At 56.0% G+C, this 57671-nt stretch carries 51 protein-coding genes (2 of these 51 running past the window's edge); 25 read left to right on the top strand and 26 right to left on the bottom strand.

Annotation, left to right across the window (positions count from 1 at the left end; all coding sequences use genetic code 11):
- The 7 genes from CXF87_RS13930 to CXF87_RS13900 all read left to right on the top strand — a co-directional run.
- Window positions 1–1148, top strand: partial view of an ABC transporter permease gene (locus CXF87_RS13930; RefSeq protein WP_101147021.1) — the 3' portion only. It extends 52 nt beyond the left edge of the window; 1148 of the gene's 1200 nt are visible here — the last part of the coding sequence; its start codon lies beyond the left edge, outside the window; it ends in the stop codon at window positions 1146–1148.
- Window positions 1145–2107, top strand: coding sequence for an ABC transporter ATP-binding protein (locus CXF87_RS13925; protein WP_035555597.1), 963 nt, complete (start codon window positions 1145–1147; stop codon window positions 2105–2107). The genes CXF87_RS13930 and CXF87_RS13925 overlap by 4 nt, the downstream gene beginning before the upstream one ends.
- Entirely contained in the window at window positions 2100–2873 is a 774-nt protein-coding gene (locus tag CXF87_RS13920) for an ABC transporter permease (protein ID WP_101147020.1), read from the top strand. Before CXF87_RS13925 ends, CXF87_RS13920 begins: the two co-directional genes overlap by 8 nt.
- Before the next feature lie 135 nt (window positions 2874–3008).
- Window positions 3009–4211, top strand: coding sequence for a thiamine pyrophosphate-dependent dehydrogenase E1 component subunit alpha (locus tag CXF87_RS13915; RefSeq protein WP_008956881.1), 1203 nt, complete (start codon window positions 3009–3011; stop codon window positions 4209–4211).
- 1 nt (window position 4212) lies between these two features.
- Window positions 4213–5190 (top strand): alpha-ketoacid dehydrogenase subunit beta, encoded by a 978-nt coding sequence (locus CXF87_RS13910; protein ID WP_101147019.1) that lies wholly within the window; start codon window positions 4213–4215, stop codon window positions 5188–5190.
- A gap of 20 nt (window positions 5191–5210) precedes the next feature.
- Window positions 5211–6479: a 2-oxo acid dehydrogenase subunit E2 gene (locus tag CXF87_RS13905; RefSeq protein ID WP_101147018.1), complete on the top strand. Its 1269-nt coding sequence runs from the start codon at window positions 5211–5213 to the stop codon at window positions 6477–6479.
- A gap of 11 nt (window positions 6480–6490) precedes the next feature.
- Window positions 6491–8353 carry a serine/threonine protein kinase gene (locus tag CXF87_RS13900; RefSeq protein WP_101147017.1) on the top strand — a complete coding sequence of 621 codons (1863 nt, stop codon included), beginning with the start codon at window positions 6491–6493 and terminating at the stop codon, window positions 8351–8353.
- A gap of 25 nt (window positions 8354–8378) precedes the next feature.
- Here the strand turns inward: CXF87_RS13900 and CXF87_RS13895 are convergent, their stop codons facing one another.
- From CXF87_RS13895 to CXF87_RS13865, 7 genes are all read right to left on the bottom strand, one after another.
- Window positions 8379–9005 (bottom strand): ABC-type transport auxiliary lipoprotein family protein, encoded by a 627-nt coding sequence (locus CXF87_RS13895; protein WP_101147016.1) that lies wholly within the window; start codon window positions 9003–9005, stop codon window positions 8379–8381.
- The gene (locus CXF87_RS13890) at window positions 9002–9943 is read right to left on the bottom strand and encodes an MlaD family protein (RefSeq protein ID WP_101147015.1); all 942 of its coding nucleotides are present in this window, start codon (window positions 9941–9943) and stop codon (window positions 9002–9004) included. Before CXF87_RS13890 ends, CXF87_RS13895 begins: the two co-directional genes overlap by 4 nt.
- A gap of 6 nt (window positions 9944–9949) precedes the next feature.
- Window positions 9950–10774, bottom strand: a complete 825-nt coding sequence (locus tag CXF87_RS13885) for an ABC transporter ATP-binding protein (RefSeq protein ID WP_101147014.1) — start codon at window positions 10772–10774, stop codon at window positions 9950–9952.
- Window positions 10774–11904, bottom strand: a complete 1131-nt coding sequence (locus CXF87_RS13880; RefSeq protein WP_101147013.1) for an MlaE family ABC transporter permease — start codon at window positions 11902–11904, stop codon at window positions 10774–10776. The genes CXF87_RS13885 and CXF87_RS13880 overlap by 1 nt, the downstream gene beginning before the upstream one ends.
- Window positions 11905–11997: 93 nt before the next feature.
- Entirely contained in the window at window positions 11998–12819 is an 822-nt protein-coding gene (locus CXF87_RS13875) for an IclR family transcriptional regulator (protein ID WP_101147012.1), read from the bottom strand.
- Window positions 12820–12921: 102 nt separating this feature from the next.
- Window positions 12922–14130 carry a 3-oxoadipyl-CoA thiolase gene (locus tag CXF87_RS13870; RefSeq protein ID WP_101147011.1) on the bottom strand — a complete coding sequence of 403 codons (1209 nt, stop codon included), beginning with the start codon at window positions 14128–14130 and terminating at the stop codon, window positions 12922–12924.
- Between the two features lie 29 nt (window positions 14131–14159).
- Window positions 14160–15683 carry a 3-hydroxyacyl-CoA dehydrogenase gene (locus CXF87_RS13865; RefSeq protein ID WP_101147010.1) on the bottom strand — a complete coding sequence of 508 codons (1524 nt, stop codon included), beginning with the start codon at window positions 15681–15683 and terminating at the stop codon, window positions 14160–14162.
- Between the two features lie 220 nt (window positions 15684–15903).
- Here CXF87_RS13865 and CXF87_RS13860 point away from each other — a divergent pair, with 220 nt between their 5' ends.
- From CXF87_RS13860 to CXF87_RS13830, 7 genes are all read left to right on the top strand, one after another.
- The gene (locus tag CXF87_RS13860; protein WP_101147009.1) at window positions 15904–17055 is read left to right on the top strand and encodes an acyl-CoA dehydrogenase family protein; all 1152 of its coding nucleotides are present in this window, start codon (window positions 15904–15906) and stop codon (window positions 17053–17055) included.
- Window positions 17055–18656, top strand: a complete 1602-nt coding sequence (locus CXF87_RS13855) for a class I adenylate-forming enzyme family protein (protein WP_101147008.1) — start codon at window positions 17055–17057, stop codon at window positions 18654–18656. The genes CXF87_RS13860 and CXF87_RS13855 overlap by 1 nt, the downstream gene beginning before the upstream one ends.
- A complete protein-coding gene (locus CXF87_RS13850) occupies window positions 18653–19123 on the top strand; it encodes a PaaI family thioesterase (RefSeq protein WP_101147007.1) in 471 nt (156 codons plus the stop codon). Before CXF87_RS13855 ends, CXF87_RS13850 begins: the two co-directional genes overlap by 4 nt.
- Window positions 19120–20505 (top strand): hypothetical protein, encoded by a 1386-nt coding sequence (locus CXF87_RS13845; protein ID WP_101147006.1) that lies wholly within the window; start codon window positions 19120–19122, stop codon window positions 20503–20505. Before CXF87_RS13850 ends, CXF87_RS13845 begins: the two co-directional genes overlap by 4 nt.
- Before the next feature lie 125 nt (window positions 20506–20630).
- Complete coding sequence (locus CXF87_RS13840; RefSeq protein ID WP_101147005.1) at window positions 20631–21380, top strand: electron transfer flavoprotein subunit beta/FixA family protein; 750 nt, start codon at window positions 20631–20633, stop codon at window positions 21378–21380.
- Between the two features lie 14 nt (window positions 21381–21394).
- Window positions 21395–22321, top strand: a complete 927-nt coding sequence (locus tag CXF87_RS13835; RefSeq protein ID WP_101147004.1) for an electron transfer flavoprotein subunit alpha/FixB family protein — start codon at window positions 21395–21397, stop codon at window positions 22319–22321.
- A 69-nt stretch (window positions 22322–22390) separates the two neighbouring features.
- Window positions 22391–23350: an NAD(P)H-dependent flavin oxidoreductase gene (locus tag CXF87_RS13830; RefSeq protein ID WP_101147003.1), complete on the top strand. Its 960-nt coding sequence runs from the start codon at window positions 22391–22393 to the stop codon at window positions 23348–23350.
- On the opposite strand, the gene CXF87_RS13825 is transcribed toward CXF87_RS13830, so the two are convergent.
- The 8 genes from CXF87_RS13825 to CXF87_RS13790 all read right to left on the bottom strand — a co-directional run bounded on the left by CXF87_RS13825 (window position 23332) and on the right by CXF87_RS13790 (window position 34384).
- A complete protein-coding gene (locus tag CXF87_RS13825; protein WP_101147002.1) occupies window positions 23332–24111 on the bottom strand; it encodes an enoyl-CoA hydratase/isomerase family protein in 780 nt (259 codons plus the stop codon). The two genes, CXF87_RS13830 and CXF87_RS13825, sit on opposite strands and share 19 nt — an antisense overlap.
- Before the next feature lie 10 nt (window positions 24112–24121).
- Complete coding sequence (locus CXF87_RS13820; RefSeq protein ID WP_101147001.1) at window positions 24122–25240, bottom strand: acyl-CoA dehydrogenase family protein; 1119 nt, start codon at window positions 25238–25240, stop codon at window positions 24122–24124.
- 10 nt (window positions 25241–25250) lie between these two features.
- Entirely contained in the window at window positions 25251–26444 is a 1194-nt protein-coding gene (locus tag CXF87_RS13815) for an acyl-CoA dehydrogenase family protein (protein ID WP_101147000.1), read from the bottom strand.
- On the bottom strand, window positions 26441–27889 hold the full coding sequence (locus CXF87_RS13810) for an enoyl-CoA hydratase/isomerase family protein (protein WP_101146999.1): 1449 nt from the start codon (window positions 27887–27889) through the stop codon (window positions 26441–26443). Before CXF87_RS13810 ends, CXF87_RS13815 begins: the two co-directional genes overlap by 4 nt.
- Window positions 27890–28075: 186 nt before the next feature.
- Window positions 28076–29221, bottom strand: coding sequence for a TAXI family TRAP transporter solute-binding subunit (locus CXF87_RS13805; protein WP_101146998.1), 1146 nt, complete (start codon window positions 29219–29221; stop codon window positions 28076–28078).
- Window positions 29222–29240: 19 nt separating this feature from the next.
- A complete protein-coding gene (locus CXF87_RS13800) occupies window positions 29241–31247 on the bottom strand; it encodes a TRAP transporter permease (protein WP_101146997.1) in 2007 nt (668 codons plus the stop codon).
- Window positions 31248–31298: 51 nt separating this feature from the next.
- Window positions 31299–32459, bottom strand: a complete 1161-nt coding sequence (locus tag CXF87_RS13795) for a TAXI family TRAP transporter solute-binding subunit (protein ID WP_101146996.1) — start codon at window positions 32457–32459, stop codon at window positions 31299–31301.
- 224 nt (window positions 32460–32683) lie between these two features.
- On the bottom strand, window positions 32684–34384 hold the full coding sequence (locus tag CXF87_RS13790; RefSeq protein ID WP_101146995.1) for a SulP family inorganic anion transporter: 1701 nt from the start codon (window positions 34382–34384) through the stop codon (window positions 32684–32686).
- A gap of 245 nt (window positions 34385–34629) precedes the next feature.
- Between CXF87_RS13790 and CXF87_RS13785 the strand changes: the two genes are divergently transcribed.
- Window positions 34630–36294, top strand: a complete 1665-nt coding sequence (locus CXF87_RS13785; RefSeq protein WP_101146994.1) for a methyl-accepting chemotaxis protein — start codon at window positions 34630–34632, stop codon at window positions 36292–36294.
- Here CXF87_RS13785 and rarD read toward each other — a convergent pair.
- Window positions 36265–37173: an EamA family transporter RarD gene (rarD, locus tag CXF87_RS13780; protein WP_008956909.1), complete on the bottom strand. Its 909-nt coding sequence runs from the start codon at window positions 37171–37173 to the stop codon at window positions 36265–36267. The two genes, CXF87_RS13785 and rarD, sit on opposite strands and share 30 nt — an antisense overlap.
- Before the next feature lie 72 nt (window positions 37174–37245).
- Between rarD and CXF87_RS13775 the strand changes: the two genes are divergently transcribed.
- Entirely contained in the window at window positions 37246–38058 is an 813-nt protein-coding gene (locus CXF87_RS13775) for an amidohydrolase (RefSeq protein WP_101146993.1), read from the top strand.
- Between the two features lie 2 nt (window positions 38059–38060).
- Window positions 38061–38765, top strand: coding sequence for a pseudouridine synthase (locus CXF87_RS13770; protein ID WP_101147051.1), 705 nt, complete (start codon window positions 38061–38063; stop codon window positions 38763–38765).
- Between the two features lie 226 nt (window positions 38766–38991).
- Here CXF87_RS13770 and CXF87_RS13765 read toward each other — a convergent pair whose 3' ends face one another.
- The 6 genes from CXF87_RS13765 to gloB form a co-directional block, all read right to left on the bottom strand.
- Window positions 38992–40575 (bottom strand): ABC transporter ATP-binding protein, encoded by a 1584-nt coding sequence (locus CXF87_RS13765; RefSeq protein ID WP_101146992.1) that lies wholly within the window; start codon window positions 40573–40575, stop codon window positions 38992–38994.
- Window positions 40568–41644 (bottom strand): ABC transporter permease, encoded by a 1077-nt coding sequence (locus CXF87_RS13760; protein WP_101146991.1) that lies wholly within the window; start codon window positions 41642–41644, stop codon window positions 40568–40570. Before CXF87_RS13760 ends, CXF87_RS13765 begins: the two co-directional genes overlap by 8 nt.
- A 2-nt stretch (window positions 41645–41646) precedes the next feature.
- Complete coding sequence (locus CXF87_RS13755) at window positions 41647–42720, bottom strand: microcin C ABC transporter permease YejB (RefSeq protein WP_101146990.1); 1074 nt, start codon at window positions 42718–42720, stop codon at window positions 41647–41649.
- A 77-nt stretch (window positions 42721–42797) separates the two neighbouring features.
- The gene (locus tag CXF87_RS13750; RefSeq protein ID WP_101146989.1) at window positions 42798–44726 is read right to left on the bottom strand and encodes an extracellular solute-binding protein; all 1929 of its coding nucleotides are present in this window, start codon (window positions 44724–44726) and stop codon (window positions 42798–42800) included.
- 43 nt (window positions 44727–44769) lie between these two features.
- Window positions 44770–46017, bottom strand: a complete 1248-nt coding sequence (locus CXF87_RS13745; protein WP_101146988.1) for a transglycosylase SLT domain-containing protein — start codon at window positions 46015–46017, stop codon at window positions 44770–44772.
- A 30-nt stretch (window positions 46018–46047) separates the two neighbouring features.
- On the bottom strand, window positions 46048–46815 hold the full coding sequence (gene gloB, locus CXF87_RS13740; RefSeq protein WP_008956917.1) for a hydroxyacylglutathione hydrolase: 768 nt from the start codon (window positions 46813–46815) through the stop codon (window positions 46048–46050).
- A gap of 145 nt (window positions 46816–46960) precedes the next feature.
- Here gloB and CXF87_RS13735 point away from each other — a divergent pair, with 145 nt between their 5' ends.
- From CXF87_RS13735 to nudC, 4 genes are read left to right on the top strand one after another with little or no spacing between them, the layout of a single operon-like run.
- Window positions 46961–47779, top strand: a complete 819-nt coding sequence (locus CXF87_RS13735) for a class I SAM-dependent methyltransferase (RefSeq protein WP_101146987.1) — start codon at window positions 46961–46963, stop codon at window positions 47777–47779.
- Entirely contained in the window at window positions 47772–48242 is a 471-nt protein-coding gene (gene rnhA, locus CXF87_RS13730; RefSeq protein ID WP_008956920.1) for a ribonuclease HI, read from the top strand. Before CXF87_RS13735 ends, rnhA begins: the two co-directional genes overlap by 8 nt.
- The gene (gene dnaQ, locus CXF87_RS13725) at window positions 48242–48979 is read left to right on the top strand and encodes a DNA polymerase III subunit epsilon (RefSeq protein ID WP_101146986.1); all 738 of its coding nucleotides are present in this window, start codon (window positions 48242–48244) and stop codon (window positions 48977–48979) included. The genes rnhA and dnaQ overlap by 1 nt, the downstream gene beginning before the upstream one ends.
- Entirely contained in the window at window positions 48972–49751 is a 780-nt protein-coding gene (nudC, locus tag CXF87_RS13720; protein ID WP_008956922.1) for an NAD(+) diphosphatase, read from the top strand. Before dnaQ ends, nudC begins: the two co-directional genes overlap by 8 nt.
- A gap of 24 nt (window positions 49752–49775) precedes the next feature.
- On the opposite strand, the gene CXF87_RS13715 is transcribed toward nudC, so the two are convergent.
- Complete coding sequence (locus tag CXF87_RS13715) at window positions 49776–50087, bottom strand: SCP2 sterol-binding domain-containing protein (protein ID WP_035555706.1); 312 nt, start codon at window positions 50085–50087, stop codon at window positions 49776–49778.
- Window positions 50088–50273: 186 nt separating this feature from the next.
- On the opposite strand from CXF87_RS13715, the gene sohB reads away from it, so the two are divergent.
- Complete coding sequence (gene sohB / locus CXF87_RS13710) at window positions 50274–51317, top strand: protease SohB (RefSeq protein ID WP_101146985.1); 1044 nt, start codon at window positions 50274–50276, stop codon at window positions 51315–51317.
- Between the two features lie 87 nt (window positions 51318–51404).
- Here sohB and CXF87_RS13705 read toward each other — a convergent pair whose 3' ends face one another.
- On the bottom strand, window positions 51405–51725 hold the full coding sequence (locus CXF87_RS13705) for an ArsR/SmtB family transcription factor (RefSeq protein ID WP_008956925.1): 321 nt from the start codon (window positions 51723–51725) through the stop codon (window positions 51405–51407).
- A 304-nt stretch (window positions 51726–52029) separates the two neighbouring features.
- On the opposite strand from CXF87_RS13705, the gene CXF87_RS13700 reads away from it, so the two are divergent.
- The 3 genes from CXF87_RS13700 to CXF87_RS13690 all read left to right on the top strand — a co-directional run bounded on the left by CXF87_RS13700 (window position 52030) and on the right by CXF87_RS13690 (window position 55689).
- Window positions 52030–53943 carry a propionyl-CoA synthetase gene (locus CXF87_RS13700; RefSeq protein WP_101146984.1) on the top strand — a complete coding sequence of 638 codons (1914 nt, stop codon included), beginning with the start codon at window positions 52030–52032 and terminating at the stop codon, window positions 53941–53943.
- Between the two features lie 231 nt (window positions 53944–54174).
- Window positions 54175–54843, top strand: a complete 669-nt coding sequence (locus CXF87_RS13695; RefSeq protein WP_101146983.1) for a 7-cyano-7-deazaguanine/7-aminomethyl-7-deazaguanine transporter — start codon at window positions 54175–54177, stop codon at window positions 54841–54843.
- Window positions 54844–54885: 42 nt separating this feature from the next.
- Window positions 54886–55689 carry an alpha/beta fold hydrolase gene (locus CXF87_RS13690; protein ID WP_101146982.1) on the top strand — a complete coding sequence of 268 codons (804 nt, stop codon included), beginning with the start codon at window positions 54886–54888 and terminating at the stop codon, window positions 55687–55689.
- A gap of 7 nt (window positions 55690–55696) precedes the next feature.
- On the opposite strand, the gene CXF87_RS13685 is transcribed toward CXF87_RS13690, so the two are convergent.
- Window positions 55697–57085, bottom strand: coding sequence for a 3'-5' exonuclease family protein (locus tag CXF87_RS13685; RefSeq protein WP_101146981.1), 1389 nt, complete (start codon window positions 57083–57085; stop codon window positions 55697–55699).
- Window positions 57086–57139: 54 nt separating this feature from the next.
- Window positions 57140–57671: the final stretch of an ABC transporter substrate-binding protein gene (locus tag CXF87_RS13680; protein WP_101146980.1), read on the bottom strand. 602 nt of this gene lie beyond the right edge of the window; only the last 532 of its 1134 coding nucleotides appear in the window; its start codon lies off the right edge, out of view; the stop codon is at window positions 57140–57142.

The following is a 57671-nucleotide window of genomic DNA, read 5'->3' as shown; positions in this document are numbered from 1 at the left end:
ACCCTAACACTGTGCTTGTTAGCCTCAGTCTTATCATGCTGGCCGCATTCTGGGGTTTGGACGTGGTTAGCATGGCTCCCAATCGGATTGTTCAGGGAACGAGCTACGGCGCGCTTGAGGCCTTAGGCTGGCCCGGCGCGCTATTAGCCACATTACTGCTCAGTTTCATTGGCATATTAGCGTGGCAACCGAATCACTGGCACTATCGCGCTCTGTTAGCGGCAGTAATGACCTTGATGGCACTCATGCCCGTGGGGTTAATTGCCAGCAGCTATTTACTGATTGATCCTGAACTGCCCCAGGCGCGTTTGGGCCTGGGGGCAGCGTATTGGGTAGTGCTGTTTGTATTACTACTGTGCTTAATTGAAATACGCTTACGCTTAAAGCTCACACGTCTCTGGCCTACGCTGCTGTTATGTGGCGTGGCGTTGGTGTGGTGGCTGTGTGCAACTTTGTGGCTGGATAGCCTTGCCCTGGTGCAGGAGTTTAAGGCGCGTGATCGGCAGTTTCTGAGAGCTATTGGTCAGCACGTGACGCTGGTTGGGGCTGCCGTCAGTATTAGCGTGGTGGTTGGCTTAGTACTAGCGATGCTGATGCGCCGCTATGCACGGCTGCAGAAAGGCGCTTTCGCAGTACTCAATTTTCTACAAACCATTCCCAGTCTCGCCTTGTTTGGCCTGCTACTGGCGCCGCTTGCTTGGCTTGCTGCCAACGTACCATTGCTAGGCCGGCTTGGCGTCAGCGGGATCGGTACGACGCCTGCCTTGATCGCACTGATTGCCTATAGCCTGCTCCCCATGGTGCGTAACACCTATATCGCTCTTGAAGAAGTAAGCCCCGATACCCTGGAAGCCGCCAAGGGGATGGGAATGCGTGCTGGCCAGCGTTTTTGGCAGGTGCGGCTACCGCTGGCGCTGCCGGTGCTACTTGAAGGGGTGCGTATTACCACGGTTCAGGCCATTGGTCTCACTGCCGTAGCCGCTTTGATCGGGGCGGGTGGGCTTGGCACCTTTATTTTTCAGGGCCTGGGTCAAGCAGCCATGGACATGGTTCTGCTCGGCGCATTGCCTATTTTAATGCTGGCTCTGGTCGTGGATGCGGGCTTGGGCGCCCTGGCAGAAGTACTGCGCCCCGGAGGAACACGATGATTGAGCTTTCCCATGTCTCAAAGCGATTTGGTGAAGAAACCGCGGTGGATGATATTTCACTGCGTGTGCCGAAGGGCAAGTTTTGTGCGCTGGTCGGCACCTCCGGCTGCGGTAAATCCACCACCCTGCGCATGATCAATCGCTTAATCGAGCATAGCGAGGGTGACATTATTCTGGATGGCCAAGCCATTGAGGTGTATGACCCGGTAAAACTACGTCGCCGGATTGGTTATGTCATTCAGCACACCGGTTTGTTCCCTCACTGGAACGTGGCGCGCAATATTGGTCTGGTACCACGGTTATTGAAGTGGTCAGCCGCCGATGTCCAGGGGCGGGTTGAAGAGTTGATGGACTTGCTAGGCTTGCCTGTCGGGGAGTTTGCGCATAAATATCCTCACCAGCTTTCAGGTGGGCAGGCGCAACGAGTCGGGGTGGCAAGGGCATTGGCCGCCGACCCCGATATTTTGCTGATGGACGAACCTTTCGGCGCCCTTGATCCGATTACCCGTGAAAAGCTTCAGGATGAGCTGGCCAAACTACAGGCGCGGCTGCACAAAACGGTGGTCTTCGTGACCCATGACATGGATGAAGCCCTCAAGCTAGCAGATCATTTGGTGGTGATGCGCGAAGGGCGAATAGTGCAGCAAGGTTCTCCGCTGGCGCTGTTGCAACAGCCAGCCGACTCGTTTGTCGAGTCATTGCTAGGGGGGCTCGAACGGGGGCTCAAACAGGCTGCTTTAACCCGCGTTAAAGACCACATGACCTCCATGGGGCCGACTCTGCCCGCCCAATCACGGATTCCTGCAGATTTCTCACTACGTCAGGCGCTTTCCATGATGCTACGCGACCATAGCGATAGGCTTACAGTTGTCGATCAGCACGATGTCCCCATTGGCGAGCTATCGCTGCGCAGGATCATCAAGGAAGCACAACTGGATAAAGGAAGTGCGCGTGAGTAATTCGCTGAGTATCGCGCAGCCACGTAAAAGAGCCCCGCTGTGGCTTTGGCCACTGGTGTGGGGAACACTGCTGCTGCTCAGCGTTGTGGCCATGTCTGCTGCCGAGCCACTGTTTCGCTGGATAGAACCTGATGCCAGGCAGGTGATTTATGACCGTGCTGATTTCTATGTACTGCTGGGCCGCCACCTCCTTGTGGTGGGCATAGCGGCGCTTGTGACCGTTGTTGTAGGCGTCTCAGCTGGCATTGTGGTGACTCGCGAGCGTGGCAGCGATTTTTTGCCGCTGGTCGGCCAGTTGGCCTCGCTGGGACAAACCTTTCCGCCGGTGGCCGTGCTGGCGCTGGCGGTACCTGTGCTCGGATTTGGTACTTTGCCCATCATTGTCGCCTTGATGCTGTATGGCATGCTGCCCATCGTGCGTAATACGCTTGCCGGACTGCAGGAGGTTGATATCGACATAAAGACCGCCGCACACGCCATGGGCATGACGCCGACTCAGACATTGCGGTATGTCGAGCTGCCGCTGGCGGCCCCGGTCATCCTGGCGGGCATTCGCACCTCCGTCACCATTAATATCGCCACGGCTGCTCTGGGGGCGACTGTTGGGGCCAGTAACCTTGGCGACCCGATTATCTCCGGCATCGTTAACGGCAATATGGCCTATGTCGTTCAGGGGGCGTTGACCATTGCACTATTGGCATTGACGGTCGACAGCCTATTTGAAGTGCTGCAACAACCACTGCGTTCTCGTCTCTCTGCGGCTTAAGTTGTATCCCTAAAGTTCTTGTGCTGCGTTACTGTCGCAGTAGTTGTATTTGACTCATGCCAGATAAATCCACTGGCAAAAATGGTCAATACCAACAACACTGCCCTCAAAAGGGGTAAAACAAGGACAATAATGATGACTGAGTACGTGCACCAGCCGGACTTCATGACCGGCGACGAATTTTCGATTCCCACCTTTAGCCTGCTTTGTCCGGAAGGCGAGCTACATGACGGCGCCATTGAACCGGCGCTTGAGCGTGATCATGCCCGGCGCATTTACCAGGCAATGCTGGCCACGCGTATTCTCGACGAACGAATGATGGCAGCCCAGCGTCAGGGGCGGCTTAGTTTCTATATGCAGTGTACGGGGGAAGAGGCCGCCGTAGTGGGCGCAACTGCCGCGCTTGATGATGCCGACATGATCATGGCCCAGTACCGCGAGCAGGGCGCTCTGATGTATCGCGGCTTCTCAATCGATGAATTTATGAACCAGCTGTTTGGCAACGAGTTGGACTACGGCAAAGGCCGCCAAATGCCGATCCACTATGGATCCCGCAAGCTGCACTACATGACCATCTCTTCCCCCCTGGCTACGCAAATTCCACAGGCCACGGGCTACGCCTATGGGCAAAAACTTGCTGGTGATGGTCACTGTACGCTGACCTTCTTTGGCGAAGGTGCTGCTTCCGAAGGCGATTTCCACGCCGCACTCAATATGGCCTCAGTACATCAGGTGCCAGTGATTTTCTTCTGCCGTAACAACGGCTATGCCATTTCCACGCCTGCCGTAGAGCAGTTCGCCGCTGATGGTATTGCCCCACGAGCATTTGGTTACCATATGCACGTGATACGCGTGGACGGCAATGACGTGTTGGCGGTCTATGAGGCCACTCGTCAGGCGCGCAAGATTGCCGTTGAGCGTAACCAGCCTGTCTTGATCGAGGCCATGAGTTATCGTCTGGCTGCTCACTCCTCTTCGGATGACCCCTCCGGCTATCGTTCAAAGGATGAAGAAGAGATATGGCGCGCCAAAGACCCCGTGCTGCGGCTAAAAAAATGGCTGTTAAAAAAGCAGTGGTGGAGTGAGGAAGAGGAGAGTAGCCAGCAAGAAGCCCTGCGCCGGGAAGTGCTCGAGACATTAAAGCGTGCCGAGAAGCGCGCATCGCCCCCGCTTGAGAGCTTGATCAGCGATGTCTATGCCGACATTACACCTGCGCTGCAGCGTCAGTTTGACCAGTTGAAGCGCCATATTCGCCGCTATCCAGAAGCTTATCCACGAGGTGCGCAGTCGTTGGACTTAGACGTTGGCACCGACACTGATCCGCAGGGAGAGGCGTAACATGGCCACTATGAATATGCTTCAGGCGATCAATAACGCCCTGGATATCGCCATGGCAGAGGATGAAAAAGTCATTTGCTTTGGTGAAGACGTGGGGATTTTCGGCGGCGTCTTCCGAGCGACAAGCCATTTGCAGGAGAAGTACGGCAAGGCTCGCTGCTTCAACACACCGCTGGTCGAACAGGGCATTATCGGCTTTGCCAATGGTTTGGCGGCCCAAGGCTCGGTACCAGTCGCGGAAATCCAGTTTGCTGACTATATCTTTCCCGCGTTCGACCAAATCGTTAACGAAACGGCCAAGTTCCGCTATCGCTCGGGGGATCTGTTTAATGTGGGTGGGCTGACCATTCGTACCCCATACGGCGGCGGCATCGCCGGCGGGCTCTACCACTCTCAATCCCCGGAAGCCTATTTCACCCATACCCCCGGTTTGAAAGTGGTCGTACCGCGTAACCCCTATCAAGCCAAGGGACTGCTGCTTGCCGCCATTCGGGATCCGGACCCGGTATTGTTTCTGGAGCCCAAGCGGCTTTACCGCGCATCGGTAGGCGAAGTGCCCGAAGAGGATTATCAACTGCCAATTGGTGAGGCCGAGATCACCAAGGAGGGCACCGATATTACCGTGGTCGGTTGGGGCGCACAGATGGAAGTCATCGGCAAGGCGGTTGAAATGGCCGAGGAGCAGGGTATCGCCTGTGAAGTGATCGACCTGCGTTCACTACTGCCCTGGGATGCGGATACGGTGGCGGAATCGGTGCTCAAGACCGGTCGCCTAGTTGTTAGCCATGAAGCACCCTTAACCGGCGGTTTTGCCGGTGAAATTGCCGCTACCATTCAGGAACGTTGTTTCCTCTACCTTGAATCGCCCATTGCCCGGGTCACAGGGCTGGATACGCCTTTTCCTTTGGTGCTGGAGAAAGAGTATCTGCCCGATCACCTGAAGATTTTTGAAGCGATTCGCGAAAGCGTCAACTTTTAGCGCTGAGGAGGAGAACAACAATGAGCGATTTTTTACTGCCCGATATTGGCGAAGGCATTGTCGAGTGCGAAGTCGTCGAATGGCGCGTCGCTGAAGGCGATCAAATTGAAGAAGACCAGCCCATCGTTGAAGTCATGACCGACAAAGCGCTGGTGGAAATTACCGCCCACGAAGCCGGTGTCGTTACCAAGCTGTATGTGGCTCAGGGTCAGATTGCCAAGGTGCATGCTCCCTTATACGCCTATCAGGCCGAAGGAGAAGTACAAGCCGAGCCCAGCAAACCGGAAGTTACGCCGGATGCCTTACCGTCTACGCCAATCACTAGTACCGATGCGGCAACGGATAGAGCTGCAGCGCACACAGCCGTAGCGCCAACCGCGCCAACGTTGGCCACCCACGGGAAAGTACCCGCCAGCCCCGCGGTGCGAAGATTGGTGCGAGAGCATCAGCTCAATCTGACCGATATCGCAGGCAGTGGTAAAGATGGTCGTGTGCTTAAGGAAGACGTATTGGCGCACCTTGAACAGCCTGCTGGCGCAGCCATGACATCGTCGCAGGCTGTTCCATCTAGTAGTGTAGAGGAAGCGCCCAGGGTGGAGCCGTTACGCGGCGTGCGGGCGGTAATGGCCAAACGAATGGTGGAGTCGGCCAGCACGATTCCTCATTTTCATTATGGTGAAGAGATTGACGTAACAGCGCTGTTGGCAATGCGTGAGCGTTTGAAACCAGTGGCAGAGTCAAAAGGCGAGCGGCTAACGCTAATGCCGTTCTTTATGAAAGCCATGGCGTTAGCGATCTCAGAAGAACCCATTGTAAACGCACAGTTAAATGCGGCGGGTGACGCGCTGCACTACTTCTCCCAGTGTAATATCGGCATGGCAGTGGATAGCAAGGCAGGCCTCATGGTGCCCAATGTCAAACGCGTCGAACGCTTATCCTTGCTTGAGATTGCCCGGGAAGTGGCGCGGCTAACTACGGCGGCACGGGAAGGACGCGTTGATCAAGCGGATCTTAAAGGCGGAACCATCAGTATTTCCAATATTGGTGCGCTCGGTGGCACCTACGCGGCTCCTATCATCAACGCACCGGAAGCCGCTATCGTTGCTATAGGTAAAACACAGTGGCTGCCCAGGTTCGATGCGAAGGGCGAGGTTCAGCGACGTGCCATCATGACCATTACCTGGGCAGGGGATCATCGCTTCATCGATGGCGGCACCATTGCGCGCTTCTGTAATAGCTGGAAGGGCTTTCTGGAAGATCCCGAGACCATGTTGCTTCACTTGGGTTAGCAAGGCGACTTATGTCCCAGGCACCGCTTCAGCAGTTTTATATCCCCGAAGAGCAGTCGGTTTATCTGTTGAGCCATCATGATGCCCGCAAGCTCAAGGACTGGGTGGCGCTGTGCCAGGCGCAGCTCACCCAGCTGGGTTACCAGGGTATCGAACTGATCGGCAAGGGGGCCTATGGCTTTGTATTCGGCGGTAGTGCACCCCACCAGGGGGCTAACGCTCATTATGTCTTCAAGTTCTCGCGTATTACCCTACCGACGCATCTGCAGGAGCGCCTTGAGGAGGAGGCGTTCATGCTCGGCCAGGTGTCGCACCCGCGAATCCCCGGCTTGATTGCCTACCAGCGCTCACGAGGGCAGTCGATCCTTGTGATGGGGCGTGCCTCCGGCTGGAATCTCGAGCAGGTGTCGCTGCGGCAAGGGCGACTCCCTCCACGCTTAATCGTGCGTATCGCGTCGCAGCTGGCGGATATCCTCATTGCGCTGCGCCGGGAGTCTGGCCGCCAGGCGCGTCCCGTCGTACACGGAGATATCAAGCCCTCCAATTTGGTCTTTGACCCTGAACAAGAGGTGATTGCCCTGATTGACTGGGGCTCATCGGTCTTTGCCCAGCTGGACGCCCAACTGCAGTTTGTGGGCGCCAATGTCATGGAGCTGATGTCGGATAATCTGCAGCAGACCAATGCCCGCCTGGGCGATGTCTACTTTATTGGCGAAGAGCAGTTAAACGGCGCACTGTCATCGCCGCGGTTCGATGAGCAGGGTGCAGCGGGCACCCTGTATGCGCTGGCGTCGGCGCAGTCGTGTCGATTTGGCCATCGGGCGATTCCCGCCAGTTCGCTGGGGTTACCGATGGAGTTTGCCCGCACCCTGGATGGCATGCTCGACCCTGACCCGCAGGTGCGGCGTAAAGCGGGCGACTACTTTTTAACCCATATGCCGCGAATGGCCAGAGTCGTAATGATCGATCTGCCTACATCGCTCCATGTACCGCTGGTGCCGGTATGGGCGCGCCCCGCGCATCAGGAGATCGATACCGTGGTCTACAGCTCTCGCAAAGCCTTCCTGCGCGAAGCCTTTTCACAGGAAGAGCACGCTCAAGAAACCCTGAATGATGTCAATGATGTGCAGTTAGATCGCTACTACAAACAGTTTATGCAGGGGATGGGGGAAACCGAAAAGGCCTTTTTGGTGTCGGTGAGCCGCCTGGGCAAATATCCGGTGGTGGGGGGCTTGGCGGTTCGCTGGGAGCGTGAAGGTGTGTATATCGATTCGTCGTTAAATTTACATGATCCGACGCTGAAGCCTGCCTTTATTGAAGCGGTTAATAATATGGTGCATCTGGCGCGGGCAATTCATCGCCAAGGGGTATTTAAAAGCTGCCTGTTTAATGCCCGCCAGACGCTTCATTTAGAACGTGCTTCTGTCGATGAGGCATTTGTCAGCGAACCCAGCATGTCGATAGGTTATGAGTTGAGCGCAGTACCGGAGCTTGAAGATCGCACCCGTCAGCACAGCTATTTCGAAGATGGCCCCGACCCAGAAGAGCTGTTAGCTCTGCCCGAGACGATTATGCATGTGCTGCAGCAGCTCAATGATATTCACCATACCGGCATGATCATTTTTGAAGCGCTGCCACAGCACCTCAAAATACATAGCTACTATCGTCTGCTGGATCCGGCTCGAGAGGGCGAGTTCCGTACGCTGCTGGCGCGCATTCTCGCCTCGGTAGACCAAATCGAGGGCCTAGGCGTCTCGGGCTACATGAAAATGCCCTACAAGGACACTCGATACTTCACTCATCTTGAAAGTCAGCCGGAACGCTACTACCCCCGCGACCCGCGGGAGTATGCCCGCAGGGCAACAACGTCCTAATCACGCTGGCTTAGTTAATGCTAGCTTAATCAAGGGTATTAGCTACCTGCTGATTGGCTAGCCAGTTGACCAGCTGCTCAGTAAGGTCGTCACTAGCAGCACCAAATGCATCAACCACATCAGGAATATCGGTGCTTATAGCTTGCGCGCTGGTGGTGAAGCTTTGAGTCGCAATTGAAGCGCGGTTTTGAGTGCTGACGAGCTGAACATCAAGCTGAACTTTCACCGTGGGCGGATGGGTAGCGTAGTCGCTCTGAAAGTGACGTAGTTCGCTGAGCAGCAGTCGCTCGGAAGGTAGGCTATCGCTACCCACGCTGGCAAATAGGCGGCTCTGCTGTAGCCCCGTGATCAAACGCGACTGAAGCAAGTCAGGGGCATCCTCCTGCCAGCGGGCACCTTCATACACATTAACGATATTGCCCTCTGGGTAGACCACAATGCGGTTGCTACTCAGTAAATGTCCCGCCTGGGGAGCAGCCACCGCGAGGCGTTGACGGGTTGTTATAGCATCGGATGACGGGGTAACGGGCTGCACATCGCTACTGGGCAGACGATACAGCGTCGCTGGTTCATTTTCGGGCAATATTGAACAGCCACTGCTGATTAGCAACGTAGCGCAAACTAAAACGATAACGATAGGGCGCAAAGTCATGGACGGAATTCCTCTACTTGATCACGGCCCAGGATAAAGTCCGTTGGGCTCTCCTCTAGCTGACGAGTAATACGATCCAGCGTAGCGAGCGTGGAGCGAAGCGAAGAGAGCGCCGGGGCAATATCCTGCGCACCCTGCAGGCTGCCTTCGATGGCACCAGCGTTAGTTTCCACTAACTGCTCAATGCGTTGAGCCGCCCGGGCCACATCGCGACTCGCATCAGCGGCGCTCTCCATTACCAGACGACCATCTTGACGCAGCAGCTGTGTCGCTTCCTGGCTAAGTGCGTCGATGCTGCTGAGTGTGGTCGTCGCTTGGCGAGTGGCTTCGCCGAAAAGCGCCATATTCTGATCCAGGGCGTCCTGCTGGGCGGCAATCATTTCGGTAATCTGAGCAATGTTGGTTAAAATATTGCCTGCCTGAGCGCGGTTGTTATCGTCAAACAGCTCGTTAACGTTTTTCAGGATTGAGTTGATGTTCTCGATCATATCTTCGCCTTCATCGAACAGCGTGGCGATGGGCGAAGGGTCTGCGCGTATAAACGGCGCTTCGATATCGGTTTGATCAATCAGCAGCGGGGCTTCAGGGGTGCCGCCGTGGAGTTGCACGGACATGCTGCCGGTGATGCTGGCAAAGGCAAGTTTTGCCCGAGTGTCTGTCTTGACCGGTGCGTCATCGTAAACGCGGATATGGGCAATCACTTGCCGAGGGTCATCGGGATTGAGGTTAAGCTCGGTGACGTCCCCCACCTCAATACCGTTATATTGTACTCGGCTGCCGACCGATAAGCCGCTAACGCTGCGCTCAAATAGAATGCGGTAAGGCTGGTAGCTACGTTCGCCTGCTGCATAGCTCATCCATAGCGCAAACAGCAGCGCCGCTGCGGCGGTGCCCAGCGTGAATAAACCGATTAACACGTGATGCGCGCGGGTTTCCATCTACCCTCACTCCTGTGTGTAAGCATTCGTTGAAGAGGCAGTATGAGCACTTTGCGCGGCTCGACCACGCGGCCCGTGAAAGTAGTCTTGAATCCATTCATCGTCGGTCTCCGCGACCTTGTCGATGGTATCCACCACCAACACGCGTTTCTGCGAGAGCACGGCGACCCGATCGCAGGCGGCGTAGAGCGTATCCAGGTCATGGGTGACCAGAAATACGCTGAACCCCAGCGCATCGCGAAGGGTGACCAGCAACTGATCGAAGGCTGCCGCGCCAATAGGATCAAGCCCGGCGGTTGGCTCATCCAGAAACAGGATGTCAGGATCAAGGGCTAAGGCACGGGCAAGGGCGGCGCGCTTGACCATGCCGCCAGACAGCGACTCAGGAAACTGCAGCGCGGCCTGTGGCGGAAGCCCGACCAACGCTAGCTTGACCCTGGCAAGATGCTCGGCGTCTTCACGGGGTAGCCTGGCGTGTTCAATTAGCGGTAGGGCAATATTCTCTTGCAAGTTCAGCGAGCTGAACAGCGCACCGCGCTGAAACAGTACGCCAAAGCGCCGCTCTATTTGACTGCGCTGTGCCTCGTTAAGCTCGTTAAGGGTTGTGCCTAGGACTTCAACCGTGCCGTCATTGGGGCGCTTCAAACCGACGATGCTGCGTAATAGCACTGATTTACCGGTACCAGAACCGCCTACAACGCCGAGGATTTCTCCGCGTTCAAGGGTCAGATCTAAATTTTCGTGAACCACATGAGCGCCAAAGCGGTTCACCAAGCCTCTAACCTTAATGACCGGTTGGTCGTTTTGCTCTGTCGGTTTATCTGAATCCATCACCAGCCCATCTCCATAAAGAATAGCGCGGCGACGGCATCAATCAGAATCACCATAAAAATCGATTGAACGACGCTTGACGTGGTGTGTTCTCCCACCGACTGTGCACTGCCGCTGACCTTAAAGCCTTCCAGGCAGCCGATAACGGCGATCACAAAGGCAAACACCGGGGCTTTGCTTAGCCCTACCAAAAAGTGTGTCACCGATACGTCTTTTTGCAGCGTGGTCAAAAACTGGGTTAGTGAAATATCCAGTGATAGGGAGGTGACCATGGCGCCCCCCGCTAAGCCGCTGAGCATACCTACAAAGGCGAGCATGGGCAGGCTAATTAACATCGCCATTACCCGCGGGAGCACCAAAAGCTCGATAGGATCAAGCCCCTGAGCCTGCAGGGCATCTATCTCTTCATTGGATTTCATGGCGCCAATTTGGGCGGTAAAGGCACTGGCGGTTCGTCCCGCGAGTAGGATCGCAGCAAGTAGAACTCCGAACTCTCGCAAGAATGAGAACGCAACAAGATCGATGGTATAAATCGTGGCGCCAAAATCCTGCAAAACGGTAGCGCCAAGGAAAGCCACGACGGCGCCCACCATAAAGGTGAGTAGCGCGACGATGGGTACGGCATTAAGACCGCTCTGCTGGATATGGGCCACGGTGGCCGTTAAGCGCCAGTGGCGTGGCCGCAATACCAGCTGGAAGAGGGTGGCCACGACGAGACCAATAAAGGCCAGCAGCTGGCGCTGCTGAGACCAAAGCCCCACCATATGTTGACCCACGCTGGCAAGCGCTTGGCTAATACGCGAATAGGAAAGAGGATCAACGTCAAGCGGGGTTTCCATGGCTTCGGCAATACGCACCAGCAGCGCCTGCTGCTCTTTCGGCAGTTCTGCTGCCCAATCCGCTACCGCCTGCGCTTTCTCAACGCCAATCAGCTCCACAATGAGTATGGCACCAGCGGTATCAAGGCGGGTTATTGCGTCTAGTGAAATCGTCGCATCCGTTGGCTTGCCAGGCTCAGTTCGAGTGTCACTTTGCTGAAGCGCCGCTTTGATATGGCGATAATTGGCAAGTGTCCACTCGCCTTTAAGGGTTACTGTTTGATCATGACGCGCTATCCACTCGCTTGGCATCCCCACTCCTTGGCGCTCTTGAAATCGATGCGCTTGTTTAGACGTCTATGATGCATTCAAACGAGCGTTAGTTAAAGTCTCCCTAGCTTGAATTTACCTTGCCGAGCGGTTTCTTGGCGCTAGCTCCTGCTTAATCTGATTAGCGACTTCTTTGAGACGGGGGCCTAAGTTATTAACCAAGCGATCGTGATCCAAGCGCAGGCTGGAGCCGCCGCAGTTAATCGCCATGACCTCGGCGCCATCTTCCAAAATCAGTGGCATCGCTACCGCGCTAATATCACGCTGCCAATCCTGCTCAGAAAGACAAAAACCGAACTGAGCATAGTCTTTTAAGCTCTGTTGTATGCCCGCTTCATAACGCGGCCAATCATTGCCATACTCGCTCGCCAACTCTTGGAGCACCTGCTGGCGCCGTTCGTCAGACAAGCCGCATAGCCAGGCGCGTCCAATCGCGGAAGTGGCAATGGGTAGGCGGGAGCCAGCATCTAGGCGAATGATTAGCGGGCCGTAGCCGTGGCAGGTTTCCAAATAAACCATATCGCTGCGGTCAGCACCGCCCAGGCTAACGTTGCAGTCGGTAGCATCGGCAAATTTCTGCAAATGCGGACGGGCAATTTCGCGAATGCCCATATTGGCCAGAAAGCGATACCCCAGCGCCAATACACCTGGGCCGAGCCGGTACTTCTCCAGGTGGGTATTGTGCTGGAGATAGCCCAATTGCGTCAGGGTATAAGTTAACCGTGACACCGTCGGGCGAGGGATGTTCGTTCGGTTGGAGAGCTCCGCATTGCCTAAATACTCTTCTCCTGCGCCAAAGGCGCGCAGCAATTCTAAACCGCGCGCTAGCGCGGTCACAAAGTTACGATCTTTACCGGGGAGCTGGGGGTCGTCAGCATCAGTGTCGGTGGGGTGCATTCAATATCCCAACAATAGGTGGCTTATGGCGCTCAGTATCGCATATCTACTTAGACGCAGCGTTCATACCCATCAACGAAATAGCGGCAGTTTGATACTAAATTAACTGTCCAGACGCTCGATAATCGTAGCAATTCCCTGACCGACGCCGATGCACATGGTAACCAACGCATAGCGCCCACCGGTCGCTTCAAGCTGGCGGAGGGCCGTAAGTGCCAAGCGTGCTCCTGAAGCCCCCAGGGGATGGCCGATGGCGATAGCACCCCCGTTGGCATTCAAGCGCGGATCGTCGACGGAGAGACCCAGCTGCTGCACGCAGCCAAGCACCTGAACGGCGAACGCTTCGTTAATTTCAATTACATCCATCTGCTCTAGGGAAAGCCCGGCACGCGCCAACGCCTTTTGCGAAGCGGGTACTGGCCCCAATCCCATAACCCGCGGAGCCACACCGGCAACGGCGCTGGCGACAATGCGCGCACGCGGTGCTAGGCCCACACGTTCACCGGCGCCCTTGGTACCGACTATCATGGCCGCGGCGCCGTCATTCAGACCTGAGGCATTTCCGGCGGTGACAACGCCACCCTCGAATAGCGAGCCCAGTTGGGCCAGCTTGTCTTCGGTGCTTTGTGGGCGGGGGTGTTCGTCTTTATCCACCAGTATTGGCGGTTGTTTACGCCCTTGGGGCACCTCAACGCCCAACATCTCGCCATCATAGAAACCGTCAGCAAGTGCTTTGGCGTAGCGAGCCTGGGAGCGGGCGGCAAAGGCATCGCTGGCATCGCGGCCAATATTCAAGTCATGGGCAATGTTGTCAGCAGTTTCCGGCATGCTGTGGCTGCCGTACTCTTTAGCAATCCAGGGGTTAGGGAAGCGAGAGCCAATCACCGTATCGTACATCGGCTGGTTGCGAGCGTAAGGGGAATCTGCTTTACCCAAGACATAAGGCGCCCGAGACATGGACTCAACGCCGCCCGCTAAAAACAGTTCACCTTCGCCCAATCGTGCCGCCCGGGCAGCATCCATCATCGCTGCCAGGCCGCTGCCGCAAAGTCGGTTGACGGTTTGTCCTGCTACTTCGATGGGCAGGCCTGCCAACAATGCGCCGTGACGGGCCACATTGCGGGAGTCTTCCCCCGCCTGGTTGGTGCAGCCTGCCAGCATTTCTTCATAGCTTTCGAGTGCGAAAGGATTGCGGGCTACTAGTGCTTTAAGCGTCAGTCCCAACAACTCGTCTGGGCGAATAGCCGCTAAGCTGCCGCCGTGGCGACCAAAAGGGGTGCGTAAACCGTCGTAAATATAGGCGTCTTGCATGGTAGTGCTCCTTGTTATTGGGGTGGACGTTAAGCAGCGGTTAGCGGCATTTGCAGTGCGGCACGGCGACGCAGCCACGGGCTTGGCCGATAGCGTGGGTCGCCGGTGGCCTCAAGTAGGTTGGCTAGTATCGTCATAATCCGCGTGGTGCCGAAATGGTCGCCCATGCGCAGCGGACCAAAAGGGTAGCCCAAGCCGAGCTCAACCGCCCGGTCAATAGTCGCGGGTTCTGCGACGCCTTGCTGGGCAATGTCGGCACCGACATTCACGATGCAGGCAATAACGCGCTGGAGAACGAAGCCGTTACTGTCTTGAAGCGTGCTCACCGCCGTACCATCGTGATTGAGAAGGCTTTGCGCTGCTTGAATGAAAGCGGAGTGGGTAATGGGCGTGGCCATCAGGCTGCGGCGTTTATTGAGCCCTGCGAGCATATCCACCGCCACACACTGCTTGGCTTCTACCCCCTGGCGTAGTGCGCAGCTAGTGGCATCTTCGCCGAAAGGGGTAAGCAAACAGAGCGCTTGTTCAGACGGCTGCGTGCCGGTTTCTAACGGCCAGCCCGCCGCATTAACTAGCGCGGTGAGCGCTTTGGCGCTCTCGGGGTCTTCCTGGCTAATCCATACCGGGCAAGGTGAGGCAGGCTTGATGACCGGCTCATCCGGCATCTGCTGCTTGCCTTCTACATAGCGGTAAAAACCTTCTCCGGTTTTGCGCCCCAGTAAGCCCGCGGCCAGGCGTTGCCGGGTTAACGGTGAAGGGCGAAAGCGCGCTTCCTCATAATACTGGTGATACACCGATTCCATTACGGCGTGGGAGACATCCAGCCCGGTAAGGTCAAGCAGCGTAAAGGGTCCCATTCGGAACCCGCCCTGATCGACCATAATGCGGTCAATGGTAGCCGGGTCTGCCACGCTTTCGCCTAAAACACGTAGCGCTTCGGTACCGAAGGCACGCCCAGCATGGTTAACCAGAAACCCAGGGGTATCGGTGGCCTGGGCGGTAAAGTGTCCCATGGCTTCGCCCAGAGCATTGACCCGTTGGGTAACTTCATCTGCAGTGCGCAGGCCAGGAATAACCTCGGTAATCTTCATTAGCGGCACGGGATTAAAGAAGTGAAAACCGATGACCCTCTCAGGGTGCTGGCAGGCTGCGGCAATGGCCGTAACGGAGAGCGAAGAGGTATTGGTCGCTAATACCGCCTGCTGGCTGACGATGTCTTCTAAATCGCTAAACAGCCCCTGCTTGGCCTCCAGCTTCTCGACAATGGCTTCCACCACGATATCGCAAGGGGCCAGCGCGGCAAGCTCGCTGGCTTCAATCAACCGCTCACTATAGTGCTGCGCCTGATCCGCAGTAATGCGCTGCTTTTCGGCACTTCTCTGCCATAGGCCATTAATAAAGGTTTTAGCTTCTTGTACGGCACCCTCTTTAACGTCGAAAAGCATAACGTCTAGACCTGCCTGGGCAGCTAACTGCGCGATGCCACGCCCCATGGCGCCGGTGCCGACGATGCCAAGTGTGGTGAAAGGGGAAGGTGTTGATTCGCTAGCCATACGCTAAGTCCTCTCTGTAAATGGGTGCATATTTAGCATTGTAATTCTGCATTGCAAAATAGTGTTTCAATTATTGACTGCCATCCTAGGCTATGCAAAAGTGCCTGACAAGAATAGTGGACAATGGTTTTGCTATGCAAAATATGCGCACTGTCCACGCTCAGCGCTACTGCTAATGATAAAACGCTAATGATAAAAACTATTGCCACCAGGAGCCGTCATGATTCGCGATCCCGAATTAATTAACCAGCTTGTCGATACCATCGCCCGCTTTGTCCGTGAGCGCCTTATTCCCAATGAGGCACGCCTAGCCGAAGAGGATGCGGTGCCCCCGGAAATTCTTGCGGAAATGAAAGAGATGGGCCTGTTTGGGCTGTCGATTCCAGAAGAGTACGGCGGCCTGGGTCTGACCATGGAAGAAGAAGCGCTGGTGGCGATGGAGATTGGCAAGACATCCCCCGCCTTTCGCTCGGTGTTTGGCACCAATAACGGCATTGGCGCCCAGGGTATTTTGATTGATGGCACCGATGAGCAGAAAGCCAAGTATGTGCCGCGTTTGGCCACTGGTGAGATTCTTAGCTCGTTTTGCCTCACCGAGCCAGATTCCGGCTCCGACGCTGCTAGCCTGCGCACGACGGCGGTGCGGGATGGCGATGACTATATTTTGAACGGTACCAAACGCTATATCACCAATGGCCCAGAAGCCGATCTGTTTACTGTGATGGCGCGCACCAACCTAGAGAATAAGGGCGCAGGCGGTATTTCAGCCTTTATCGTCGAAGGTAATACGCCAGGGTTAATCCGTGGGCCAGCGGATAACAAGATGGGCCAGAAGGGCGCCCATACCTGCGATATTATTTTCGACAACTGCCGGGTGCCCGCAGAAAATATTATTGGCGGAAAAGAGGGGCAAGGCTTTAAAACAGCGATGAAAGTGCTGGACCGTGGGCGGCTGCATATTTCGGCGGTCTGTGTAGGCGTGGCCGAGCGCTTAGTGGAAGAGTCGCTGCGCTACACCATGGAGCGTAAGCAGTTCGGCGCGGCGCTTGCCGAACACCAACTGATCCAAGCCATGCTGGCGGATAGCAAAACCGAAGCCTATGCAGGCAAAACCATGGTGATGGATGCTGCACGGCGTAAAGATGATGGCGAAAATGTTTCGACACTGGCTTCCTGCTGCAAACTGTTCTGTGCCGAAATGGTGGGGCGAGTGGCAGACCGCGCGGTGCAGGTTCACGGTGGTGCTGGCTACATGTCGGAATACGCGGTTGAGCGTTTCTACCGCGATGTGCGGCTATTTCGTATCTACGAAGGGACTACCCAGATTCAACAAATCGTCATTGCTCGCAACATGGTGCGGGAGGCGTCCTAATGGCTTTATCGGTTTCCTACCAAGCGCCGGACGAGCCTATTTTTGGCCGCCTTGCCAGTGAACTGGTGGCCGAGCTTCCCGAGCGTCTTAGTACCCGCGTGCTTGAAAATGCCAAGCTGCTTGGAGAGCACCCGGCTATCGTGGATGGCAATTTGCGCTGGAGTTATGCGGAGCTTGGTCAAGAAATACACGCCGCCTATGACTGGTTAAGCGCATTGGGCATTCGCCCTGGCGACCGGATTATGACGGTGAGTGAAAACTGCCGCGCTCTGGTTGTGCTACTGCTGGCTGCCAGCGAGCTGGATGTCTGGGTGGCCATCGTTAATTCGCGCCTCTCGGCTCAGGAAGTCGATCAAATTCAGGGCAACTGCCTGCCCCGGCGAGTCTTCTATACCTGTGAAGCATCCCAAGAGGCTTGCCAGCACGCCGAGCGCCACGCGGCCGACCGCTACCAGCACCCTCAGTTGGGTGGGCTGGCCATTTCGCCGCTGTATGACAGCGAACCCGAACCGGTATGCGCCAGCGGCGCTGAGCAGGTGGCGGCGATGATCTACACCTCGGGCACCACTGGCACGCCCAAAGGGGTAATGCTGACCCATCGTGGCATTCTCTATATCGCCTCGATTTCTGGTGGCATGCGTCATTTAAGCAAAGGCCAGCGGGTGTACGGCGTGCTGCCGATGTCCCACGTATTTGGCCTCTCTTCGGTGTGCATGGGATCGCTCTATAACGGCGCTTGCCTGTATACCGTGCCGCGTTTTGATGCCGCACATATGCTGGCGACGCTAAAGCAGGAGCGCATTACCGTAATCCAAGGTGTGCCGGCGATGTATGCCCGCGCGTTAGAGTTTTTAAAACGTGAGCAGCGCTCACTAGAAGCGCCCGAACTGATTTACATCTCTGCGGGTGGCTCGCCGTTAGATAGCGACACTAAGGTGCGGGTAGAGGCTGCCTTTGGCCTGACGTTGCACAACGGCTACGGCTTAACCGAGGCTAGCCCCACCATCAGCCAGACCCGTATCGATGATCGCCATGCAACAAGCACCGTTGGCCGGGTATTGCCACTACTTGAGTACCGCCTGGAACCGCTTATCGATAGCGGAACTGCCGAGCAGACCGGAGACGAAGTGGGTGAGCTATGGGTGCGCGGCCCCAACATTATGAAAGGCTACTTTCGCCAGCCGGAAGCCACCCGTGCCACTCTAACCGAAGATGGTTGGCTTAATACCGGCGATATCGCCAAACTCGATCACCATGATCAGCTGTATATTGTGGGGCGTAGCAAAGAGCTAATTATCCGCTCAGGCTTCAATATCTATCCCCCGGATGTCGAAGCGGTGATCAACGAGCACCCGGCAGTCACGCTGGCCGCCGTTGTGGGCCGTCAAATCGCCGGTAACGAAGAAGTCGTGGCATTTGTGCAGTGCGAGCCGGGAGTCGAAGTTGATGTGGCGGAGCTAAAGGCATTTATCGCCGAGCGGTTGGCACCGTACAAACGTCCGACCCAAATTGTATTAATGGATACGCTACCTTCCACCGCCAGCGGCAAGATTCTTAAAGGGCGTCTGCGTGATTTAGCCCAGCAGGAGAGCGCCTCATGAGTCATTCGCCAATACATACTCCCGATACATCTCATCAGGCACTCATGGGCTATCACGAGCTACTGGGTATGCATGTGGTTGAGTGGCAGCAAAACCTTGCCGTAGTTGAACTCACCATTGAGCCAAAGCATCTTAACCGTAGCGGCAATGTTCACGGCGGTGTGCTGGCCTCAATGCTGGATAGCGCTCTTAGCTTGGCAGGCTTGCACTGCGAGGTACCGGGTAATATTCGCCGGGGGATGACGCTGTCACTGACCACCACCTTTGTGGGTCCTGCTCGGCAAGGCGTGCTGCGGGCAACGGGTACGCTGCGCGGCGGTGGGCAGAAAACCTATATGACCAGCGGTGAGATTGTCGATGAATGGGGCAAGCTGGTGGCTATGGGCGAAGGCTCATTTCGCCGCCGCAGTGGCAGTGAATCGTCACAAGGCGTTCCCGACCCGCAGTTGAGGGAGCCTAGCGAGTGAGCCCAGCCCGCCTGCGGGTTTCCTGTTTGCTACTGGTGACGCTTGCCACGCTGATTCATTTGGTCGGTGGCAGCGTGGTGTGGCAAGCCGCAGGCATCGTTGCGCTGCTGCTTTATTTGATGACCCTGAAAGGTCAACTCACCCGCATGGCCAAGGGGCTGCTGTGTGCCGCTGGCGTACTCACGTTGCTCACGCTGTGGCGCTCACCCACGCCTGGGCAGCTGCTGTTTGAGGCGAGTGGGCGTTTTGCGTTTTTTGCCACCTTTGTGGTGGCGCTGAGTATGCTGCGCTTACCTGCCTATCGCTCCCGTTTAGTGCGCCGCTGCGGGCAGAGCATGCTGCTTCAGCCGCCTAGCCGCCGCTACCCAATTTTATCGCTTGGCTCGGCGCTGTTTGGCATCATTCTTAACATTGGCGTGCTGAATCTGTTCGCCGCGATGATCGAGAAGAGCAATACCCTCAGTGCCGCCCAAGGGCGCGCCTGGGTGCGTGAGGCCCGCCAGCGGCGCATGATGCTGGCGCTGCTGCGCGGATTTTCGCTGGCACCGCTGATTTCGCCCATGGGTATTGGGGTGGCCGTGGTGCTTTCAAGCCTTCCCCAGGTCACCTGGCCACAGCTGGCACCCTATATTCTGGGGGCCGCCGCGCTGATTTTTATGGCGGGCTGGGCGGTGGACTATTTCACCGGCCCGCACCCACCCGCCAATAAAACCTATGTCACCCCTTCGCTGCGCCCGTTGGCGCAGTTTAGCATTTTGCTAATCGGCATTGTGGCGCTGGTGTTCTCTATTGCGTGGCTGCTGGAGTTACGTTTGCCGATTGCCGCGCTGCTGGGCGCGCCTACCGGGGCGCTTTTATGGCTGGCTTGGCAGCGTCGTAGGCTAGGCTATGGTGGATTGCCTGCCGCTATAACGGCTGTGCATCGTCAGCTACCTTGGTTGCTATCCCCCAGCGCTAATGAAATCGTGGTGCTGGGGGCGGCAGGCTATTTGGGGCATGTATGCGTGGGCTTGGTGGATACCCAGCAGCTAGCACCGTTATTGGCAGTGCTTGACCCGCTGGGCACTTTAAATGCAGTGTTGGCCATGCTGATGGTGGTGGGGCTAGCGCAAATAGGTGTCAACCCGATTGTTACGGTGACGCTGTTGGTGGGCTTGCTCCCCACGCTGGGCATCGAGGGGTTAACGCCTGCGCTGATTGGGGCATCGTTAATGGTAGGCTGGGCGCTGGCGCTGATGTCATCACCAATGACCGCTTCCATGCTGATTCTATCGCGCTTTACTGGCGTACCCGCCACCCGCATCGGTTACCGCTGGAACGGGCGCTTTCTGATCGCGGCGATACCGCTGCTGGCGTTATGGTTTGGTTGGTCGCCTTTCTGAGTTGGGCTGTTCAAGGAAACGCTTGACCTTTGGCAGGCGTTTTTTTATTGTTATTTTTATAAAGTGAAATATTATTTTGCTGTGCGGAATAAAAAGCCGATGGTTCAATCGCTGGAGCATGCCTTATGAAAATCCTCGTCGCGGTGAAACGCGTCATCGACTACAACGTCAAAATCCGCGTCAAAGCGGACCATTCTGATGTGGACCTTACCAACGTCAAAATGGCCATGAACCCCTTCTGCGAAATTGCCGTGGAAGAGGCGGTGCGCCTGAAAGAGAAGGGCGTAGCCACCGAAGTCGTGGCCGTGACCGTAGGCCCCAAGGCCGCCCAAGAGCAGCTGCGCACCGCGCTGGCGCTGGGGGCTGACCGCGCCATCCACATTGAAACCGACGAGCGCGCCGAATCGCTGGCGGTGGCCAAACTGCTGGCCAAAGTGGTGGATGAAGAGCAGCCCGGCCTCGTCATCCTCGGCAAACAGGCCATCGACACCGACAACAACCAGACCGGCCAGATGCTCGCCGCGCTGACTAACCTGCCGCAAGGCACGTTTGCTTCGGAAGTGGCCGTAGATGGAGACAAGGTCAACGTCACCCGTGAAATCGACGGCGGCCTGCAAACCGTCGCGCTGACACTCCCGGCGATCGTCACCACCGACCTGCGCCTGAACGAGCCGCGCTACGCCAAGCTGCCGGACATCATGAAGGCCAAGAAAAAGCCGCTGGATGTCAAAACCCCCGCCGACTATGGCGTGGAAGTGGCCTCCAAAGTCACGCTGCTCAAAGTGGAATCTCCTGCCGAGCGCAAAGGCGGTATCAAAGTTGCCTCGGTGGACGAGCTGATCGACAAACTGAAAAACGAAGCCAAAGTGCTTTAAAAGGAGCTGATCTCATGAGCATTCTGGTACTTGCCGACCTTCATGAAGGTCAGTTAGCGGGCGCGACCGCTCACGTCGTCGCAGCGGCCCAGGCCATCGGTGGCGATATTGATGTGCTGGTCGCCGGTGAAGGCGTCCAGGCGGCGGCAGACGCCGCTGCAAAACTCTACGGCGTGAGCAAAGTACGCGTAGCAGATAACGCTGCCTACGCTCATCAGCTTGCCGAGCCCATGGGTGCGCTGCTGGTGGAGCTAGCAGGGGACTACACCCACGTACTGGCCAGCGCCTCCACCACCGGCAAAAACGTGCTGCCGCGCCTGGCGGCCCTGAAAGATGTTAGCCAGCTGTCAGACGTGATTGGCGTCGAAAGCGCCGATACCTTCCTGCGCCCGATCTATGCCGGTAACGCCATCGCCACGGTCAAAAGTGACGACGCGCTAAAAGTCATCACCATCCGTACCACCGGTTTTGATGCGGTCGGTACCGGCGGTAGCGCCACAACGGAAGCGGTGGCTTTCGTCGCCGACAACGCCCAGTCCAGCTTCGTCAAGCAAGAGCTGGCGCAAAGCGACCGCCCGGAACTCGGTGGCGCCAAGGTCGTCATCTCAGGCGGCCGCGGCATGGGCAACGGCGAGAACTTCAAACTGCTCGACGGCATCGCCGACAAGCTGGGTGCCGCCATCGGTGCCTCCCGTGCGGCGGTGGACGCTGGCTTCGTACCCAACGACATGCAGGTCGGCCAGACGGGCAAGATCGTCGCCCCCGAGCTTTACATTGCGGTGGGTATTTCAGGTGCGATTCAGCACTTGGCGGGGATGAAAGACTCCAAGGTGATCGTCGCCATCAACAAAGACGACGAAGCGCCGATCTTTCAGGTGGCCGACTACGGCCTGGTCGGGGATCTGTTCGAGATCCTGCCGGAGCTTGAGAGCAAACTGTAAACGTCCCTCAAAAGCCCCGAAAGGGGCTTTTTTCGCTTAGAAATTTTAATAATAATCAGCGAGCTGCTTATGCTAACCCAACTGACTGCCTCGATGACGCTGCCGGTTATCGGCTCTCCCATGTTTATCGTTTCTGGCCCTGAGCTGGTGATTGCCCAGTGTAAGGCGGGGATTATTGGCGCGTTTCCGGCGCTGAACGCCAGGCCTGCGGAAGTGCTTCGGGAGTGGCTGCAGCAGATTACCGAGACGCTGGCCGACTACAGCGCCCGGCACCCGCAGCAGCCCGCCGCGCCGTTTGCGGTGAATCAGATCGTGCACCCCACCAATGACCGACTGGAGCATGATGTGGCGCTATGTGCTGAGTTCAAGGTGCCGCTGATCATTACCAGCCTGCATGCGCCCAACCGGGTGGTCGAACAGGTGCACGCCTATGGCGGCATGGTATTTCACGACGTGACCACGCTGAGGCACGCTAAAAAAGCCATCGACGCCGGGGTGGATGGGCTAATTTTGGTCTGTCATGGCGCAGGCGGCCATGCGGGGCGGCTTAACCCCTTCGCTTTTGTGGCGGAGGTCAGGCAGTTTTACGATGGCCCGCTGGTGCTGGCAGGGGCGATAACCAAAGGCGAGCAGATCGCCGCCGCCCAGGCGCTGGGCGTGGACATGGTGTATATGGGCACGCGCTTTATTGCCACCCAGGAAGCCAATGCTCAGCCCGCTTACAAGCAGATGGTATTGGAAGCCGCTGCGGGGGATATCGTTTATACCAACCTGTTTACTGGCGTGCACGGTAACTACTTACGCCAAAGCATCGAGCTGGCCGGGCTTGACCCAGAGGCACTGCCAGAGGGCGACAAAAATGCCATGCGCTATGGATCAGGCGGCAGCAGTAAGGCAAAAGCGTGGCGGGATATTTGGGGTGCCGGGCAGGGAGTGGGGGGCATTACCACACTGAACAGCGTGGCGGATGAAGTAGCCACGCTTCGTACGGATTATCAGCAAGCACTAGATCAGTTACGACGGCGCTGACGAAAAGCAGCCACGCGAGCGTGAAAATCCTCGGTGGCTTTACACTCATCCTGCAGGGCGCCTTCAAGCATTAGAGTGTCGTCAAGGGACAGGTTCGCTGCCTGTCGCATGGCCCGTTTCGTTGCTCCCAGCGCTTGAGGTGATTGAGCCACCAGGGCCTGTGCCAGCGCTCGTGCTTCCGCTAACACCTGATCATCTTCCACCGCCCGGTTGGCTAGGCCCAGCGCCACGCAGCGCTCGGCATCCATGGGCGTGGCCAGCGCTGCCATCTCAAAGGCTTGGGCATGACCAAGCTTGCGCACCAAATGCCAGCAAGCGCCGCCATCGGGAATCAAACCAATATTGATAAAGGCCAGCTTCAGGTAAGCCGAGCGGCCCATCACCACCATATCGCTGGCCAGCACGTAGGACACACCAATCCCCGCAGCAGCGCCGCTCACCGCGGCGATCACGGGCTTTTCCATCGTCATCATGCTGTGCAGCGCAGGCAAAAAAAGCGTTGCCAGCCGTTGGCTTGCAGGCTGGGTGGAGGCCTTTTCGAATTCCGCTAAATCAGCACCGGCGCAAAAAGCGCTACCTTCACCGCTGAGGATCACGCAGCGTACCTGCGGGTCAGCCGCCACGGTGGCTAATGCGTCATTGAGCGCCAGGGCCGTGGGCTCGTTGAGGGCATTGCGCACCGCAGGGCGCGCAATGGTCACTTCGGCGATACCGCCCTCGGTAGTCTCAACGCGTACAAGTGACGTTTCGTCACTGCGCATGAGCTTCTCCTTAGGCGGCGTCGAGCTGTTCGCTCACCGTTTCAAGGTGATAGTCGCTGTCGCCCAGGTAGTGGTCAAACATCACCAGATGTTTGGCGTAGTGGGCGACGTAGCACTCTTCGGTCATACCCATGCCGCCATGAAGCTGAATGGCCTGTTCCGCAATAAAGCGCGCAGACTCGCCGCAGTAAGCCTTGGCCGCGGCGATTTTATAGTCCCGCTCGTCAGCAGGCAGTGAGAGGCTGGCGGCGGCGAGAATCGCCATGGAGCGCGACTGTTCTAGGTGAAGGTGCATATCCACCATGCGGTGCTGCAGTGACTGGAACGTGGCCAGCGGCAGGCCAAACTGCTTACGCTCTTTTAAATAGGCGAGGGTTTGGTCGCAGGCGGTTTCCATCGCGCCGATGGCTTCGGCGCACAGCGCCCCGCGGCCCAGGGCCAGCACCTCTGCCAGGGCGTCACTGGCGTCTTCGCTTAGGCAGTTCTCTAGCGGCAGAGTCACGCTGTTCAACGTTAGGTCACCGGCGGGCTGGTCATCCATCGTGCGGTAGGTATGTAAGGTTACGCCTTGAGTGTCCGCAGGGACCATGAACAGTCCTAACTTGCCGCTTGACAGTTGGGCGGTCACAAGCGTGGCGGCGGCACTGCCTAGATTCATCACCACATCTTTGCGGCCGTTAAGCTGCCACTGGTTATTTTGCTGGATCGCGTGGGTAGAAATGTCGAAAGCGTCATAGCGGGCTGTGTGTTCTTGCCAAGCCAAGGCGAGCTGGTGTTCACCTTCTAACAGCGGAGCCAGCCAGCGCTCTTGCTGTGCGGGGTTGGCGCATAGCGCAAGCAGCTGCCCGGGCATGACTAACCCAAACAGGTACGCTTCCGGCACCAAGCCGCGCCCCAACGCTTGCATAATAATCATTAAATAGGTGCCGTCGCCGCCTAGCCCGCCTACGTCTTCGCTAAACGGCATATGCAGCAGCCCCAGCTCGGCAAACGTGCGCCATAGCGGGCTGGCCCCTTGGGCTGGCGCTTCCAGCATAGCGCGGCGCTGCTCGGGCGATACCTGGTCTGCCACCAAACGGGTGAGTGTCTCTTCGAGCATGCGCTGCTCGTCGGTGAGTGCAAAATCCATGGTGACCCCCTTACATACCTAAAATGGTTTTAGCGACGATGCCTTTCTGAATTTCGTTGGCACCGCCATAAATCGACAGCTTGCGACGATTAAAATACTGGGCGCTGGCGGCAGCGCCTTGGGCGTATTCGTCATCTAGCGACGCATCACCATGGAGACACTCGGAGAAGAACGGCAGGGCAGCAGGCCCAAGCGCGCGGCGGGTGAGTTCACTGATCTCTTGGCGCAGCTCAGAGCCGCGTACTTTCAGTAGTGAACTCTCCGCACCGGGCACGCCGCCATCCCGCGCTGCGGCAATCACGCGCAGGTTGGTGACTTCAAGCGCCATCAGTTCAAGCTCGGCTTTGACCACCCGCTGGCGAAAGCTGGGTAGCGATAAAAGTGGTTTGCCGCGATGCTGCATACGGGAGGCGAGGGACTTCAAATGGCGCAGCGCCTGTTTGGCGTGGCCAAGCCCAGCAATACCGGTACGCTCGTGGGTAAGCAAGAATTTGGCGCAGGTCCAACCTTGGCCCTCTTCACCAACGCGGTTTTCTACTGGCACGCGCACATCATCGAGAAACACTTCGTTGACTTCATGAGCGCCGTCGAGGGTGATAATCGGCCGTATGGTAATGCCGGGCGTCTGCATATCAATCAGTAAAAAGCTGATGCCCGCCTGCTTTTTCGCGTGTGGGTCGGTGCGCACCAAACAGAACATCATGTTGGCGTGCTGGCCTAGGGTCGTCCAGGTTTTCTGGCCATTGACGATGTAGTGGTCGCCATCGAGCACGGCGCGGGTGGATAAGCCCGCCAAATCCGAGCCAGCGCCCGGTTCGGAGTAGCCCTGGCACCACCAGTCCTGGTTATTAAGAATCCGCGGCAAGTAGTGCTGTTGCTGCTCCGCGCTGCCAAATTTCATGATCACTGGCGCGACCATGTTGACGCCAAAGGGCACCACCGTAGGGGCGTGGGCGGCGGCGCACTCTTCATCGAAGATATGCCGCTGCACCGGGCCCCAGCCTGGACCGCCGTGCTCAACAGGCCAGTTGGCGGCAAGCCACCCTTGATCGCTGAGAATATTCTGCCAGCGGATGTGGTCATCGGCCCGCAGATGGCGGCCTAGGCGCACGCGCTCACGGATGTCGCTGGGCAGTGCATCGGCTAAAAATCGGCGGACTTCCTCGCGGAATGCCTGCTCTTCGGGGCTAAACGTCAGGTTCATGAGTGTGCATCCTCGGAAGGCGTCTTTTTGTGAGTCGATAAATGGGATGGCAGAGAGGCTTGGCGGTGCGGCCCGCCTAAATGGCGTGGGTAGCCCAACGCTTCCACCGCCAACAGATCAATATCGCCCTCGCGGTAGCAGGCGCCTTGCTGTGCTAGCGTCAGGCTCGCCTGCTCCATGGCTGACTGAGCGTCGTTGTCGGGCGCTTGCTTTGCGGCGTTATAAAGCGTGCTCAGTACGCTTTGAGACTGAGTTGCCACGACATTAGCCCGCAGCGCTTTGAGCGTTAAGGCAACCCGCTGCTGGTCGGTCGCGCTGGCACTGTGATTCACCAATTCATGGAACGGGCCGCGCTCGGCAAGTACCAGGCTTAGGAGTGTGGCTGAGGCACTGTCGGTGAGTGGCTGCAGCGCTACGGTGACTGCTTGAGAAGGGCAGGCGCTTGCGTCTGCGCCAGGGGCGAGCAGGCACAGCTCAGTGCTATCGTTTGGGGTATCGGTTAGCGTTATGCTGGCGCGCTGGGCGGCGGTATGAAGCGTCTCAAACAGCGGGTGCTCGCCGATGAGGGCGATATGGCGAAATGGCTCAGCGTTATCTACTCCAGGTACCACGTGGGGATTTCTGGCGGCAAAAAATAGATGAATAAGCCCGGCACGCTGCGGAGAGTCCATGCAAGCCAGAAACAGCTCCCGCTCGCGGCGCAATCCCTCTTCCAGCGACGCCGCTTTCGTGCAGGCGTCAACGGCTTCCACAATGCGAAACGGTGAAAACAGCGCCGGTGCGATGGCTTCCAGCTGTTTCCGCATGGTGGCAATGGCCTGGGGGTTGGCCTCTGGGGCAGGTAATTGCCCAGTGATGCGCGTGTGCTGTTGGCCGTACAGAACCGCTTGTGCCGCTGCTAGCCCTGCCTCCAGCGACGTCTGGGCATCGCTGATGTCATCAATAATGCCGATATCAAGTGCTTCAGTGGCCTCTACGAAGCGCCCGCTGGTGATGATTTCCAAGGCGTTTTCCACACCTACCAAACGTGGGAGACGCTGGGTGCCTCCTGCGCCTGGTAGTAAGCCAAGCTTCACTTCCGGTAAGCCGACGCGAGTGCCTGTCAGGGCGACGCGATAGTGGCAGCCCAGTGCGACCTCCAAGCCGCCGCCTAGCGCGGTGCCGTGTAGCGATGCGATAAGCGGTTTGGAGCAGGCTTCTAGCTGTGAAATCACATCCGGTAGCAGCGGCGCTTGAGGCGGCTTACCAAATTCACGTATATCGGCCCCGGCGATAAAGGTGCGCCCCTCGGCCATCACCACCAGTGCTTTGGCCTGCTGGTCGGCCAACCCCTCTTCAAGGGCGCTGAGTAAGCCGCTACGCACCGCTTGGCCCAACGCGTTGACGGGCGGGTTAGCGATGCTGATGACGCCGACCTCGCCATGCCGCTGGTAGTGAACACTCATAGTGGCTCCCGTGTTTCGCTATGTGAAATTTAAGCTTGTTATTTGGAATATATGGATCATGGCGAAAGTTGCTAAAAGAGTCAATAATGTAAAACGTAGTTCTGCAATGCGGAATTTGGCTACCTAAATCTAAGGCCGCACAGAGGCGGCCTTAGATAAGGGCTTTCCGTATTTATTTAATTAAAATTAGAAAACGGGATTTAACCCAGCTTCTTGTAAGGCGGCCCGCCGGGTTTCCATCCAGCCGTCGATAAACGCCGCTTCCTCTTCTGGCGCATCGGCTTGATAGGTTTTCCAGGTGTCCATTAGCAGCTGTTGCCGCTCCACCAAGGCGTTTTGATGCGCTTCCATTTCATCGGTCCACACACCGCTTTCCTGGTAGTACGCCACCACGGCATCGTGGAAAGGCACCACCCAGGTCATGTTCTGATTTTCGAGCGCATAGCCGCTAGCGCCTGGGGCGTTATCCTTATAGTCGTCAAACGACTCCACCAGCGTGGTAATCAAACCGTTGGCCGTTTCCGGGGCTAAATCGGCGTTGCTCACCATAATCGGGTAAGGGTAGCTGGCGCTGGCAAGCGGCTGCTCGGCGTCAATACCAGCGCCTGAGGTGACGTCGTGGGGTTGGAAGTACGGCGCTACTTCCAGCATCCGCGCCCAGCCAGCCTCATCATCGGTAGGCAGTTCAGGCCACTGCAAGCCGCGGGGGCTAGCGGCTAAGCGTTGGGCCGCAGGCGTTACCGTGGTGGTGATCGCGGCATCGGCGCGGTCGCTGATAATGCCGTCGAAGGCGGCGTTGTAGCCGGGGAAATCGACTCGCTCAACGTCATCCCACGTTAACCCGGCGAATGCTAGGTAGGCTTCGGCAGCTTTATTCAGCGCGTCGTCTCCACGCAGGTAGGCCAATCGCTTGCCTTTAAGGTCGTGGATTGACTCAATGTCCACGTCTCCCGCGACCGCCATGCCTAACCCAAAACTGGCCATCGAGGTTGAAATCACGCGAATAGGCTGTGGGCCCCAGTCGGGGCGAGCAAACATCATCACCCCTTCGGAGCCGTAGTAGCTCGCGATTCCGCAGGCGCACAGATCAACCCGGCCCGTTTTCAGCGGTGTCATACGCATGGTGTCGTTTTCGCCAGGAATGACTCTGGACTGCGTGCCATGCTCCTCTTGTAGCAGTTGGCTAATCGCCATGATTTGCGCATTGCCGCTGGTGCCGGTGCCGTAAGCGGTCCAGTTAAGCGTGCTGGGCATGGCGCTAGCGTTGCTCGTGATGATTAGCCCAGCAGCCAAGCTACTGAATACGAGGGAGAGTGTTGTTTTTGTGCTCATAAGATTCCTCGAAGTTAGATTAAGCGTTGGCAGTAAGCGAACGCCGATGGTGGCGCTGGCTTAAACGCGCCATTAAAACGCCGGGTACCAGTGCTAACGCGGCGAGGCTGATTAATTCCCACTGGCTTAATGGCACCAGGCCGCCGCCAGGTAGCGCTAGCAGCAGACCTGCGATCAATACGAGGGCACGAATGACGATCTCCTGCAGCGCGCCGTAGCCCAGTCGACCAACCCCCATCAGGTAGCCTTGCATCGCTGATGCAAACAGGATGATGCCGATGACCGCCTGGATAAATACGACGATGATCATCAACGGTTCGCCCTGCATAATCAGCGCGGGGTTAAGCACGAACAGGAAGGGAATAAAGTAAATAACGCTGCCCAGGCGCATGGCCTGCAGGCCGGTTTCCATCGGGCGGGCACCTGCCACGGTGGCGGCAGCAAAGGCACCCAGCGCCACGGGCGGGGTGATAAAGCTCAGCATGCCCCAGTAGAGGATGAACATGTGCACCGCCATGGGGTCTAGACCGCCGCCTTGAATCAGCGCAGGGGCGAGCGCCACCGCCAGGAAGATATAGGCCGCAGTGACCGTCATGCCAATGCCCAACACAAAGCTGGTGACCGCGCCCATAATCAGCAGTAGCGGCACGCTGCCGCCAGCGATATTGATAAAGTCGTTGGCGATGGTGCCGGAAAGGCCGGTCATGGAGAGCGCGCCCACCAGCATACCCACGCCCGCCAGAATGGCGATAAGCTCAGCAAACAGCTTGGCCGCTGACGATAGCGTGTCGGTGACATCCTTCCAGCCCCAGCGGTTGTGCTTGGAGAGCTGGTTGAGCACCAGCAGCAGGGCGGTGGCATAGAAGGGGGCAACCGCTTCGCGCTGCATGACTAGCAGCATCCACACCAGCAGACCGAAGACGAAGATGAAGTACCAGCCCTCTTTGAGCGTTTGCTTAATTGAAGGCAGCTCAATCGCGGGTAAGCCCTTAATATCATTGCGGGCCGCGTAGGCATCAATCTGGATAAACAGGCCGAGGAAATACAGAATTGAAGGAATGACGGCGGCAAGGGCAACCGCAGAGTAAGGAATGTCTAGGAACATCGCCATGACAAAAGCGGTAGCCCCCATCACGGGGGGCATCAATACACCGCCCGTTGAGGCACAGGCTTCAACACCGCCCGCAAAGGAGCGGCTCATACCGATACGGCGCATGGCCGGAATCGACAGCACGCCGGTAGTCAGCACGTTACTGATCACACTGCCGCTCATGGAGCCCATCAGGCCGCTGGAGAAGATCGATACCTTGGCCGGGCCACCGCGTACATGGCCCAGCAGAGCAAAGGCTAGATTGATGAAAAACTTGCCGCCGCCGCTTTTCTGCAGCACCACGCCAAAGACCAAAAAGCCGATCACTAAGCCTGCAAACGCCTGCAGCGGCACACCCATGATGCTTTCGGTGCTCATGGTGTGGTACATGGCGGTTTGTTCCAGGGTGGAAGGAAACGCCTGGATAGGGCCGGGGACGATATCGGCTACCAATGGGTAGAGAGAGAACACGCCTGCAATAATAGCGATAGGCAAACCGCCTGCCCGGCGTGCCGCTTCAATAATGAGCGCCCAGTAAGCGTAACTGGCATAGATAGCAAGCTCGGGTGCGGAAAACGCCCAGCCGCGCTCCAGTATGGGTACCGCGTTATACACGAAGTAGCCGCCTACGATCAGCGTGAATGCGCTGAGCAGATAGTCATACCAGGGGATAGGCTGCTCTTGCTGGCTGCCGCGCATGGGCCAGAGCAGAAATACCAGCGGGAGCAGTAGCGCTACAACCGCGTAATAGAACTGCGTCTCCAGGCCCGTAACAAAAGTCAGTAAGCCGATGTTAAAAAGATAATCCAGGGTCATAGCCATCAAAATGACGGTCACCGTGGCGGGAATCCAGCGCAGCGCAGGGGGAAGCTGACGAATTTGGCTGATCTTTTCTTTAACCTGCTGATTATTGGCAGGCGAGGTATCTGTGGTCATGGGGGACATCCGTCAATCAGCAGGGGGCGGCGGGCGCCGCCCCGTGGCGTATTACTCGAAGATCGGTTCGAAGCCAGCATCGCTTAGTGCGGTGGCTCGGGTTTCCATCCAGTCGGCAGTAAATGCTTCATCATCACTGGGTGCGTCTTGCATAAAGCTTTCCCAGGCGGTTAACAGCACGTTCTGGCGCTCAACGAGCTTGTCCTGATGGGCCTGCATTTCATCAGTCCATACATCGATTTCTTTGTAGTACTCCACGACCGCATCGTGGAAAGGCACTACCCACTGAAGGTCTTGCTGTTCCAATGCATAGCCAAGCGCACCTGGGGCGTTGTCTTTGTAGTCATCAAAATTTTCCTGCATCGCTTTGATCAGGCCATAAGCGACGTTGTCGTCGAGGTCTTGGTTGGCGACCACAATGGGGTAAGGATAACTAGCGCTGGGCACCGGGTTTTCGGCGCTAACGCCGCCTGCCCCAGAAGTGACCTCGTGAGGACGGAAGTAGGGCGCAACCGCCGCCATACGCTCCCAGCCTGCTTCGTCGTTAGGATCCAGCACTGGCCAGCTAATGCCGCGCGGGCTGCTGGCAAGTTGCTGGGCTGGCGGTGTCACTGTGGTGGTAAAGGAGGCGTCCACATCGCCAGCGATAATGCCGTCAAATGAGCGGCCGTAGCCGGGATAATCAACCCGCTCGACGTCATCCCAGGTTAAACCGCCAAAGGCGAGATACGCCTCTGTGCCTTTATTGAGCGCATCGTCGCCGCGGATATAGGCGATGCGTTTGCCCGCCAAGTCAGCGGGCGTTTCAACGTCTAAGTCGCCCGCGACCGCAAGGGAAAGGCCAAAAGAGGCGGTGGAGGTGGTAATCACGCGTAGCGGCTGAGGGCCCCAGTCAGGGTCGGCAAACATCATGACCCCTTCGGCGCCGTAGTAACTGGCAATGCCGCAGGCGCAAAGATCCACACGGCCCTGTTTCAGCGGGGTCATGCGGGAAACATCGTTGTCGCCCGGTAGGATTCGTACCGATGAGTCGTATTTGTTCTGCAGCATATTACCGATGGCGACGGCTTGGGCATAGCCACTTGAGTTAGTGCCATAGGCTGTCCAGGCCATTGTGCCGGGCAGTTCAATTTCATTGGCATGGCTTACTGCTGCGCCGAGTAGCGATAGAGGTAGGGCGGCAACAAGTAGGCGGTGAGCGAATGGGCGCATTGGAATGCTCCTTTATTGTGGTTGTAATGACGTTAGTGGTTACGTTTAGTTACTTTTTGTTTTGCTCTGCGGTATTGTATTTTGCTAAGTGGTCAGCTGATAGTAGAGAAGCCGCTGGGTGGCTGTCAATGCCGTTGTCAGTGGCGACTCGCGTTGGTAATAGTCATGCATAAAAAAACCAGGCAATTGCCTGGTTTTTCAGAATAGTCGCGAATGCTATGTAATTAAGAGAATTCACGCCAAGCGGCGTAAGTACTTAAAAATACTCGGCCGGTAAGCGCATCCAGAAAGTCACTCTTCTTGAGTTGATCCATCACCGGACCTTTGACCTCGGATAGATGCAGTTTTACATCGGAGTCTTTTAAACGGGCATTGATGGCATCCAGGCTTTCCAGCGCTGAAGCATCTATGAGGTTGACGGCCGAGCAGATCAACACAACGTGTTCTAGCTCAGGTTGGCTCGCCACTAGGTTATAAACGGTGTCTTCCAAGTAGCGGGCATTGGCAAAATAGAGGCTCTCATCAATGCGCAGCAGGGCCACATTATTGACCGTCTCCACATCGTGGCGGGTGGTGTTTCTGAAGTGCTCGGTACCGGGAACCCGGCCCACCAGCGCGCTATGAGGACGGCTGGTACGGTACAAGAACAACGCAATGGATAGCGTGACACCGCTGAGGATACCGGCTTCAACGCCTTCGATCAGCGTGAGTAGAATGGTCACTGCCATGGCAGCAAAGTCGCTGCGTGAGTAGCGCAAGGTTTGGCGCAGCATGGGGATATCCACCAGCGTCAAAATCGACACGGTGATGGTCGCGGCCAGGGTCGCAATTGGCAGGTAGAAGAGCCAGCCGGTGAATGACAGCGTTACCAGTGCAATGCCTAATGCCGCAAAGGCACCGGCGGCAGGTGTCTGGGCGCCTGCGTCGTAGTTGATGACGGTGCGTGATAAACCGCCGGTGACCGGCATGCCGCTGGAAAAACCGGCGGCCAGATTGCTAGCGCCCAGGCCCACTAACTCCTGATTGGGCGAGATACGCTGGCGCCGCTTAGCCGCCAGCATCTGTCCCATGGAGACCGACTCTACAAACCCTACCAGGCTGATCAGTAGTGCAGGAATCACCAGTGCTCGCCACAGCGAGTAGTCTCCCCAGGGAAAACTCAGCGCTGGCAGGCCGCCAGGTATCTGGCCAACCACATTGACGCCCTTCTCCGCCAGCTGCCAGTGCCAGGTCACCAGAGTGGTAATAACCACTGCAAAGACGGGGCCAGCTTTTGCAATCAAGTCCGCTAGAGGGAGAGGCAAGCCCGCTTTATGTAGGGTGGCTTTGCCATGTCGGCGCAGTGCAATCAAAAATACCAGGGTACCGCCGCCGATCATCAGGGTGGGTAAGTTGAAGGACGCCAGATTGGGCACCAAGGTAACCAGGCGTTCCACCAGGGTAAAACCACTACTTTCGATGCCCAGCAAACTGCCGAGTTGGCTGGCTGCGATCAAAATACCCGATGCGGTTAAAAATCCCGAAATCACTGGATGGCTAAGGAAATTACTGAAAAAGCCCATTTTTAGCAGGCCCATCACTACCAACATGCCGCCAGAAAGCAGTGACAGTATCAGCGCTGCCTGTAAATACGTTTCTGTGCCGGTTGCTGCGACAGATGACAGGGCCGCACCCGTCATCAACGCGATAATGGCGACCGGCCCAACCGCTAGGGTTTTGCTGGTACCAAATAGGGTATAAACCAGTTGCGGCAGGATGCTTGCGTACAAGCCAACCACTGCTGGCAGCCCAGCTAGTAGTGCATAGGCGAGTGACTGAGGAATAACCATCACGGTGACAATCAACCCCGCTAAGAGGTCGGCCCCCAGCAGACGTTTATGATAATGGGGGAGCCACGTCAGAATGGGAAAATAGCGCTTTAACATGAATTCCATAAGGTGTAGGAGTGTCAGAATGAAGAGAGTAAGGGATATTCCAATTCATTGCAGTGCTTATATTCATTTGCACGGCGCTAATTCAATGATGATCAGGCGCTTCTGAACTTTCCGTCTTCCCCCAAAGTGCTACTTCTTTCATTAGCATAACCCGTTAAGATTACGCACTAAGGAGAGTTAAACCTCCTTAATAAGGCTGTTTGATACTCAACAACATCAATAAAAGAGTACTGCTCATGAGTGTACTGCTATTGCTGGTTCCAGTGCTGATGGTGGCGTTGTCGGTTGGTCTTGCCGCTCAAGGCGGCGTTTGGATTTATGTTGCTCTGTTATGTGCCGCATTGGGGGGCGGCGCGATGTTGCTAACGACTTTTGAGCGTGTATATCGCGCCGATCAACGGCACCTTGAGCAGCACCAGCGTGGCTTTAAATCTCTTCGTGATTACCGTTCGCTGCGCGCCATGGCCTACCGGTTGATGAATCGCGCCAGCAGTACCGCAATTGCTTCGGCAGAAGTCTCCCACTATGCCGACCTGATGGACCAGCGCCTGACCCAACAAGAGACCATGGCCCGAGAGGCTTCTACCAGCATGACAGCCATTAATGCGGCTATTATGCAGGTCAGTGCAAGCGCCAGCCAAGTGGCGGCACTGGCAGAGAGCGCCCGTGAAGCCAGCCACCATAACCATGCGGAGCTGGACGATATCATCCAGGATATGAGTGATGTCGCCGAGCGCTCTAATCAGGCACTGGACATGCTGACCGCTCTGAACGAAAAAATTGAACGTGTGCGTAACGTCACCTCAATGATCGAGGATATCGCCGAGCAAACCCACCTTCTTTCGCTTAATGCATCCATCGAAGCGGCACGGGCGGGGGAGCATGGGCGCGGCTTTGCAGTAGTCGCTGGAGAAGTGCGCAACTTGGCGTTAAAAACCTCCACCGCGACGCAAAGTGTCGACGAGCTGGTGAAAGACATGCACGAGAGCGGCCAATCGGTGGTCACCACCATGGGCCATTTAATGACCCGTATCAGCGAACGTTCGAAAGGATTACAAGTAGTTGGCAATAGTCTGGGGACGATTACGCAGGAATTTGACCAGGTACAGAGTGAAATTACCCGCGTCGCCGATGCCATGGAAAATACTCGTCAACACAGCCAAACCGTGGCGGACAGCCTGAGCCAACTGGAAGATGACGTGGATGAAGGCAACCGCAATATGCACGATTTGGCTGAGCAGGCCCGGGCGTTGATGGAAGCCGCTGAAGGGGTTGATGGGGAACTGGCTCAACAGCATCTAGAAGGGCGACACCAGCAGGTGTTTCATGCCGCGCGATCAACTGCCGATAAGTTGGGCAAGATGCTCGAAAAAGCGATTGCCAGTGGTGAACTGTCAGAAACTAAACTGTTCCAGCCCCATTACGAGCAAATCCCCGGTACCCAGCCGCCACTTTATAAAACCGGTTTCGATACCTTTACCGATAAGCACCTACCCACTTTGCAAGAACCAATGCTGAAACAGCTGGGTCTGAGTTACGCCATTGCCTGCGACCGTAAAGGCTATGTGCCGACCCATAATCAGGCAGTCAGCCGTGAGCCAACCGGTGACTACGCTCACGATCTCAAATATTGCCGTAGTAAGCGGATATTCGATGACCCGACTGGTAGCCGCTGTGGCGCCCATGAAAAGCCGCTGTTGCTGCAGACCTACAAGCGGGATACCGGAGAAATCATGCACGACCTTTCAGTGCCAGTGTATGTGCAGGGCAAGCATTGGGGTGGCTTCCGGGTGGGTTATCAGCCGGAACGGGTCACGGCATCGGCGTCTATGCTGAAAGGCGCCGCAGACGCCAACTCACCACCACTTACTCTAACTAGCCGCCGCGTAGCGCGGGCGTGACTGCCACGCTGACCAGGAGTAGAGCGCAAGCCCGATCCAGATAAGCACAAAGGTCGCCAACTGGATAAGCCCAAGGGGCTCACCGAAAACGGTTAACGCGATCAGGAATTGAATACTCGGGTTGATGTACATCAAAAAGCCCAGGGTCGCCAAACGCAACCGGCGGGCCGCGCCAGCAAAGGCCATTAGCGGCAGCGCGGTTAAAGCCCCACTGGCGACCAGTAAACTGGTCGTTGAAGTGTTCTGTAAAAAATGTGAGGTGTCGTTCCAGCTTAACCAGGTCAAGGCGATCAGGGCGAGGGGGAATAGCAAAAGGGTTTCCACAAACAGCCCTGATAGGCCGTCTAGCGGCACCTGCTTACGAAACAGGCCGTAACTACCGAAGCTCAACGCCAGCAGCAAACTGATCCAGGGCAGTTCACCAAGCATTACAAACTGGGTGGCAATCGCAATGCTTGCTAGCCCCAGCGCCACCAGTTGCAGCTTTGCCATCACTTCTCGCAACACCAGCATGCCGAGCGCGACGTTCACCAACGGCGTCAGGAAATAGCCTAAACTCGCCTGCAAGACCTGCTTGGATTCCACCGCATAGATATAGATACCCCAGTTGAACGCGATCAATAGCGCACAGGCCAGTACACGTCCAAGCTTTTTTGGTTCGCCCAAAGCAGCAACAACGGGAGGCCAGCGGCGTAACAGGGTAATCAGACCCACCAAAAACAGGCAGGCCCAGATAATGCGGTGAATCAATATTTCAAAGGCGGGAACGCCGTCAAATAAGGCAAAAAAGAGCGGAAAACAGCCCCACATCGTATAGGCCGTTAGCCCAAACATAACGCCTTTGACTGCGTCGGGATCGCGTGTTGGAGTAGGAAGCATAGCAGCCTCATTATTTAAAGATGCTAATCTAGCATAAACATTGCAATAACACTGGCGGAACGGAGGTGTTTAATGACTAAACTTAGATCCAGCTTGGTGCAGTGCGATCTGCGCTGGGAAGACCCACAAGCCAACCACGCTCATCTTGAGGAGTTACTCGGTGAGCTGGATAGCCGTGATACCGACCTTATTGTTTTGCCTGAAATGTTTGCCACCGGCTTTACCATGAATTCCCGTGAAATGGCTCAGCCGATGGCCGAAAGCCAAAGTGTGACTTGGCTGCAGACTCAGGCGCAGGCCCGTAACTGCGTGATGACCGGCAGCGTGGCGATCGAAGAGAATGGCGAATTTTATAATCGCTTGATATGGGCAACGCCGGAGGGCGACTTAACCTACTACGATAAGCGCCACTTATTCCGTATGGCTGGCGAGCATGAGCGCTACGGCATGGGTAGTGAACGCAAAGTGGTGGAACTCAATGGCTTTAAGCTGCTGTTGAGCGTTTGCTATGACCTGCGTTTTCCAGTGTGGATGCGCCAGCAGCCAGCAGAAGGTGAGCATTTCGAGTATGATGCGCTGCTGTGTATCGCCAATTGGCCAGCACCGCGTCGTCACCCCTGGCGTACGCTGCTACAGGCCCGTGCGGTAGAGAACCTAAGCTATGTGATTGGCGTTAATCGCGTTGGAGAGGATGCCAAAGGGCTTGCCTATAGCGGCGACTCCTTACTGGTCGACTTCAAAGGCGAACCGTTAATTGATAAACCTGCCCATACCCCGTTTATAGAGACGGGCACGCTGGATAAAACTACCCTTGATGCTTTTCGTGAAAAATTTCCTGCCTGGCAAGATGCCGACCATTTTAAGCTGCTGCCAGGAGTGGGTTAATGATGCGCCTTGATCGCTTTTTAAGTGAAACCTCACCGTTAACCCGTAGCCTCGCCAAGCGAGCACTTAAGAACGGCGAAGTCACCCTCAATGGTGAGCCGATCAAACAGTCGGCTACTCAAATCGATACCGATAACGATGTGGTTGTCCTTAATGGCGAGCGGCTGGCGCTGGTAGGGGTGCGCTACATTATGCTGCACAAACCCGTTGACGTTGAGTGTAATGCCCGCCGTGGCCTTTACCAGCGCGCAATCGACCTGATTGATCTGCCCAAAGCCGAACGCTTACAGCCGGTGGGGCGCTTGGATGTGGATACCACAGGACTGCTGTTGTTAACCGATGACGGCCAGTGGTCGCACCGTGTGACCTCGCCGCGCCACCGCTGCGCCAAGGTCTATATCGCAGAGCTTGCTGAGCCCATGGAGGGTGCAGCGGCTGAGTGGGCGATTGGCCAGGTGGCGGATGGCCTGATGCTGGATGGCGAAGAAACCCCGACCCAGCCCGCCACGCTAAGGCTGCTATCGCCCACCCAGGCGGAGCTGACGATTACCGAAGGGCGCTACCACCAGGTAAAGCGTATGTTTGCCGCCTTAGGGAATCATGTGAACTCTCTCCACCGCAGCTCCATCGGTGATTTAGCCTTGGATGCCAACCTTGCGCCCGGCGAGTGGCGTGAGTTGACTGACGACGAAATTGCGCTGTTCTGAATACTTCGTAAGTATTCTTTAGCCGCCGCCTGAAAGGGTGGGCGGCTTTATTTTAATTGAATATTTATACCGTTATCTTGTAAGTTCGACTCCAGTAATTCCCAGGTTTTCGTGCCAATCAGAAAGAGAGGTCGCAAGTTAGAACGACCTCCTGCCAATAGCGGTTAGCCGTTGCTAACTACTAAGGTGATAAGTACTAAGAAGCTGAATTTTAAGGGGCTTAACTTTAAGGGGCTAGGTGAGCAGCGGCAATCAGCGCTTGGGTATAGGCGTGTTTGGGCGCAGAAAGCACGTCCAGGCAGGGGCCTTGTTCGACCACTTCGCCATCTTTGAGCACTATAATGCGATGGGCCATGGCGCGAATAACAGCAAGATCGTGACTAATGAACAGATAACATAACTGCCTGCGGGCCTGAAGGTCGCGCAGCAGAGTAACAAGTTGCTTCTGTACCGTGCGGTCTAATGCAGAAGTGGGTTCATCAAGCACCAGCAGTTCTGGCTCCAGAATGATCGCTCGGGCCACGGCAATGCGCTGGCGTTGACCACCGGAAAACTCATGGGGGTAGCGCGCAGCACAGCTCTCGGGCAAACCCACTTCTTGAAGGGTTTGGTTAACCCGCTGGGTGACTTCTTTGTCAGTCAGGTGTGGGTAATGAAAGCGTAGCCCCTCACTGACAATATCGAAGACCGGCATGCGCGGCGAAAGGGCGCCATAGGGGTCCTGAAACACCATCTGAAAACGGTGGCGCTGGCGTCGCAAATCATCACCGGACAGGGAGCTTAGTTTGTCGTTGCCAAGGGTAACATCGCCTTGGCTAGTGACCAGCCGCATGACTGCCGACGCCAGCGTGGTTTTGCCCGACCCTGACTCCCCTACAACGCCCAGGGTCTCGCCCGGCGTGATCTGAAAATCGGTGGGCTGAACTGCCACAAACGCAGGCGGCTGGCGCTTGAACAAGCCGGTCTTGGGGCGCTTGAAGCTTACGCTCAACTGACGAGCCGTTAACAGCGGTGGCGCTTGCTTAATGGCCTGGGGTCTGCCTTCCGGCTCGGCGGCGAGCAGCGCTTTGGTGTAATCACTTTGCGGGTGTTGAAAGACCTGCTCAACCGGCCCGATTTCCTGTATCCGCCCCTGATGCATGACGCAGATGCGATCCGCGTGACGGCGTACCAGGTTCAAGTCATGACTGATAAACAGCATGCCCATGGCGTGGTGGTCGCGCAGTTCACGCAGCAGGGCAAGTATCTCCTGCTGCACCGTCACGTCCAGGGCGGTGGTGGGCTCATCGGCAATCAGCAGAGAGGGATTGTTGGCAATCGCCATAGCAATCATCACCCGCTGGCGCTGTCCGCCCGAAAGCTGATGAGGCCAAGCATCCAGCAGTTCTTCCGGGCGCGGCAGTTTCACTTGTTGGAGTAGCGCTTTGCAGCGTTGGCGGGCCGTCTGGCCACGCAAGCCCTGATGCAGCCGCAATGCTTCGCCAATCTGCTTGCCAACCCGATGGAGCGGATTAAGTGACGTCATCGGCTCCTGAAAAATGAAACCGACACGATTACCGCGCACGTCGTTCCACTGGTCCTGGGTCAATGTCGACAGATCGGTATCACCCAGCCAACGCTCGCCCTTGACGGTGGCATTGCTGGGCAAGAGGTTGATCATCCCGAGCGCAGAGACTGATTTTCCCGACCCGGACTCCCCGACAATCGCCAGGGTTTCACCCGCATTGAGGGTGAGCGATAGCGCATGCACCAAGGGCGTATTATCGAAGGCAATGTTGAGATTTTCGATGCGCAGGAGCGGGTTAGGCATTCTGTGTCTCCTGGGTAGGGCCAGCCTGGCGCTGTTGTACGTGACGTGGGTCGAAGGCGTCGCGCAAGCCTTCGCCAATGAACACCAGTAGCGAAAGCATGATTGCCAGGGTCATGAACGCCGTGATGCCCAGCCAAGGGGCATGTAAGTTGTTCTTGCCCTGCGCTGCCAGCTCGCCCAGCGAGGGCGCGCCGGGGGGCAGGCCGAAACCGAGGAAATCCAGCGCGGTCAAGGTGCCGATAGCACCGGTAAACAGAAACGGAATAAAGGTCAGGGTCGCGACCATGGCATTGGGCAGCACGTGGCGCCACATGATCAGGCGCGAGGGCAATCCAATCGCCTTGGCGGCACGCACGTACTCCAGGTTACGCGCACGCAGAAACTCGGCGCGCACGATATCGACCAGGCCAAGCCATGAGAAGAGCAGCATGATCCCCAGCAACCACCAGAACCCCGGCTGAACAAAGCTGGCTAAAATGATGAGCAGGAACAGCACCGGAAGGCCCGACCATATTTCAGTCACCCGCTGGCCGATCAAATCAATCTTGCCGCCAAAGTAGCCCTGCACCCCACCAACCACAACGCCGATTACCAGCGAGCCCGCAGTGAGCACCAGTGCAAAAGCAACCGAGAGGCGAAAGCCATAAATGACACGCGCTAATACATCGCGGCCTTGATCATCGGTGCCCAGCCAGTGGCGGCTATCCGGCGGTGCCGGGGAAGGGCGGGTCATGTTCATGTCCAGGGTTTGGTAGGAATACGGGATGGCTGGCCACAGCGCCCAGCCGTGCTCTTTAATCTGTTGCTGAATAAACGGATCCAGATAATCGGTACGCGTGGGAAGAAACCCGTCGAACTCGGTTTCGGGGTAATCCACCAGCAGCGGCACGTACCACTGGCCGTCGTATTGCATGACGATGGGCTTGTCGTTGGCGATCAGCTCGGCAAACAGACTAAACACAAACAGTGCCGTAAACAGCCAAAGCGATACGCGGGCACGGCGGTTAGCTTTAAAGGCCGCCAGCCGTCGGCGGGTAATGGGCGAAAAATAAGAAGAAAGAGAGGCCATGATCATGACTCCCGGGTCGAAAAGTCGATACGCGGGTCTACCCACACGTAGGTCAAATCGGAAATCAGCTTAAGGATCAGACCGATCACGGTATATAAAAACAGCGTGCCGAAAATAACCGGGTAATCCCGCTGCATCACCGCCTCAAAGCCGAGCAGGCCGAGCCCATCCAGGGAGAAGATCACTTCTATCAATAGTGCACCGGTAAAGAAAATCCCGATCATGGCAGCGGGCAGGCCAGCAATGATAATCAGCATGGCATTACGGAAAACATGGCCATAAAGCACCCGCCGCTCATCGGCGCCCTTGGCGCGAGCGGTAATGACATACTGCTTGTGAATTTCATCTAGAAAGCTGTTTTTGGTCAGCATGGTCAGGGTAGCAAAGCTGCCAATCGAAGCTGCAATTACCGGCAGCGTGATATGCCAGAAATAGTCCTTGACTTTGCCCCAGGCCGAAAGCTGGTCGAAGTTGGGCGAGGTTAGACCACGCAGGGGAAACAGGTCCCAGTAGGTGCCGCCAGCAAAGAGCACGATCAGCAGTATCGCAAACAAAAAGCCCGGAATGGCGTAGCCGACAATCACTAACCCCGACGACCAGACATCGAAACGGGAACCGTGGCGAAGCGCTTTTTTGATACCTAAAGGGATCGAGATCAGATAGACCAGCAGCGTGGTCCATAGCCCTAGCGAAATGGACACCGGCAACCGCTCAATCATCAGCTCTGTTACCGGGCGGTCGCGGAAAAAACTGGTGCCGAAATCGAGCGTGAGGTAATCCGCCATCATGCCAATAAAGCGCTCGTGGGCGGGTTTATCAAAACCAAACTGCTGTTCTAGCTGTTCGATAAAGCGTGGGTCGATACCCCGGGCGCCACGAGAATCGTCACTTACCTGCACATCGGCACCGCCCATATCCAAGCGGGTGCTGGCCATGGCGTCTGCACCCTCAAAACGTGCCAGCATCTGATCAATCGGCCCGCCCGGCGCCGCCTGAACAATAATAAAATTGAGTAGCATGATCCCAAAAAGGGTCGGAATCATTAGCAGCAGTCGGCGTAGGGTGTAGCGGGCCACAGAGCACTCCGAGGTTTATAACGATGAAACCGTTGAGGATAAGCCGTTGCGAATAAGTCGCTGTAATAAAGCCAGTCTCAGCGGCGCTGGCGCTGCAGTTCTGCTTCACGCTCGGTATCTACCCACCATGCATCCAGATCCATCGCATACTTCGGAAAGGGCTCGGGATAGCCGAACTTGTCCCAGATCGCAATGCGGGTTTCGCCTGAGTGGTAGTGAGGAATGACATAAAATCCCCAGCGCAGTACCCGATCCAACGCCCGTGTGGCGGTGTCCAGTTCCTTACGACCATCGGCGCTAATGATCGCTTCCACCAGGGCATCGACCGCTGGGTGGGCGAGCGCCATCCGATTGCGGCTTTGCGGCGCCTCGGCGGCGGCGCTGGTCCAGAAGTCGCGCTGCTCATTACCTGGGTTGTTCGACTGGGGGAAATGGCTAATCACTATGTCATAGTCGTAACTGCGCTGCCGGTTTAAATATTGATTGATATCAACGATGCGCAGCGAGGTCTGCACCCCTAGGCGGGCCATGTTACGCAGCATGGGTTGAACCACACGCTCAAGACCCGAATCGTAGAGCAGCACTTCAAGGCTGAGTGGCTGGCCGGTGGCTTGGTTGACCAGCACTCCCTCTTCAACGCGATAGCCCGCGTCGCGCAAAAGCGCCAGTGCCTTGCGTAGACGCTCGCGCAGATTGAGGGGTTGGTCAATGGGCAGCGGTTCGGTGAACAGGCGGTCAGACCCATGGGAAGCAATTAACTCTTCCCTAAACGGTTCAAGCAGTGCCAGCTCTTCTTCCGAAGGTAGTCCGATGGCCTCCATCTCCGAGTTCTGGAAAAAGCTTTCGGTACGCCGGTAGGTATCGTAGAAAATATTGGTGTTGAGCCAAGGAAAATCGAAGGTAAGGCTTAACGCTTCGCGTACCCGTGGGTCTTGAAACTTCTCTTTGCGCAGGTTGAACACAAAGGCCTGCATCATGGATGGGTTGACGTCAGGTACCGTCAGCCGCTTCACCAAGCCCTCTTCATAGGCAGGAAAGTCGTAGCCAATCGCCCAGGTGGCCGCGCGGGCATCCGTACGAAAATCTGTCAGGCCCGCTTTGAAGGCTTCCCAGGCGATATCGCGGTCGCGATAGTAGTCGTAAACGATGCGGTCAATGTTGTAGCGGCCAATGTTAACCGGCAAGTTTTTACCCCAGTAATCCTCATCGCGCTGATAAACAATTCGCCTGCCTGGGTCAACTTCACTGATGAGGTAGGGGCCAGAGCCAGGGTGAGCCGCCAGGGTAGGCGATGTGAACTCGCGGGGCTCCCAGTAGTGGCGGGGGAGGATCGGCAGTTGAGCAATGATTAGCGGCAGTTCTCGGGAATCGGTGTCGCTGAAGGTAAAGCGCACCTGATGTTCGTTGAGGGCGATTGCCTCGTTCACGCCCGCGTAATAGCTGGCATAAAACGGATTGCCTTCTTCCCGGAGCAGGTTAAGTGAAAACACCACATCGTAGGCGGTGACGGGTTCGCCGTCCTGAAAGCGTGCTTCAGGGCGAAGGTCAAACTCAATCCATTCCCGGTCAGGGTCCAGGCGCACGCCTTCAGCCAATAAACCATAAAGGCTAAAGGGCTCATTGGGGTTGCTGGCCATCAAGGTGTCATAAATTTGCGAAACGCCAGTGGCCGGTGTGCCGCGAATAATAAACGGATTCGTTGAATCGAAGCTGCCCCCCACGGCGGTATGGGTAATGGTGCCGCCTTTGGGGGCTTGTGGGTTCACATGGGGGAAGTAGGGGAAGTCTGCCGGTAGCTCGGGGCTATCGTAAAGTGATAACCCGTGAACTGTTTCAACCGGCACCACGTTGTTGGCATCCGTATTTAAATCGCCCACCACGTTGTTACCGGCAGGGCGTTGGGAAGAGTCGATAGTGGTCGTTGCTTCTGACGCCAGTACCGATACATTTATTAGCAAGCCACTGATAAGTAGAAACGCTTTCGCAAAAAACAGACCACGCGGCATTGGTAACATCCCATGTGAACAAAGCCAACTAGTAAACCCGGATTCAACGCCCTGAAAGTGTCAGTAACTGCCCCGGTTGTAAAGTGCTGGGGCGGTCAATCGAATTCCAGCGTATCAGGTCTTGTTGATCAATATTATAGCGGGCCGCTATCGCTGAGAGGCTATCGCCCCTTTCAACGCGATGCGTATCTGCGCTGTTATTTTGCGCAAGCGCTTGGCTATTGCCCCGTGTCTGACTATTGCCCTGTGACAGTTGAGCCAGCACTTGTTTATCCACTTCTTCGGGTACAAGCAACGTCTGTGCGCTGCGTGGATCGATGCTGCCATTCAGTAAACCCGGATTCAGCTCAGCCAGTGCCATTTTGCTGACATCCAGCATTTGCGAGGCTTCAGACAGACTCACTGCGTGGGCCAACTGAACTTTTGCGAAGGCGGGGTCGATGTGAATCTCAGGTAAGCTCACACCGTATTTTTCAGGATTGTTAATGATCGTAGCGATCGCCTTCAACTTGGGAACGTACTGCATGGTTTCGTAGGGCAGGGATAGATCCCAATAGTCGCCACTTAGCCCTTGGCCCTGTACCTGACGCTGCGCGCGGTTGACGGTGCCAGCGCCTGCGTTATAAGCGGCCAGAGAAAGCATGAGGTCACCCTCGTACCACTGGTCGGCCTGCATTTCCAGGTAGTCCAGCGCGGCCTCGGTAGAGGTCAGAACATCCAGACGGCCATCGTAATTACCATTACGTACTAACCCCAATGCGTCGCCGGTGCGGGGCATAAATTGCCAAAGACCTGCCGCCCCGCGGTGGCTTCGTGCACCTGGGTCGAAAGAGCTTTCGACAAACGGAATTAACGCGATTTCACCAGGTAGGCCGCGCTCACTGACTTGCTGAGTAATCCAGGCAAGCCAGGGGGTGGCGCGTTCGGTGATCGTGACAATGTTTTCAGGGCTTGAACGGTAGTGCTCAATCCATTCATCCACCCGAGCTTGAGCTTCTACTGGCAATGTTTTCTCTTGCCACTGGAAGCTTTTACGCAGGGTCGTCCAGGCATTCTGGGGTTCAAGCTCTAATGCCTCCCAAAAATGGGTTTGGAAAGGCGTAGGATAGGGCTTTGTATCGGTTGGCGACGTGGTGGTAACACCGTTAGGTAAGGCTGTCGTCGCATTTTCAGTGGTTTCATAGGCTGGGGCAGAGGCTTGTGAGCTTGCCGCAGCGGCTAACATTAGGCCCATAATTACGGTACTGCCAGCGCTCAGCATCAAGCGCTGGCGAATCGTTCGATAGGTCATAGTTGCATTCGTTTGGTTTCGATAGCGTTCTTAAAAACGGTTCTTCCACTCGCGCAGAGTGGTAAACGTAGCGAGATCAGTATCATTAACACCCTGGGTGCCTGCTGCTTGGCGCACGCTATCTGTGCCCACGCGCAGGTAGGGATTAATTTTCAGCTCGCGTCCTATCGTGCTGGGTAAGGTGGGGCGATCCAATGCCCGCGCCTTTTCACACTCCTGCAAGGCGTGTTTAACGTCTTCGTTTTCAGGGTCCGCAGCACGAGCAAACGTAAGGTTCGCTTGTGTATACTCATGGGCTGCAAAGACCAGTGTATCTTCAGGTAGTTCCGCAAATTTGTTCAACGCGGCAAACATTTGCTCTGGGGTGCCTTCAAATAAACGGCCACAACCGGCGCAAAAAAGAGTGTCGCCGCAAAAAAGAAGGGCAGGGATGCCCGCTGTGAAGTAGCTGATATGGTCCAGCGTATGGCCCGGTGTCGCTATTACGTCGAATAAACGGCCCATAATGCGGACTTCATCGCCGTCGCCAACGGTCTCGTCAATCCCTTCAATGTTGGGGTTGGCCGGGCCGATAACGTGAGGGGAGTAGCGTTTAATTAATTCCGCTAAACCACCGGTATGATCATGGTGGTGATGCGTAATAAGGATGGATTTTAAGGTTAACGACTCACGCTCAAGAAACTCGATCACAGGGGCCGCTTCACCTGGATCCACCACGCAAACGCTTTGGCTGGTATCTTGTCTTAATAGCCAAATATAGTTGTCGCTTAGAGCTGGGATCGGTGTCACGCTCATCATCGGCGAGATCCTTTAAATTGCGAAAATACAGAATTCAGTGACCAACATGCGTAAACACGCAAAACATCGCGCTTCTTAAATAGTAGCGCTAAATCGGTGTAACCAAGGCGTTGAAAAGCCGTTACTGTGGAGGGAAGCGCTGTTCATGTCAAATTCGACCACGGCCACGACACTCGCCAAGCGCTTAATAAGTTGCCAACCGTATTGGCAGTCTGAGGCCGGGCGCTCGCTATGGGAAACACAGCGTGCCTGCTTAGGGCCCGTGGTGGAATCGCGCGTGGGCGGCCACAGTTTGGAATTGAGCATGGGGCCAGCTTTAATGACCATGTCGGCGATTCCTCATTCCATTCGATGGTCACCCACAAGACCAATGGCCGAGAATGAGAGCACCTTGATATGCCCGCCGGATCAGTTAGCGCTGCCAGATCGCTGCTTAGATGTAATGGTTATTCATCACTGGCTGGAGTATTTAACCGACGCCCATTTCACCCTTCAGGAAGCCGCGCGGGTCACCGCTGACAATGGGATATTGGTATTGTTTGGCTTTAATCCGATCGGTGTGGGTGGGCTTGCCCGCCAATGGCGAAAACGCCAGCAGCAGTTTCCCTGGGATGGCACTTGGCGTTCTGTTAGTCGCCTGCGCGACTGGTTGGCGTTTGTCGACTTCGAGGTGGAACGCGTAGACTATTGCTGTTTTCGTGGGCGGATGAGTGCTAAATGCGGTGAATATTGGGAGTCGCTGGGGCGTAGGCATAACCTACCGCTAGGCGAGAGCTATATGATTCAAGCCCGCAGGCGTCAACGCCAAGCGCCAGTGCAACGCCTGAAGTTTGGTTTAAAAGCGCCTACGTCTCCCGCTTCATTAGGCGTTACCCGCTCAGGTTCATCGGCTCACTATCAATCCTATCAAGAGCTCCCAATACAAGCTCAGACGCATCAATCAAAGGATCAAGAAATTGACTAAAGAGGCTGCCGGGCAACTGCCTCGGGTAACGGTGTATACCGATGGGGCTTGTCGGGGCAACCCAGGCCCCGGCGGATGGGGTGTGGTGCTGGCGAGCGGCCAGCATGAGAAAACCTTGAAAGGCTATGAATCAGATACCACTAATAACCGTATGGAGTTGATGGCTGCGATCATGGCCCTGCGAACGCTAAACACGCCCTGTGAAGTCGCGCTATGGACCGATTCACAATATGTGCGTCAGGGCATAACCCAGTGGATTCATAACTGGTTAAAGCGCGGCTGGAAAACCGCCGCCAAGCAACCCGTCAAAAATGCTGAGTTGTGGAAAACCCTGCACGAAGAGACCCAGCGACACACCATAGAATGGCACTGGGTGAAAGGGCACAGCGGCCATCCCGGCAATGAGCGCGCTGACGCGTTAGCCAATGAAGCCATTGATGAGCATCACAAGAGGAGAGCATGATGCGCCAGGTCATCCTAGATACTGAAACCACCGGTATCGACCCTAAAGATGGTCATCGCTTAGTAGAAATTGGCGCGATTGAAATGGTCAATCGCCGTTTTACGGGCCGCACCTACCATCAATACATCAACCCTGAACGCCACATCGACGCAGAAGTCGTTGCCGTTCACGGCATTGATGACGCTAGAGTCGCCAATGAGCCGGTGTTCGCGAAAATAGCCGACGAATTTTGGGCCTTTATTGAAGGCGCCGAGCTGGTGATTCATAACGCCCCCTTCGATGTGGGCTTTATCGACCACGAACTGGGTATGCTTAATCAGCAGCGTAAAGCTCCTGCATTGGGGCCGGTGCGCGATCACTGCGCGGTATTAGATACCCTAACGATGGCTCGGGCCATGCACCCCGGCCAGCGCAATAGCCTGGATGCATTGTGCAAACGTTATGATATTGATAACGGTCACCGCGTACTGCACGGCGCGCTACTAGACTCTGAAATTCTTGCTGAAGTTTATTTGGCGATGACCGGCGGGCAAACCGCACTGACGTTAGACGCAGCCTCTGTAGCAGAGCAGGAGCAGGCGGATACCTCCAGTGAAGGTCTGTCGATTCAACGTATGACGCTTACTCCAGGTCAGTTGCGCGTCGTGCGCCCAACCGACGAGGAGCAGGTGGCCCATAAAGCCAAGTGTGAAGCGCATCAGTTGAATTGGTTTGAAGGTATGGCAAGCGATGCTTAGGCGAGAAATTCCCCATCATGAACAGGCCGGGCGGGTTATTCGTTTGTCGCGCAGTATGCTGGCGCCTGCACCGCTAAGTGGTAGCGAGGAGCTGACTCCGCTACAACCCTTTCAGCCCTGGACAGAACAGATGCAGCCGCTGTGTTATTGGGATGATGAGCCGGTCGCACTGTTGGTTGAGTCCCGGGCGGAAAGTGGCTGGATCGATGGTCGGCAGTGGATGAGCGAGCTTTCTACCGCCTGGTTCAGCCTGCTTTCAACGGCGTTGCAGGTGGGTGCCTGGTTGGAAAATCACCGTTTCTGTGGCCGCTGTGGCGCGCCCGCTACCAAGCTTACCGCGGAATTTGCAATGCATTGCGATGCCTGCGGGCACCGCAATTATCCACGTATTTCGCCCTGCATTATTACGCTGGTGACTAGCGGCGAGGCGATGCTGCTAGCGCGTAGCCCGCGTTTTCCGCCAGGCCGTTATTCAACCTTGGCCGGCTTTATTGAGCCGGGCGAGTCCGCCGAAGAGGCCGTTCACCGGGAGGTGTTTGAGGAAGTGGGCGTGCATATTGACCAACTGCGTTACCACCAGAGCCAGGCTTGGCCGTTTCCCCACTCGCTGATGTTTGGCTACTTCGCCGAAGCGACAACCCGGCGTATTCGCATTGACGGCGTAGAGATCAGCGATGCTGCATGGTTTTCACCTCGCCAGCTGCCATCACTACCGCCACCTTACTCAATTTCACGCGAACTAATCGAAACTCATTTGGCACGCTGGCGCTAAACGGCGCCGCGTGCCGATATGTCATTACTCGCTAGGGAATAGGCTGGTCAGCTTGGTGGCCAGCATGACATTGCCGGTTGCTTTTAGCTTGCCGGTCATAAATGCCGTCATGCCATTGATATCGCCACTCATGATGCCTTTTAGCGTGTCAGTCGTTAGGCTTAAGCTAACGGAAGGATCATCGTGTTCGCCCTCTTGCACATCCAGCGTGCCATCTTGGATATTTAAGTAGTAGCTACCCGCGTCTGAGAAGTGGAACTGGAACACTTCGTTCATGCCCTTTGCCGCTTCAGGATTAAAGCGCGCTTTCAACTTCTCAAGGGTGTTGTTAGACATAACATTTCTCTCAATTAGGTAAATCAGACTCAGGCTAGCGATAATAGCCCAAAGAAACAATCGTGATGGCGAGCGAGATTATTTCATACACGCGTTTCAATCAAGCGTCGTGGACAAACCCCGCAACATCTTATCGGGGCAGAGCGCCCACCCTAAAAGACTCAAGCTTACCAATGGAGAACGTCGATGAATGAATGGATAACGGAAATAGGTACGTTTGTCGTGCAAACCACCATCGTTATGTTGCTGATAGGCATTGGTTTGCTTTTGATGGCGCGAACGAAACAAGACAAAGAGAGCGACTTAAAACTTCACATTGAGCCACTGAATGAGCAACGCCGCCGGCGCGGTCGTCGTCTACGGTTGACGGCCACGTTACCAGGTGCCCGCAAAAAGCTGCTAAAGGCGTTTCGCAACGAAGATAAAAAACGCCATAAAGCGCAAAAAGCTAACCAAGATTCTACCCATGAGCCACGGGTTTGGGTGCTCGATTTCCACGGTGACCTGAAGGCATCGCAAACCGAGCGCTTTGGTCAGGAAGTATCCGCTATTATTGATGTCGCCGTCGAAAATGACGAGGTGGTGATTCGCCTCGAATCCGCCGGTGGCCTGGTACACGCTTATGGGTTGGCAGCCGCACAGTTAGACCGCTTGCGTACGGCAGGGCTCACTACAACCGTATGTATTGATAAGGTGGCAGCGAGCGGTGGCTACCTGATGGCCTGTACCGCCCAGCATATTAAGGCAGCCCCCTTCGCTGTGATCGGCTCTATTGGCGTGGTGGCGCAAGTGCCTAATATTCATCGCTTGCTAAAACGCCACGAAATTGACGTGGAGCTCCTGACCGCCGGTAAATACAAACGTACCTTGACTGTGTTGGGTGAAAATACCGAAGAGGGAAAAGCAAAGTTCCTCGAAGATTTAGAGAATACTCACCACTTATTCAAAAGCTATGTGGCTGAGCGGCGTCCCGCCATGGACATTGAAACGATTGCGACAGGTGAGATTTGGTACGGCAGCGAGGCCTTGACCCAGCTGCTTGTTGACAGTGTGGGTACCAGCGAAGCTTATCTGGTCGAGCGTATGGCCGAGGCGCGTGTCTTTGCGGTCAAGCTTGAGCCCCCTAAAACAGTGACTCGTAAACTTGGTTTGGCAGTGTCGGAAGGCGTTGAAAAAGCAGTCCTCAAAGCGCTTGGCTTGATCGACGCCGCTGGTTGGCAGCGGCGCTGAGCATCGTTCTGGGCGATGGTTAATAACTAGGGTTAACAGCTATGGTTGTTGTATGACTATTAGCGATGTTGAAAACTATAAAGAGCTTTATGCAGCATAGTGGTGTGCCAGGGTAGCAATCACTGCCTTGGCGCTCTCACTGCTCAGCGAGTAATAGATCGTTTGTGACTCCCGCCGGGTATCGACGAGTTCATCACGTCTCAAAATGGCTAAGTGTTGTGAAAGTGCCGACTGGCTTAATGCAAGTTGTTGATTAATCTGCGTCACTGACAGTTCTTTTTCGGCAAGTAGGCAGAGTATTTGCAGGCGTTTTTCGTTGGCCAGCGCTTTTAGCAGGTTAGTCCCTGCCTCAATAGCGCGACAGTTATGTTCAAGCAGTCGTGTAGCGGCGCTTGTAGAAGCAGACATAATGATCTCCTTGCCTACACTGTTACTTCAGCGTTTTTATGAGCATTGTTATACGTTGTAGTGGCATCGTCGCGTCGCGAGGATCAAGTTGTTCAATGATCATTAATTTAGCGAGTTTTGTCCAAGTCGCTGTTTAACGATTAATCAATGGTAGGCAGATAGCCACTTTCTTGTCGACAATGCTATTGGCCAGGCTGCTACTTTAGTCGCTTTTTAGCCCATAGTATGAGGGTGAGGCGTAGATTTACTTTATACAGTGTCAACAATTATCTCGTATCGTCATTACAATAAAGACAGAGACACCATGAGCCGCTACCAGCATACCTACCAGCAGTCGATAGAGCATCCAGAAACGTTTTGGGCCGAGCAAGCCAAACGAATTCCTTGGTATACGCCACCTCAAACTATCCTACATTACGATGAGCAGCAGCATGCTCGATGGTTCAGCGATGGTGAAATGAACCTTTGCTACGCTGCACTTGATTACCACGTTGAAAATGGCCGCGGTGACCAGGCGGCTATTTTCTGGGACTCCCCCGCCGCCCAGGCCAAACTCACCATTAGCTATCGGGATATGCGCGACAAAGTGGCTTTCTTTGCTGGGGCGTTGACGCAGTTAGGGGTGGAGAAGGGTGATCGCGTGGTGATTTACATGCCAATGATCCCCGAAGCGCTGGTGGCTATGTACGCCTGTGCCCGGCTAGGGGCCATCCATTCGGTGGTGTTTGGTGGTTTTGCGCCTCACGAACTGGCCGCACGCATCGAAGACGCCGAGCCCAAAGTGGTGGTGGCTGCGTCTTGTGGTATCGAGCTAGGCAAAGTGCTGCCGTATAAGCCGATGGTGGATCAAGCCATTGCGTTAAGCGCCCATAAACCGGATGCCTGTGTGGTTTATCAGCGTGAAGCGCACCATGCAGCGTTGGGGGCGAATGATCACGATTGGAAGGCGCTGGTCGCTAAGGCGCCGTTTGCCGACTGCATGCCCGTGAAGGGCACCGACCCGCTGTATATTCTCTACACCTCTGGTACCACGGGTAAGCCCAAAGGCGTTATGCGCGACACGGGTGGTTATGCGGTGGCATTGGCTTACTCGATGCAAGCGATCTACGCCATGGAACCAGGTGAAGTGTTCTTCACCGCTTCTGATGTGGGTTGGGTAGTCGGGCACTCTTATATTGTTTACGCCCCCTTGTTGCTGGGCTGCACCACGGTGGTATACGAAGGTAAACCGGTCAAAACACCCGATGCGGGCAGCTTCTGGCGCTTGATAGAGGAGTATCGGGTAAAGAGTTTCTTCACCGCGCCGACGGCCTTCCGGGCCATTAAAAAAGAAGATCCTGACGCCAAGCTGCTGCAGAACTACGACATCAGCAGCCTCAAACATCTGTATGTGGCCGGTGAGCGGCTAGATCCACCTACATTTCATTGGTTGGATGATCTTCTTGACGTGCCGGTGATCGACCACTGGTGGCAGACCGAAACCGGCTGGCCCATCGCGGCTAACTTGCCAGGTATCGAATCGATGCCGACCAAAGCGGGATCGGCGACGTTCCCCGTTCCAGGCTTCAATGTTCAGGTGCTCAACCGTGATGGTGAGCAGGCTAAACCCATGGAGCAGGGCAGTGTGGTCATCAAGCAGCCCATGCCGCCGGGTTGTCTTACTGGCGTTTGGCGTGATGAAAAGCGTTTTCATAGCGCTTATATGGCAGCGTTCCCCGGCTACTATTTAACCGGCGACGGCGGTTATTTTGATGAGCAGGGCTATCTATTCATTATGGGCCGCACCGATGATGTCATTAACGTGGCAGGGCATAGACTCTCGACCGGTGAAATGGAAGAAGTAGTCGGCGCGCATCCTGCCGTTGCCGAGTGCGCGGTCATTGGGATTCATGATGACCTGAAAGGGCAGCTGCCGATCGGCCTGGTGATTCCTAAAGATGGTTTTGATGGCGATGAAGCGACGCTGGAGGCTGAACTGATTGCGCGGGTTCGCGAGCATATTGGTCCGATTGCCTGCTTCAAGCAGGTGTTAGTGGTCGACCGCTTGCCCAAAACCCGCTCGGGCAAGATTTTACGCAAGCTGTTGCGCACGATTGCCGATGGTAAAGAGTTTGGTATTCCTTCCACTATTGATGACCCCACTAGCCTAGCGGATGTTCATGCCGCCATGCGCGAACGCTCGGTAGGCGCTGCAGACAAAGCCACACCGCTGGATTAACGATTCATAAGCCCAAGTCGCCCGATAGTGAGGGCGGCTTTCATCTTTCGGCTTTTTAATGCTCTGAATTTTAATAACCTGACTTTTAATAGCCTGACTTTTAATACCCTGCAGAAGCCGTATAATGCGCTCCCCAGAATAGCGTTCGCTAGTCAAAACTGATTTAGCGATGTGCTTACTACCTCGAGGGTTCCCTAACCCCTCTTATCTGTTAAAAAAAGGTCGACCCGCATGTTTGCATTGAGTGAGACTCAGCATCGCCGTTGCCTGCTGGTAATGGTGGCTTTTCATATTGGCATTATTGCCGCCAGTAACTATCTTGTTCAGCTGCCGTTTACGCTGTTTGGCTTTCATACCACCTGGGGCGCGTTTAGCTTCCCGTTTATCTTTCTAGCCACCGACCTAACGGTTCGCCTGTTTGGTAAAGGGCCGGCTCGATCGATTATTCTGCGCGTTATGCTACCTGCGCTGCTGGTCTCCTATGTGGTGTCGGTGGTGTTTCCCCGTGGCAGCTTTGCCGGGGTTGAAGCGCTTTCGGAGTGGAACCTGTTTGTCGCCCGCATCGCGCTCGCCAGCTTCTTAGCATATGTGATTGGTCAATTACTGGATGTTCAGGTGTTTGACCGCTTGCGCCAGTGGGCCTGGTGGGTGGCGCCTGTTTGTTCGACGGTGCTGGGTAATCTGGCCGATACTTTTGCATTCTTCTCGGCGGCGTTCTATAACAGCCTAGACCCGTTTATGGCCGCCAATTGGGTAGAAATAGCTGCCGTCGACTACGCGATTAAGCTCGCCATCAGCCTGCTGTTTTTCCTGCCGCTGTATGGCTTGCTGCTAGCCTGGCTAACCCGCCGTTTGGTGGTTTGGACAGGCCAGGTGGATACTGCACCGCGCACGGCTTAATCGCGAAACACCACACAGAGACCGCAAGGCTTAGGAGCTAGCATGACTGACGTTGCCACCGTTGATCTCCATTTTATCGATATGCCCGCCGAAGAAGCCACCGCGGATACCACCCCGCTGGTGGTGATTCATGGCTTGCTGGGAAGTGCTGATAATTGGCGTTCACACTTAAAAGTGTGGCAACGCAGTCGCCGGGTAATTGCGCTGGATCTGCGCAACCATGGCCACTCGCCCCATGCAGAGGGAATGCGTTACGCGACCATGGCGGATGACGTTATCGCGTTACTCGATAAGCTATCGATCGAGCGCGCTCACGTGCTGGGGCACTCCATGGGTGGCAAAGTCGCGATCAGCTTGGCGCGCTTGGCGCCTAAACGGGTGGCGTCGCTGATTGTGGCCGATATTGCTCCCGTGGCTTACGAGCACGGTCACGATGATGTGTTTGCCGCGCTGGACAACGTGCGCCAAGGGCAGCCCAAAAACCGTCGTGAAGCCGATGATCTGCTGGCCGAGCATGTGGACTTCCGACCTACGCGCCTGTTCCTAGCCACCAATCTAGTGCGCAATGACGATAACGTGATGGCGCTTCGGGTAGGATTAGATCAGATCAAGCGTGGTTACAGCGACATTATCGGCGTGCCCGATGGCGAGCAGCCGTACGATGGCCCGGCGCTGGTGCTGCGCGGCGGCGATTCCCACTATGTGGCTGACGATATGGTCCCCGCTCTGCGTGAGGTGTTGCCCCGTGCCCGCGTGGTGACGCTCAAAAACGCCGGCCACTGGCTACATGCTGACCAGCCAGAAGCGTTCCAGCAAGCCGTCATGGCGTTCATTGACGCTCAATAGGGCAGTCTTAACCGAGCGGGATGACCGTTAGGCCATATTGTTCCGGGGAGCGCAAAAAACGGTTCAATATACGGTAGCTATCTACATCAAAGCTTGCGGAGGCATCGGCCAGGGTTTTGGCCTTTTTAAGGCTTGCCGCGCTGCCCAGGTAGCACCATTGGCGAATCACGTGCCAAGCAGGCGCTGTGCTATTCGCTGTTTGCTCTTCAATGGCAATACTGCCTGGCCAGGGCCACACATTAACCTGTAGCTGCATGAGCGCCGCCTTGGCTCGCTGAGTGTGCTGTGCAATCGACTCCTGGCCATTACAAGCGCCGAGGCACTTCCCCACTTGATTGGCAAAACAGCGGCCCTTACCTTTTTCAAGCCCCAGTACTCGCGGGCAGAGCTTTTGTTCTTCGGCAACAGCTCTTAATGTGTTTTTAGCCTCTCGTGCATTGCGGAACAAACCGTACAGTGCGCCACTGATTGGCAGGCTCATGGCGCTTCCGCTAAGCAGTTCAGGGTGGTCGGCTTCTGCCTCCCAGTGCCAGGTGGTCAGCTTGCGCTGCTTGCGTAGCTGCCGGTTCATAATCGGCATTAACGTTTTCACCAGTTGCGCCTCACGCAACTGGGCGCCTAAGTCGCCAGCGGTTTCTTCCCATTCGATATGTTGCACCTGCTGAGCTAGGCGCATCTCTTTATCGTCCTGGTGATCACGCTGAAAGTGGCCTAGTACGCGGCTGCGTAGATTGACGCTTTTACCCACATACAACGGCAGCCGATTGTGACCGTAAAACAGGTACACACCAGGGCAGGTGGGCAGCCCTTCAAGCTGAGCGCTGTCTAAATGGGCGGGCAGTGTTCGGTGGCGGCGCTCATCACCCAGAAGGTTCTGCCATGCTTCTTCACTGTGCTCAACTTGCCACGTTTGCCAGAGTGCCCACAGGGCATCCACATCATCACCAGCCCTGTGGTGGCGGATAGGTGAAATGCCGTAGCGGTTAAGTAGCGCTTTCAGATTGTGCTGCTGCTCCTGAGGCGCTATACGCCGCGATAAACGCAGCGTGCATATCAACGAGGCGCGAAAATCCTGCCCCGCGCGCTTAAACTCATTGCGCAAAAAGCTGTAGTCAAAGCGCGCATTGTGAGCAACCAGTTGCCCGTCGCCCAGCCACTCACGCAGTGATTCGGCGATGTGGGTAAACCGTGGCGCCTCCCTCAGCATATCGTCACGAATCCCTGTGAGCTGAGTAATTTGCGCGGGCACTTTGCATTCTGGGTATATCAAGCTCGACCAGCGATCGACCAGTTCACCGTTAACAACTTTCAGGGCGGCGATTTCGGTAATTCGGTCGCGGGTTGCCCGGGTGCCGGTGGTCTCGACATCGACAAAGATTAATGCTGTTTCGCTCATGCGTCGCCAACGTAGTGAGAGAGCTTTCGGTATGTGATGATAAGCGGTATGTGATTATAACGTGTGCGGATCTACCGCTAAACGCGATACTAGCAATACCTCGCTGGTAATGCCCGTTTGCTGCAAGAAAGTTTCAAAGGCGGCATACCGTCGGCTATCTAGTGCTGCTGGGTTAAGCGCCATGCGTCGCAGGATGTCCTCCCAGGCTCCAGCATTAATGTCATTATCGAGCACCGGGTGGGTACTAATGAGCAGCTCCCAGGCAGCATCAGGATTGTCGACGATCCAGTGACTCGCCTGCTCAAGGGCAAGCACAAAGCGAGACCACGTATCGGCGCGGCGGGCAAGGGTATCGCTATTGGCCAGCACTACTAAGCCGTCACTACGGGGAATATCCAGCTCATCGAAACGAATGATGTGGGTGTTAATCCCTTCCGTTGCTAGCTGCTGAGGAAGGTAGTGATAAAAACCATCCGAGACCGCGTCGATTTGGCCTTCTCGCATTGCTCGAATTGGGTCGAAGTGTAGGTTGACCGGTGCTGCGAAATCATCGGTTTGCTGAACTGAGCGGGGTAGTAACCGAGGA

It is taken from the genome of Halomonas sp. MES3-P3E (assembly GCF_002836035.1).
GTDB classification, from domain to species: domain Bacteria; phylum Pseudomonadota; class Gammaproteobacteria; order Pseudomonadales; family Halomonadaceae; genus Vreelandella; species Vreelandella arctica.
This window is presented reverse-complemented; position numbering and strand designations above follow the sequence as displayed.

Coding starts and splice junctions, on each gene's coding strand:
- CXF87_RS13925 (WP_035555597.1), top strand. CDS start 1,145: ATGATTGAGCTTTCCCATGTCTCAAAGCGATTTGGTGAAGAAACCGCG.
- CXF87_RS13915 (WP_008956881.1), top strand. CDS start 3,009: ATGACTGAGTACGTGCACCAGCCGGACTTCATGACCGGCGACGAATTT.
- CXF87_RS13910 (WP_101147019.1), top strand. CDS start 4,213: ATGGCCACTATGAATATGCTTCAGGCGATCAATAACGCCCTGGATATC.
- CXF87_RS13905 (WP_101147018.1), top strand. CDS start 5,211: ATGAGCGATTTTTTACTGCCCGATATTGGCGAAGGCATTGTCGAGTGC.
- CXF87_RS13900 (WP_101147017.1), top strand. CDS start 6,491: ATGTCCCAGGCACCGCTTCAGCAGTTTTATATCCCCGAAGAGCAGTCG.
- CXF87_RS13895 (WP_101147016.1), bottom strand. CDS start 9,005: ATGACTTTGCGCCCTATCGTTATCGTTTTAGTTTGCGCTACGTTGCTA.
- CXF87_RS13890 (WP_101147015.1), bottom strand. CDS start 9,943: ATGGAAACCCGCGCGCATCACGTGTTAATCGGTTTATTCACGCTGGGC.
- CXF87_RS13885 (WP_101147014.1), bottom strand. CDS start 10,774: ATGGATTCAGATAAACCGACAGAGCAAAACGACCAACCGGTCATTAAG.
- CXF87_RS13880 (WP_101147013.1), bottom strand. CDS start 11,904: ATGCCAAGCGAGTGGATAGCGCGTCATGATCAAACAGTAACCCTTAAA.
- CXF87_RS13875 (WP_101147012.1), bottom strand. CDS start 12,819: ATGCACCCCACCGACACTGATGCTGACGACCCCCAGCTCCCCGGTAAA.
- CXF87_RS13870 (WP_101147011.1), bottom strand. CDS start 14,130: ATGCAAGACGCCTATATTTACGACGGTTTACGCACCCCTTTTGGTCGC.
- CXF87_RS13865 (WP_101147010.1), bottom strand. CDS start 15,683: ATGGCTAGCGAATCAACACCTTCCCCTTTCACCACACTTGGCATCGTC.
- CXF87_RS13860 (WP_101147009.1), top strand. CDS start 15,904: ATGATTCGCGATCCCGAATTAATTAACCAGCTTGTCGATACCATCGCC.
- CXF87_RS13855 (WP_101147008.1), top strand. CDS start 17,055: ATGGCTTTATCGGTTTCCTACCAAGCGCCGGACGAGCCTATTTTTGGC.
- CXF87_RS13850 (WP_101147007.1), top strand. CDS start 18,653: ATGAGTCATTCGCCAATACATACTCCCGATACATCTCATCAGGCACTC.
- CXF87_RS13840 (WP_101147005.1), top strand. CDS start 20,631: ATGAAAATCCTCGTCGCGGTGAAACGCGTCATCGACTACAACGTCAAA.
- CXF87_RS13835 (WP_101147004.1), top strand. CDS start 21,395: ATGAGCATTCTGGTACTTGCCGACCTTCATGAAGGTCAGTTAGCGGGC.
- CXF87_RS13830 (WP_101147003.1), top strand. CDS start 22,391: ATGCTAACCCAACTGACTGCCTCGATGACGCTGCCGGTTATCGGCTCT.
- CXF87_RS13825 (WP_101147002.1), bottom strand. CDS start 24,111: ATGCGCAGTGACGAAACGTCACTTGTACGCGTTGAGACTACCGAGGGC.
- CXF87_RS13820 (WP_101147001.1), bottom strand. CDS start 25,240: ATGGATTTTGCACTCACCGACGAGCAGCGCATGCTCGAAGAGACACTC.
- CXF87_RS13815 (WP_101147000.1), bottom strand. CDS start 26,444: ATGAACCTGACGTTTAGCCCCGAAGAGCAGGCATTCCGCGAGGAAGTC.
- CXF87_RS13810 (WP_101146999.1), bottom strand. CDS start 27,889: ATGAGTGTTCACTACCAGCGGCATGGCGAGGTCGGCGTCATCAGCATC.
- CXF87_RS13805 (WP_101146998.1), bottom strand. CDS start 29,221: ATGAGCACAAAAACAACACTCTCCCTCGTATTCAGTAGCTTGGCTGCT.
- CXF87_RS13800 (WP_101146997.1), bottom strand. CDS start 31,247: ATGACCACAGATACCTCGCCTGCCAATAATCAGCAGGTTAAAGAAAAG.
- CXF87_RS13795 (WP_101146996.1), bottom strand. CDS start 32,459: ATGCGCCCATTCGCTCACCGCCTACTTGTTGCCGCCCTACCTCTATCG.
- CXF87_RS13790 (WP_101146995.1), bottom strand. CDS start 34,384: ATGTTAAAGCGCTATTTTCCCATTCTGACGTGGCTCCCCCATTATCAT.
- CXF87_RS13785 (WP_101146994.1), top strand. CDS start 34,630: ATGAGTGTACTGCTATTGCTGGTTCCAGTGCTGATGGTGGCGTTGTCG.
- rarD (WP_008956909.1), bottom strand. CDS start 37,173: ATGCTTCCTACTCCAACACGCGATCCCGACGCAGTCAAAGGCGTTATG.
- CXF87_RS13775 (WP_101146993.1), top strand. CDS start 37,246: ATGACTAAACTTAGATCCAGCTTGGTGCAGTGCGATCTGCGCTGGGAA.
- CXF87_RS13770 (WP_101147051.1), top strand. CDS start 38,061: ATGCGCCTTGATCGCTTTTTAAGTGAAACCTCACCGTTAACCCGTAGC.
- CXF87_RS13765 (WP_101146992.1), bottom strand. CDS start 40,575: ATGCCTAACCCGCTCCTGCGCATCGAAAATCTCAACATTGCCTTCGAT.
- CXF87_RS13760 (WP_101146991.1), bottom strand. CDS start 41,644: ATGGCCTCTCTTTCTTCTTATTTTTCGCCCATTACCCGCCGACGGCTG.
- CXF87_RS13750 (WP_101146989.1), bottom strand. CDS start 44,726: ATGCCGCGTGGTCTGTTTTTTGCGAAAGCGTTTCTACTTATCAGTGGC.
- CXF87_RS13745 (WP_101146988.1), bottom strand. CDS start 46,017: ATGACCTATCGAACGATTCGCCAGCGCTTGATGCTGAGCGCTGGCAGT.
- gloB (WP_008956917.1), bottom strand. CDS start 46,815: ATGATGAGCGTGACACCGATCCCAGCTCTAAGCGACAACTATATTTGG.
- CXF87_RS13735 (WP_101146987.1), top strand. CDS start 46,961: ATGTCAAATTCGACCACGGCCACGACACTCGCCAAGCGCTTAATAAGT.
- dnaQ (WP_101146986.1), top strand. CDS start 48,242: ATGCGCCAGGTCATCCTAGATACTGAAACCACCGGTATCGACCCTAAA.
- nudC (WP_008956922.1), top strand. CDS start 48,972: ATGCTTAGGCGAGAAATTCCCCATCATGAACAGGCCGGGCGGGTTATT.
- CXF87_RS13715 (WP_035555706.1), bottom strand. CDS start 50,087: ATGTCTAACAACACCCTTGAGAAGTTGAAAGCGCGCTTTAATCCTGAA.
- sohB (WP_101146985.1), top strand. CDS start 50,274: ATGAATGAATGGATAACGGAAATAGGTACGTTTGTCGTGCAAACCACC.
- CXF87_RS13705 (WP_008956925.1), bottom strand. CDS start 51,725: ATGTCTGCTTCTACAAGCGCCGCTACACGACTGCTTGAACATAACTGT.
- CXF87_RS13700 (WP_101146984.1), top strand. CDS start 52,030: ATGAGCCGCTACCAGCATACCTACCAGCAGTCGATAGAGCATCCAGAA.
- CXF87_RS13695 (WP_101146983.1), top strand. CDS start 54,175: ATGTTTGCATTGAGTGAGACTCAGCATCGCCGTTGCCTGCTGGTAATG.
- CXF87_RS13690 (WP_101146982.1), top strand. CDS start 54,886: ATGACTGACGTTGCCACCGTTGATCTCCATTTTATCGATATGCCCGCC.
- CXF87_RS13685 (WP_101146981.1), bottom strand. CDS start 57,085: ATGAGCGAAACAGCATTAATCTTTGTCGATGTCGAGACCACCGGCACC.